The organism is Savagea serpentis, assembly GCF_015351395.1.
GTDB lineage: Bacteria > Bacillota > Bacilli > Bacillales_A > Planococcaceae > Savagea > Savagea serpentis.
The window spans coordinates 57,672-115,342 of the sequence record NZ_JADKPV010000001.1 but is presented as its reverse complement, the minus strand read 5'-3'; the positions used below and the strand labels follow the sequence as shown (position 1 = coordinate 115,342).

Sequence of the window (57,671 nt, the reverse complement as noted above, 5' to 3'; positions counted from 1 at the left end):
AATCGTCACTTCGATTTCTTCTCCTAAACGCATGCCGTATAAAAATTCTGGCGTATCAATGACTGACACGTCCCCAAACTCTTTCAACGTCGCCGCATACTCTTCGAATACTTTCGGATAGAGTGCATACGCTAATACGTCTTTCTTCGTGACAGGACGTTCTAACATTGGCGCTACTTTTTCCTCCAATGCATCAAAATCCACTGGCTCTAACAATTCGCCTGGACGAACTGTAATTGGTTCGCGATCTTTTAAGATGACTTTTTGAAGTTCTTTCGGGAATCCACCATGTGGCTGGCCTAAATATCCTTGGAAGAACTCGATGACGGAGTCTGGGAAATCAATCGTGTCGCCACGCTCGATGACCGATTGTTCATCTAAATCGTTTTGAACCATGAATAATGCCATGTCCCCGACAACTTTTGATGAAGGGGTTACTTTCACGACGTCACCAAACATTAAGTTCACGCGTGAGTACATATCTTTCACTTCATCCCAACGCTCTGCAAGTCCTACCGCACGCGCTTGTTGTTGAAGGTTTGAATATTGGCCACCAGGCATTTCGTGCACGTAAATTTCTGAATGCGGACTGTTCATGCCGCTTTCGAAATGCTGGTAATATTTGCGGATATCTTCCCAATAGTAAGATAATTGTTCGAGTGATTCGATATTAGCGTTCATCGCACGCTCTCCGTGTTGAATTGCGTAGTACAATGAACTTGCTGACGGTTGCGACGTCAGTCCAGCCATCGAACCGAGTGCTGTATCGACAATATCGACACCTGCTTCAATCGCTCGCGCATATGTGTACACACCGTTACCGCTCGTATCATGCGTATGCAAGTGAATTGGAATGTCCACTGTGTCTTTCAATTCTGAAATTAAACGATATGCGGCTTCCGGTTTTAATAAACCAGCCATATCTTTCAATCCGAGAATGTGCGCACCTGTCGCTTCTAATTCTTTCGCCATATCTTTGTAATATTGCACCGTATACTTCGCACGTGAGTCATCTAAAATATCCCCTGTGTAGCAAAGTGTCGCTTCTGCAATTTTGCCCGTTTGACGAACTTCGTCAATCGCAACTTCCATTCCTTTAATCCAGTTTAAACTATCGAAAATACGGAAGACGTCAATGCCCGACTGCGCTGACTCTTGCACGAATTCACGGATGACATTGTCCGGGTAGTTCGTGTACCCGACAGCGTTCGCACCGCGCAGTAACATTTGGAACATAACGTTCGGAATTTGTTTACGCATACGTTCAAGACGTTGCCACGGATCTTCTTTTAAGAAACGGTACGATACGTCAAACGTCGCGCCGCCCCACATTTCGAATGAGAATAAATCCGGCAGTAAATGTGCTGCTTCACTTGCGATATTCGTCATATCTGATGTACGAACACGTGTCGCTAATAATGACTGATGCGCGTCACGGAATGTCGTATCTGTCAATAACACGTTCTGTTGGTCTTTCACCCATTGAACGAGTCCATCCGCACCGCGCTCATCGAGAATTTGTTTCGTGCCCGCTTGAGGAGCTCCTGACAAATCAACAATCGGCTTACGTGGATGATGGAAGATCGGCTTTGAATCGTTACCGATTTCAGGGAACCCATTCACCGTAATATTTCCGAGGTAATTTAAAATTTTCGTACCACGGTCTTTACGCGGTTTAAATTCGAATAACTCAGGCGTCGTATCGATGAAGCTCGTATCGTAGTTTCCTGTTAAGAAATCTGGATGACGGACGACGTTTTCTAAAAACGGAATATTCGTTTTAATTCCGCGAATACGGAACTCTTGCAAGTTACGGTCCATTTTTGTCGCTGCTTCTTCAAATGACATTCCCCATGTTGAAACTTTTACGAGCAACGAATCGTAATACGGTGTAATGATCGCTCCTTGGAAACCGTTACCCGCATCTAAACGAACTCCGAATCCTCCACCTGAACGGTACACAGAAAGTCGACCTGTATCAGGCATAAAGTCATTTAACGGGTCCTCTGTAGTAACGCGTGATTGGATCGCATATCCAAATAACGGAATATTTTGTTGTGCTGGAACTTTGGCAACGCTTTCATGTAGGCGCTCACCATTCGCTACGTGAATTTGTGTATGAACGATATCGATTCCTGTCACCATCTCCGTAATCGTATGCTCTACTTGAATTCGTGGGTTTACTTCGATGAAGTAAAACTTGCCGTCAGCAACTAAAAACTCGACGGTTCCTGCGTTAATGTATTCGATCTCTTTCATCAAGTGAACCGCTGCATTACAAATGTCTGCGCGCATTTCATCTGTCAATGAAATTGACGGTGCAATTTCTACAACCTTTTGGTGACGGCGTTGGATCGAACAGTCTCGCTCGTATAAGTGAACGACGTTACCGTATTTGTCCGCAATAATTTGGACTTCGATATGTTTCGGGTTTTGCACGAATTTTTCAACGTACACTTCGTCTGAACCGAATGCTGACTTCGCTTCAGATTTCGCACGGTTGTAAGCTTCAACGACTTCGTCTGCTTTTTCAACGATACGCATTCCGCGTCCGCCACCACCGAGTGATGCTTTAATAATAATCGGATATCCGTGCTCTTCTCCAAACTGAGCCACTTCTTCCACCGATGATACAGGACCATCGCTACCAGGTATAACAGGTATGGCTGCATTGATTGCTTGCGTACGCGCTTTCACCTTGTCACCGAACATATTCAAATGCTTTGAAGTCGGTCCGATGAAAATGATTCCTTCTTCTTCGAGACGACGAGCGAACTCCTCATTCTCTGCTAAAAATCCATATCCTGGGTGAATGGCATTGGCGCCACTCTCTTTCGCAATTTGGATGATGCCTTCGATATCTAAGTATGCATCGATCGGCTTCTTCCCTTCTCCCACCAAGTATGATTCATCTGCTTTGTAACGGTGGAATGAACCACGGTCTTCTGCCGAGTAAATCCCGACTGTCGGAATATTTAATTCCGTACACGCACGGAAAATTCGGATAGCGATCTCTCCACGGTTCGCTACTAAAATTTTCTTAATTTGTTGTTGCGCCATATTACTACACTCCCTTATCGCTTTGTTCTTTTTTAACAAACATGGATACATTCATCAGTATCCCTAAAGCTAAAGATAACAGAATAAAGCTCGTTCCGCCATAACTAATAAATGGTAATGTTACCCCAGTAAGTGGAATTACGCTCGTCAAACCGCCAATATTAAGCACTGTTTGAATGCCAAATAAACTTCCTAAACCGAACGCTAACATGCGAGCTTGTGGGCTTTTCGTCTTCAGTCCGAGTGAAAATGCACGGAATACAATGAAGCCAATTCCTCCCAATACAATTGTCGTTCCGAATATTCCTAATTCTTCACTAATGACCGCAAAAATCATGTCCGTATGTGGCTCTGGCAAATACCCAAGCTTCTGAACAGACTTTCCAAGACCGAGACCTGTTAACCCACCGCTTCCAATGGCGAGGAAACTATTTATAATTTGGAATCCTGAGCCCTCTGGATATTTGAAGGGATCCATAAAAGCCATGAGTCGCCCTTGACGACTCCCTGTCAAAATCGATTGTCTTTTAAACAACAATAAAATTCCAATCATCGGAATTAAAACGAGGAACATCGCCACAATCATGCGCAAAAATGACTTAAAGCGTAAGCCGCTCGCTAAGATCACAGTCATCGCCACAAATACGATGATAAGCGTCGCTCCAACGTCCGTTTCCAACATGACAAGCCCTGCTGTCAAACCTAAAATAAACAGCGGAGGTCCGATTGACTTATTAAATTGCTCTAATGTACCCTTCTCATTTTTTTTAGCAAAAAAGCTTGAAAAATACAAGATAATAATGATTTTTGCAAACTCTGACGGTTGGAAGTTTCCGACCGGTGTCCGAATCCAACTTTTCGATCCCACTTCCTCTTTACCGAACCCAAAAATCAGTACCGCGCCTAATGAAAGTAACATCACGGCTACCATCGCAATCATCGCTTTTTTCTCTTTATAATGTCGATGTGGAATTGCCGCCATTATTAAAAATACCGGTATTGCAATGATGACATGCTTCAACTGTTTGGAGAAATAATACGTTGAATCGTCAAACTTATTAAGTCCCTGAATCATGCTGGAACTGTACACCATAAGCAAACCGAATAACGCTAAAATAATATATGTAATAAAGAGGGGGTAATCAAAATGTTGATACAGTTTCTTCACATTCTTCAAGTTGCTCTCCTGCCCATCCGTAAACAAAAAACTCAAACTTAAAAACTAGTTTGAGTTTAGCTGTTATTTTTTCATATATAACTCGTGTAAAGCGTTCATCTCTTGCTCTAAACGTGTCAAAATCTCTTTGCCGACTTCGCTATCGATTAAATCTAATTTCACTGCAAAGTCAATTTCTCGTGAAAGTCCATACATCTGCGTATCGAGCACTTCTTCATAAAGTGGGCACTGTGGCATCGTTAAATGATCCATTTGCACTTTGATGAGTTGAGCGATTTTCTCTGCATCAGCAAGCAATTGCTCAAGCGCTCTTTCTCTGTATGTTTGTTGAACTTTTATTTCCATGAGGACGCCCCCAATTACGTTAAAATACGTTAATTGTTATCAAAGTAAATTGTAACTTTACCACAGTGAAATTGCAAGTAATTGGGTTGCTTTTCTATCTCTCACTCGTTTCTTTTCTGACTTCATTCTTTTCAATTGTGTCGAAAATTCGAACTTTTCGATTTTCATCATTTTTCTTTCTCTATTTTCGAGAGTTTCTTTCTGTTCCTTTTCACGATATACTAAATAAGTAAGAGAAAAGGGAGGGTTTATCATGAATTTCATGGTACCTATTAAAGGTAAAGTACAATTTGCAATTACGCTCGATCCAACGGTTTGGATTTTTGATGACCGACGCATCGATTTAGAACAATTTTTCCATACGACGTATGAAGAGATCGACGAAGATACGAAATATTTACAAGGGATGGGAAAACATTGGTCCCGCGAGATTATGGAAGGGTCTACCGCTCCTCCAACATTGAAAGCTGAAGAAACATTCTCATTGAAAAAAGAATTGAAGGATACGCTCGGCATTCATTTCAAACACTTTTTGAAAAATGCTGAACCGCATGAAGACGCAACAACGATTGTCTTTGAGCAAACGACAGGCGAAGAAGTAGCGATTCCATATGACCGCTTAAACGATGTCATTTTACAGTACAGTTTGCGCGGCAAGCCGTTGCGTGAAGATGGTCCGATTTACGTCTTATTCGCAGACGGTTCGAACGTGAAAGACCCGATTCGTCACGTGCAAGCGATCCGCATCGAATAGAGGTGATGGTATGAGAGTACAATGTGCATTATGCGATAAAATCGATAATATACCCGATTTTTCAACGACCGCTAAAAAATTGCGCAATAAACCGATTCGCACCTATTTATGCGATGAATGCAATACTCGTATTACGGAAAATACAGAAGCACGCATCGCGACAGGTCGCTTCAAATTGTATCGCAGTTCTCACACGACAGAAGACCAATTTTAAATGACCGCTGTCCACATCGTAAGGACAAATAAAAATACGACGCATTCCAGTAAGGAATACGTCGTATTTTTTATTGTGCTGCTTCTCGTCGATCATCTGCCATACGGCGTGCGCGATATAAAATTAAAATCGCTGCTGCGACGAGCAATCCTTCAACGACTGGTAAATAAATCGCTAAAAACGTCAAAATTAAACAACCTAATGCGAGTGACACGTATACAATAATGTTTTGCCACCATTTAATTTTGCGCGCAAATCCTAATTTGTAAACAAAAGCAGATAATAGTAAGACTAGGACGAATAGAATCATCCCACCCGTATCGATGTCAGGAGCATTCTCATAAATGAGACGAGAAATCCCCGTCATCCGTTCATACGCGCGCTCTAAATCTTTCGCATCTTCCATCTCACACTCTCCTCCTCATTCACGTTCATTTTATGATTCAGCAAGTTTGCTTTTCTTTTTCATCTTTTCACGTTCGTTTTTGTCCAAAATCTTTTTACGCATACGAATCGACTCCGGTGTCACTTCACAATATTCATCGTCTCCGATATATTGAAGTGCTTCTTCCAACGTTAAAATACGTGGTTTTTTCGTCGATACCGTTTGGTCTTTCGTCGCTGAACGAACGTTCGTCGCATGTTTTTGTTTCGTCAAGTTGATCGTTAAATCATTTTCACGTGTATTTTCACCGACGATCATTCCTGCATAAATCGGTGTGCCCGCTTCTACGAACATCGTTCCACGATCTTCGAGCTGCATGACACTGTAAGCTGTAACGACACCGTTTTCCATCGAAACGAGCGCTCCGTTACGTCTTCCTCCAATTTTAGCATTAATATATGGTTTATATGTGTCAAATGTGTGATTGATAATACCGTATCCGCGAGTCAATGTTAAAAACTCTGTCGTATATCCGATCAATCCACGTGCAGGCACTAAAAAGACGACACGCACTTGACCGTTACCGCTATTGATCATATCGAGCATTTCTCCTTTACGTTGGCCGAGAGACTCGATGACGCCACCTGAATATTCTTCCGGAACGTCGATTTGAACGCGTTCGAACGGCTCACATTTCACACCGTCAATTTCACGGATGATGACTTCTGGTTTTGATACTTGAAGTTCATATCCTTCACGACGCATATTTTCGATTAAAATCGATAAGTGGAGCTCTCCACGTCCTGAAACGATCCATGCATCTGGTGAAGCAGTCGGCTCTACGCGGAGCGATACGTCTGTTTCAAGCTGTTGCTCGAGACGTTCTTCGACTTTACGCGCTGTGATCCATTTTCCTTCTTTTCCTGCAAATGGGCTGTTGTTCACGAGGAATGTCATTTGTAATGTCGGCTCGTCAATATGAAGCTCTGGTAACGCTTCTTGATGACCGACTGGACAAATGGTCTCCCCTACATCGATATCTTCCATTCCGGAAACGGCGACTAAATCACCCGCGAATGCTTCTTGAATTTCGATACGCTGCAAGCCGAGGAAACCGTACATTTTCGTTACACGGAACTGTTTCACTGAACCGTCACGTTTTAATAAAGCGACTTGTTCGCCAACTTTCATCGAACCGCGGAAAATACGTCCGATACCGATACGTCCAACGTAATCATTGTAATCTAATAATGAGACTTGGAACTGGAGCGGTTCTTCACTGTTATCGATCGGTGCTGGAATATGTTCGATGATTGCATCGTACAAATCTTGCAACGTTTCTTTTTGTGCTTCTGGTTCTGGGTCTAAACTTGCTGTACCGTTAAATCCTGAAGCGTACACGACTGGGAATTCTAATTGGTCGTCGTTTGCGTCTAACTCGATAAAGAGTTCAAGCACTTCATCGACAACTGCTTCTGGACGCACGAAATCGCGGTCAATTTTATTGACGACGACAATCGGCTGAAGATTCGCTTCCAACGCTTTCTTTAATACGAAACGAGTTTGAGGCATACATCCTTCGAACGCATCGACAACGAGAATAACACCGTCCACCATGCGCAAGATTCGCTCTACTTCTCCCCCAAAATCCGCGTGACCTGGTGTGTCTAAAATATTGATTTTCGTATCTTTATAATGAACGGCTGTATTTTTCGCTAAAATCGTAATACCGCGCTCTTTTTCAATGTCGTCTGAGTCCATTGCACGGTCATCGACATGCTCATTTTCTCTAAAGATTCCTGATTGCTTTAACAACTGATCGACTAATGTCGTTTTACCATGATCGACGTGAGCGATGATGGCGATGTTTCTAATGTCTGAACGTTCTTTCATTTCTCTTCTCAACTCCGTTTATCTTTTATCATCTCTTTAACTGTGTTATTATAACACATGAATCTACATATCCAAACAAGCGATACTCAGAAGGAGGCATTTTTTTGAAAAATATTCATTGGATTTTCGTCCTTTACTCATTTTTAGCTGTATCTTCGATGTGCGCAATCGGCGTTGGCGTCGCAGAAAAATCACCATTGACGATCATCATCTCTTCGATTTTAGTCCTCGTCTTCATGGGACTCGGATTTACGAAAAAGAAAAAATTACGCGAACAAGGACTACTTTAAATGAAACGAAGCGCGACGCATGGAATCTCCTCAGATTCTATGCGTTTTTTTACGTCATGAAATAATCGTAAAAACTTTCTACTCCGAAGAGATTGCAATGGGATGAGCGAAACGACTACTACTCGCTCGTCTCCTAACGATATGTTAACAATTCCAAACAATATACGATGACGTATGTCGTTTTTTTACGTTGTGGAGTAAAATAGAAAACGTACGTATTTTTTTAAGAAAGGAAGTGAAACCGATGATCGAACTGATTGCAACAGCCGAGTCGGTGGAACAAAGTAAGCAATTAATTGACGCAGGTGTCGATTATGTGTACGTGGGAGAAGATGAATTTGGTTTACGCCTTCCCCATTCATTCTCTTTAGAAGAAATAGGTCAAGTCGTAGAAATTGCGCATGCAGCGAATAAAAAAGTTATCGTCGCTGTGAATGCCCTCTTCCATAATGACCGCATCGAAAAATTAAAAGACTATCTCACGGAATTAGAACGTCTCCACGTAGATGCGATTACGACAGGGGACCCAGGGGCAGTTCGTATTTTACAAAAAAACGAATTCAACTTGGACTACATTTACGACGCACAAACGCTCGTCACGAACTCTACACAAATTAACTTTTGGGGAAAACGTGGCGCAATTGCGGGCGTCTTAGCACGCGAATTGACGTTTGAAGAACTACAAGAACTCGCAGAGAATGTCATCATTCCTGTCGAAACGCTCGTTTACGGCGCAACTTGTATTCACCAATCAAAACGAAAGCTCGTTCAAAACTACTTCAACTACGTCGATCAAGAAGTACCTGAATCGATGGCAAGCCGTGAACTGTTCTTATCGGAAAGCAATCAAGAAAACCATTACTCGATTTATGAAGATATGAACGGGACGCACGTGTTCGCAACCGACGACGTCAACTTGATGACGCAATTAGATAAATTAGTCGACCTCGGCTTAACACAATGGAAATTGGACGGCATTTTTTCACCAGGTGAAAATTTCGTCGCAATCGTGAAATTATTCGACGAAGCGCGCAACCATTTCCAAAACGGGACATGGTCTGAAGAAGTAATGCATGCATTAAATGCAAAACTTCACGACTTACATCCACCACATCGCTCATTAGATGAAGGATTTTTCTTAAAAGATCCAGACTCGATTGAATCAAAATAAGAAAGGACGATCCACTATGACAAAGCGTGTCATTACGAAAAAACCTGAAGTATTATCACCCGCTGGTACATTAGAAAAATTAAAAATGGCGATCATTTACGGTGCAGATGCTGTATTTATCGGAGGAGAAGCATACGGACTTCGCAGTCGTGCTGGAAACTTCAGCTATGACGAAATGCGTGAAGCGCGCGCATTCGCAGACGAATACGGCGCAAAAATTTACGTGACAGCAAATATCGTCGCACACGAAGGCGATACGGAAGGCGCGGACGAATTTTTCCAAACGTTGAAAGAAATCGGCATCGATGCGGTCATCGTATCTGACCCTGCTTTAATCGAAATTTGTGCTACCGCTGCTCCTGGACTCCCGATTCACTTATCGACACAAGCTTCAGCGACGAACTACGAAACGTTGAACTTCTGGAAAGATGAAGGACTCGAGCGTATCGTGCTCGCGCGTGAAGTCGGAATGGATGAAATTAACGAAATGCAAAAGCATACAGACGTTGAAATCGAAGTGTTCATTCACGGTGCGATGTGTATTTCTTACTCTGGTCGCTGCGTGCTTTCTAACTACATGTCCGACCGCGATGCGAACCGCGGTGGTTGCTCACAATCATGCCGTTGGAAATACGACATTTTTGAAATGCCAGAACCAGGCGAGAAAAACTCACACCTCGCTGGACTTTCAGAAGAAGAATTGGAAGCTTTCTCGATGAGTTCTGTCGATATGGCGATGATTCGTCACATTCCAGAAATCGTCGAAAGCGGTGTCGAAAGTTTAAAAATTGAAGGACGTATGAAATCGATTCACTACGTATCGACCGTTTCAAACGTTTACCGTGCAGCGATCGATGCATATTGTGCAGACCCGGACAACTACGTCTTCAACCAAGCGTGGGAAGACGAGCTTTGGAAAGTGGCGCAACGTGAATTAGCGAGCGGCTTCTATTGGGGAACACCGACAGAAAACGAACAACTTTTCGGTAAACCACGACGCATTCCACGTTACCAATTCGTCGGTCAAGTGCTCGACTACGACGAAGAAACACAAATCGCGACGATTCAACAACGTAACAACTTCGGTATTGGCGACGATATCGAGTTTTACGGACCTGGCTTCCGTCATTCTTACGAAACAGTTGAACAACTATGGGATGAAGATGGCGAAGAAATCGACCGCGCGCGCAATGCGATGATGATTTGTAAAATGAAAGTGAATACGCCTGTTCAAAAGTACGACATGATTCGAAAACAGCGTTAACGAGAACATATCGCAACAAATTTTTATAACGACGAAAACACCTTCAACGGAGTGCTTCATGAGTACTCACGCTGAAGGTGTTTTATTGTTGCACATATATTTTATTTCGTTTCGATCGGAATGCGCAGTTCGAATGTGTTCGTCGGTTCGGTCGGGACGTATTGTAAATCTCCGCCCATTTTACGACTCATCTCTTTCGCAATCGCAAGTCCGAGTCCACGCCCTCCCGTTTCGTCGTTGCGTGACGCATCGACTCGGTAAAAGCGGTTGAACAGTTGCGCGCGATGTTCTTCTTTAATGACGGGACCTGGTCCAGAAACGGCGAGCACGTATTGCGTATCCACTCGTTTTCCGGTGATCGTAATCGGCCCGACACCGTCATAATATTGAATCGCATTGTCGACTAAATTCGTCAAAATATGATGCAATCCTTCTTTCAATGTATAAAGCTCCATCGGCTCGACATCGATGTGTAACGCAATGTCATTTTTCGTTAAACTCACTTGGAACAATGTGTACATTTTTTCTACTTCTTGTTGAATATCGAGTCGTTCTCGCGTCATCGTATCATTCGACAAATGATCGATCGCTGTTAAATCATCCAATTGTTCAACCATTTTCGTCACGCGTTCCGTCTCTTCGATGAGCGAGCGATAAATGGCGACGTCCCCTTCAATGACTCCAGACTCCATCGCTTTTAAATAACCGGCGATGTTCGTAAGCGGCGTCCGAATTTCGTGGGATAAATCAGTCGTCAATTTTTTACGCTCTTGCTCATTCGATTCGAGCTGTTCCATAAGCGCGTTAAATTGTAAGAGTAACTGACCGATTTCGTCATTTTCACGTTTCGGTTGAAGCTTCGCAGGATATAGTCCGCGCTTCACCATTTCCATCGCTTCGATTAAATCGTTAATGGGACCGGCAATGCGGCGAGTGAAATGCATTTGAAGTAAACTGCTAATGATGATACCGATCGACGTAATGATGAATAAATATTGAAACAAGGTCGCGTTAAAAAACTCATTGCGATGAGCTTCCGACGGACCGAGATGTTCGACGAGCATGCACGCTGTATTGTAAATCGTATAACTGCTCACGGTGAGCGCTACCGCCATAACCGCAATATTGACGAATGTTAAGCGCCAAAGAAAGCTACCCGACAATACAGAAAGTGCTTTACGCTTGCTCATGGACAAATTTATATCCCATACCGCGCACTGTGACGATACGCTTCGGTTGCGATGGGATATCCTCTATTTTTTCGCGCAATTTTTTAATGTGGGCATCGATTGTCCGGTCCAACACGTCCCGCTCATCGTACGGATACATTTGTTCAATGAGCTGCTCGCGCGTCATGACGATTTGCGGATTTTTCATAAAGCAATACAATAAGTCAAATTCATGTTTCGTCAATTGCACATCTTTCCCTCGCAAAATGACTTCGCGACGATTCGGATGCAAAACGAGCTCATCCGATGCAATTTTTTTGCACGTCGAACCGCTCCGGCGAATCCCTGCTTTCACATAAGCGACAATTTCGGACGGTTCAAAAGGCTTCGTCACGTAGTTGTCCGCTCCGATATCGAGCCCTTCGATACGGTCATCCGTCTGCGCTTTCGCCGATAACATAATGACCGTCGCATCGCTTTTTTTCTCGTGACGCAACCATTTGCAAAACTCTTCCCCTGACATGCGAGGCATCATCCGATCTAAAATGATGACACACGGTTGGTCGCGCTCGTATTTTTCCTGCGCTTCTTTTCCATCGACTGCTTCAACGACATCGTACTGTTCTTTTTCCAAATAAATTTTCAATAAGTTGCGAATCATCGCATCATCTTCTACGACGAGTACTGTCTCTTTCAATGTATTCACCTCGGATAAAAAAGAAGCGAGGACGAGCCTCCCTTCTCTTTACTTAATTTTTTCGTATTCTTGTGCCATCGTATCGTAGTTCATCGCACCGTATGCAATAAACGAAATGACTCCTTCACGATCGATGAAAAATGTCGTCGGAATCGGTTGAATCTTGTACGTTGCGGCCGTTGCTGAATTGTGATCGAGCAACACGTCGAACGTCAATCCGTAACTATCGATAAATTCTGGCACATGATCTTTACTTTTTTCTGTTTCGATTAAGTTGACAGAGAGTAAATTAGCATCGGTATCTTTGAAAAATTGTTCCATATCCGGCATCTCCGCTCGGCATGGCGGGCACCACGTTGCCCAGAAGTTCAAAATAACTGGTTCCCCTTGGTAATCCGTCAACTTCACTTGTTCCCCTGTCGCTAAATCTTGTACTTCGAAGTTCGGCGCCATATCGCCTACTTTAATGCCGAACCCTTCAAACGCTTCTAGCTTTGCATTTAATTGTTGTTGTTCTTTTAACAATGCAGCTCGTTGTGCGGCGAGTTGTTTCTCTTCACTCTTTTCACCAGTGAACTCGAAAATCGCCCAACCGACCATCAATACGACGACGAGGCCGATAATGATATTTCTCAAATGTCTTCCTCCTTATCCTAACTTACTCATCCACGTATCTTCTACAAGGTCTAATAAAAACTCCGTAATGCGTGGCATCCAACCGAAGAATAAGACGAGTCCCATTAAAATCATAATGACACCGCCGACTTTCATAATCGTTCCACTATGTTTTAAAATCGCGCGTGTTGAACCGATGAAGAATGAAAAGACGAGAAACGGTAACGCAAATCCGATGACGTAAAAGACCGTATATAAAATACTATACGTCGGATTCGTTGCCGCTAAAAATAAAATGCCTCCGAAAATCGGCCCGATACAAGGCGTCCACCCTGCTGCGAATCCTAAACCTACGAAAAATGAACCGAGATAACCTGATTTCGACGGATTCATTTGCATTCGTTTTTCCTGCATTAAAAACTTAATTTGAATCCAACCACCGACGAATAGTCCCATAACGATGAGTAAAATGCCGGCGAGTCGTTGAATGAGCTTTCCGATCGATCCTTCTAACAATTGACCGATGACATCTCCTAGTAGTGATGCCGCGAATCCTAAACTAATGAAGACGAGCGAAACACCTAATAGGAAAAAGACAGAGTTCGTTAAAATCTTTTTTCGAATTTGAGGGGTTTGGTCTCCTTGAATTTCTTTCACACTCACTCCTGTAATGTACGATAAATAAGCCGGGAAAATAGGCAGTACACAAGGAGATAAAAATGATAACGCACCTGCTCCGAGCGAGAGTAATAACCCGAGCAGTAAAGGCGTCGTTGCTGTAAGTTCCAAACGAGGTCACATCCTTTTCTTCTGAATAATTCCATATCCGACATGTGCGAGTAATCCGATCACAATGAACGGAATCGTAATGCGGTATTGATACATCGTAACGACAGGCATGATCCACTGAAGGATGAAAACCCCAACGAGCCATAATAGTGCAGTCGTATAGCTGCGCAAACTCGCCGACATTTTCGCTCCAATGAATACATAATATAGAAGGACAACGGCTAACGTTATGACGTACGGTAGCTCGTAGTTGCTCTTGCGCTCAATGAGTTGCATAAACTCATATATAAAGGAAGAAAAAATAAAAATCGGGACGAACGCATCGTATAAAGCGGTCGAAAACTCCCCTTTTTTCCACCCTTTGTACACGCTATGAATGACAGCGAGTGCCACTCCGATATAAAAAGCTTGGCGCGTGCTCGGATAAGCGAGTAAAGCGAACGGGTCTTGAATGAACATTTGCAAATGGAGCAAAATTTTAGCGAGCCACATGTATAAAATGACGTTGATGATAAATGAGAATACTTCCTCTATCGCTTGCCATTTCATTTTCGCTTCGCCTTGAATGACGATGAAATAAACACCCGCTCCTAGCAAAAAGCTTAATATAATTTTGGCAACCGTCCAAATGATCCAAGCTGAAGGCATAATTCCTTCCCTCCGTTCTTAACGCTTCTTTCAGTTTATGGGCGCTCTATGAAAATATGATGAACAATCGAAAAGAATGTTCAAAACACGAAAAAATATGGATGGAGCATGATGCTCACATCCATAAATGATTACTTATATTGTACCATTGTATAATTTTTCTTTCCGCGACGGACGATTGTAAATGCATCGTCTAAACGGTCTTTCGCATCGACTGTATAGTCGAGGTCTTGCACTTTTTCACCATTGAATGAAATGGCACCATTTTGAATATCTTCGCGCGCTTGACGTTTTGAAGGAGAAACTTTCGCTGCGACGATAAAGTCGACGATGTTCATATCTTCTTTCGCCATTTCTGCTGTCGGTACGTCTTTGAACGCATCTTTCATTTCAGCGACCGTCAACGCTTTTAAATCTCCTTTAAAGAGCGCTTCTGTAATGCGCACCGCTTGTTCGAGTGCTGCTTCACCGTGTACGAGACGCGTCATTTCTGCCGCTAACGTTTTTTGTGCTTCGCGGAGATGTGGTTCCGTCTCCACTTTTTCAGCGAGTGCTTCAATTTCTTCACGTGACAAGAATGTGAAGATTTTTAAGTATTTTACGACGTCTGCATCTGCTGTGTTAATCCAAAATTGGTAAAACTCATACGGTGATGTTTTGTTAGCGTCTAGCCAAACTGCACCACCTGCTGATTTACCGAATTTCGTACCGTCTGCTTTCGTCACGAGTGGAATTGTGAAGCCGAATGCATTCACTTCTTCATCGTGTGTTTTACGAAGTACTTCAAGTCCTGTCGTAATATTGCCCCATTGGTCGCTTCCTCCAATTTGAACTTGCACACCGTAGTTGCGGTATAAATGATCGAAATCCGCTGCTTGCATGAGCATATATGAGAATTCCGTGTAAGAAATTCCTTCTTCTAAACGTGACGCGACGTTATCTTTCGCGAGCATGTAGTTTACCGTAAGTAATTTTCCGTAATCGCGTAAAAAGTCGATCAATGTTAATTCGCCAATCCAGTCGCGGTTGTTCACAAGCTGTGCTGCGTTTTCTTCTCCTGAATCGAAATCGAAAATACGCTCTAATTGGGCTCGAATGCCTTGAACGTTTTTGTCCACTTGTTCTGGTGTTTGAAGAACGCGCTCTTCAGAACGTCCTGACGGGTCACCGATCATCCCTGTCGCACCGCCGACGAGAAGGGTCGGTTTATGTCCGTGCATTTGGAAACGACGAAGTGTTAACATCGGCACGATATGCCCGATATGCATCGAGTCTGCTGTCGGGTCCACACCGCAGTACAATGTCACTTTCTTCTCATCGAGTAATTTTTCTAAACCTTGTTCATCTGTCTGTTGGTAGAGTAAGCCTCTCCATCGTAAATCTTCCATTAATTCGTTAGCCATTGTACTTCCTCCTTGAGTTTTTTAAATAAAAAAAGCCCTGCGCAAACAAAAATGTTCGCACAGGGACGCTTTTACAAACGTGGTACCACCCTAGTTGAATGACGCGTATTCCGTCACTCCTCGTTGAAGGCATATTAACGCTATGCACACGTATACTCCAAAGCTGTAATTCGGTCATAGTCGCATCGTGACTCGCACCAACCGTCACGTCTCTGATTCTGCCATACTACTTCCTACTGCGGCTCATTCATCGTATAATAAAAGTTATGAATAGTACCTATTGTAAGCCGTTTTTTTGTTTTGTCAAATCTTTTTCAAAATATGCTATAATGAATTACGGTTTTAGGAGGGAAAAAATTAGTGAGTCATAAACAAAATGAAGAGCGTTTTGCGACGCGATTCGAACGCAAGTATAACGAGTTTCAACAATCTAAAGCAGGCTCTGTCATCCGCATCGGATCGGGGATTGCATGGAACTTAATGATTTTTCTTTTAGTCGTCATGTTCATAGGGGGCATCTTTGCTGTTTCGGTCGGCGCTGGGTATTTCGCTCATCTCGTTTCAAAAGAACCGCTCCGTTCTCCAGAAGAAATGAGAGACGCAGTCTTCAACTATGAAGAAACGTCAGAAATTTACTATGCCAATAACGTCTTTTTCGGCACGATTAATGCCGATATCGAACGAGAAAAAACAACATTAGATAAAATTTCACCGTATGTCATCGATGCTGTCTATGCGACAGAAGATGAATACTTTGAAGAACATGAAGGAATCGTCCCGAAAGCAATCATTCGTGGATTATTGCAAGATGTCACCAACTCGAGTAGCCAAACAGGGGGCTCGACATTAACACAACAATTAATTAAAAACCAAATTTTAACGAACGAAGTGTCTTACGAACGGAAAGCGAAAGAAATTTTACTCGCGATGCGTTTGGAACATTTCATGACGAAAGATGAAATTTTAGAAGCGTATTTGAACGTTATTCCATATGGGCGTAACGCGATTGGACAAAATATCGCAGGAGTCGAAACGGCTGCACGCGGAATTTTCAATAAATCAGCAAGCGACTTAAACTTACCGCAAGCCGCATTTATCGCTGGGATTCCACAAGCGCCTTTCGCTTATACACCTTTCAAAAGTAACGTGAGTGGCGGTGGCTTAAAAAGCGATGATTTGTTAGAGCGTGGCATCTCGCGTATGAAAACCGTGCTCTTCCGCATGAAAGAGACAGGGTATATTACAGAAGCCGAATATAAAGAAGCCCTCGCGTATGACATAAAAAAAGATTTCCGCGAGCCTTATTTACGTGCCAATGTTGAAGAACCTTACTTAACACATGAAATTCAAAATCGCACCGTCGACATTTTAACTGAAATCTTTGCAGCAGAAGACGGAATTGACCCAGAACGTCTCGAACAAGAACAAAAATTAAAAGAAAAATACCGTATCATCGCCGATCGTGCGATGCGCACAAAGGGATACCGCATCCATTCCACGGTTGACCGGGATATGTACAAAGAAATGAATCGGGTCGCGAAAGAATATCAAAATTATGGATTTACGTATAAACGTGAAAAACGTGATCCTGAAACAGGTGAGAAATATTTAGTAGATGACCCCGTCCAAGTTGGAGCAATGATGATTGAAAACTCGACAGGACGTATTTTATCATTCGTTGGAGGACGCGACTTTGAACTTTCTGAAGTGAACCATGCGACCCAAGCTTATCGTCAGCTCGGTTCATCCATTAAACCGCTCCTCGTCTATGCACCTGCGATTGAATACGGAGTGATCGGTGCTGGTAGTCCAGTCGTCGATGTGAAATTTACATCGAGAGGATGGAGCCCGTCCAACTATGTCGCAAGTTACGAAGCGGGAATTATTCCAGCACGTCAAGCCCTTGCAATGTCGTTAAACGTGGCAACCGTGCGTTTATACTATGATATTATCGATAAACGCCCGATGGAGTTTTTACACAAGATGGGCTTCTCTCGTTTAACGGAAACGGACTATACTGTTCCTTCCGCAGCACTCGGAACAGTGGATGCAAGTGTAGAAGAAAACACAAATGCTTTCGCTACCCTAGGTAACGGTGGTAAATATGCTCAATCTTATATGATTGAACGCATTGAAGATAAACAAGGAAATATCATTTATCAGCACGAAGTGAACCCTGTCGAAGTATTTTCACCTGAAACAGCCTATATCGTCACGGATATGTTAAAAGGTGTTTTACACGGCAACGGAACGGCTCCCGCTGTGACAGGCCAAATGAACTTCCGACCAGATATGGCAGCAAAAACAGGTACGTCTAACGACTTCGCAGATTCATGGCTCGTCGGTTACACACCGAATGTCTCGCTCGGTGTCTGGTTCGGGTATAAAGACAAAATCGTCGAAAATGGCGTCAAACGTAATCTCTCTCAACGTAGTGGTGCGCATCCGACGACACGTGTCAGCGGCTTATTTAGTCGCATGATGAACGTAGCAAATGCGACAAATCCAGATGTCATTAAAGCAGGAGCACGCTTTGAACGCCCTGCCCAAGTCGTGAACCGATCATTTTGTGGCATTTCAGGACTTGCTCCTTCTGATGCTTGTAGTTCTGCGGGACTCGTCCGCTCAGACTTATTTAACGCGAAAGTGATGGTCCCATCTAAAGCAGATGACAGTATCATTTCAGGTTCATATGTCTCTGTAAAAGGTGAAAATTACTTAGCACATCCATCCACGCCAGCCGAATTCATTCGAGCAGGAGGAACAGGTGTTAATGAACAATTTATTCAACGAATGCTTGCACCCCTCGGTGGCAATGCTTCGAAATTGTTCCCATCAAATTCATTATTCGCAAAAAGTGTCGTCTCAGGAAAAGTATTTCCTGCCGACAATGTAGCACCAGCACCCGTCACCGTTTCTTATAATGGTTCGACTTTAACATGGACCGCTTCACCTTCCAATGATGTGATCGGTTACTATGTTATGCGCGACGGTGTCCGAATCGGTACAATCCATGACGGTCAAAGTTTAGCGATGAACGTCTCAGGCGGTGGCAATTTATCGGTTGTTGCCGTCGATATTACAGGCTTAACTTCAGCTCCTGCCTCCATTACGGTAGAGCAGGAAGTAGAAGAACCAATCGAAGAAAAACCGGAAGAAAAGCCAGAAGAAAAACCTGAAAAACCAGAAGAGCCGGAAAAACCGGAAGAAAAGCCGGAAGAGAAACCGAGTGAACCAGAAGCTCCAGAAGAAGACAAAGAATCGTAACAAAGAGAACTCAACTTCGCTTTTTAGAGGTTGAGTTTTCTTTCGTTTCCAAACTGTTATAGTGTATACTATTAGATACAAGTTCGCATTGAATGATAGGTGGTGAATGTGATGGAACATAAGAAAAACCATAATCAATTAGAGAAAGATTCGCCGTACGGCAAAATTATTATCGAAAGCCCAGTACCGAGTGAGCGCTTTGCATCGTATACATTCGATGAAGGGCTCGTCGCTTTTCGTCCTGCTCAACGTCAACATGCCGCACTTTCAGAGGTTGCTAAACAACCTGAAGCACGTATGACCGTTGCACGCATCGATGATTTAGTGATCGGTTATGCTGCTTTCTCCTACCCTGATCCACTCGAACGATGGGCAGAAGGGAATTTGGAACGTTTACTCGTGCTTGGCGCTGTTGAAGTATCACCAAACTACCGCGGGGCTGGTTTAGGCAAAGCACTTCTTGAAGTGACGATGATGGATGAAGCGGTGGAAGATTATATTATTATCACGACTGAATATTATTGGCATTGGGATTTAAAATCTACAGGGCTGAACGTTTGGGATTACCGTCGCATGATGGAAAAGATGATGAACCATGGGGGTCTCATGTATACACCGACGGACGATCCTGAAATCTGTTCGCATCCTGCAAACTGTTTAATGGTCCGCATCGGCCGTAATGTCGATCAAGAGACAATTGATCAATTCGATCGTCTTCGTTTCGCAAGAAGGTATGCGACATACGAATAAAATGGAGAAGCTTCTCCATTTTTACATACGTTTGTAAGCGCTTCACGTGTAATACATAACAAAGGATGATGAGGAGAATGGTACAAAATAAGTTTGTATTTTCAGAAGATTTTTTACATTATCATTTTAAAGATGGACATCCATTTAATCAAAATCGCATGTATATTGCGTATCAACTTTTGCGCGCTATTGGGGCATTAACGGATGAACAAATCGTCGCTCCTCGCATAGCGACTGACGAAGAATTATTGCTCGTTCATGATGCACGTTATATCGACTTCATTAAGCGAGCAAGCGATTCTCCTGTCACACAAGAGGAAATTAATAAATATGGTGTGGGAACTGAAGATACACCGATTTTTGACAATATGCACGAAGCGACAGCACTCATCGTCGGGGGGACCTTAACTGCTGTTGAAGAAGTGATGGAAGGACGCGCGAAATATAGCGCTAATTTAAGCGGAGGTCTGCATCATAGTTTCCGCAGTAAAGCGAGCGGATTTTGTATTTATAACGATTGTAGCGTAGCCATTGAACACCTCGTTCAAAATTACGGAAAAAAAGTATTATATGTCGACACAGACGCTCACCACGGAGATGGCGTACAATGGTCATTTTATGACAATCCGAATGTCATTACATTATCCATTCATGAAACGGGACGTTATTTATTCCCTGGAACAGGTGAAGTGAGCGAACGAGGTACTGGACAAGGATACGGTTCAAGCTTTAACATTCCACTCGATGCCTTCACAGAAGATGACTCTTTCGCACAAGTATATACAGAAGCGATGGAACGCATCTGTGACCACTTTAAGCCAGATGTTATTTTAACGCAAAACGGAGCGGACGCTCATACGTATGATCCACTTACTCATTTACATTGTTCGATTGACTTATATGAAACCATTCCTAAAGTCGCTCGCCGGCTTGCGGATACATACTGTGAAGGTCGCTGGATCGCAACGGGCGGTGGCGGATATGATTGGCGAGCAGTGACACGTGCCTGGGCGATGATTTGGCTCGTCATGAACGATATCGACATACCAGAGGGCCCTCTTCCACCCGATGTGGTGAAAGAAATTCAAAAATATTATGACGAACCACTCGATTTGCATTGGCGCGATCCCGTTGACATCTTCGCACCTATCGAGCGACGTTCGGTCATTGATGTCAACAATTATAACGCCTTGCAACGCGCTTTATCCGTCGTTTGCCCATAAGAAAAAACAGTCGAAAAATCAACGATGATTTTTCGGCTGTTTTATTAAGCGAGTGGATTTTTTTCTTTCGTCGATGCACGCCATTCTACACGATACGGCAACATCACTTTATCTTCTTCCACTTCTTCTTTATTCATTAATTTCGTTAATAAACGCATCGATACAGCTCCGAGGTCATACAATGGGATGACGACGGATGTCAACTGTGGACGTACTGCACGCGCAAGTAATGAATGCTCGAAACAAATAATTTCAAAATCATCCGGCACTGAAAATTTATTGTCACGAATCGCGTTTAAAATACCTACTGCGAGTTCATCATTGCTGACGAGAATCGCTGTCGGTGCATTATCGCGCTCTAACATTTCACACCAATGATTGTACGCATCATCATACGTATTATCTGTTTCTAAAATAAATTCAGGATTTACCGCAAATCCGGCTTCTTCATGCGCTTTTTCAAATCCAACCTTTTTGCATAAACGGTTAATATCACGCGTAAATGGTCCTGAAACGAATGCTAAATTCGAATGTCCATTTTCAATTAATTTTTTCGTCGCGAGATATGCTGCTTCTTCATATTCCATATTCACTGTTGGGAATTCTTTCTCTGCGTCGAGTGTTCCTGCTAATACAATCGGAACATTCGCACGACGCATTTCTTCACGTAATTGTGGTGTAATCGAATCGCTCATAAAAATGATGCCATCCACTTGTTTGCCGAGATGGTCTTCCAGTAACTCGACTTCGCGATCTTGGCGCTTATCCGAGTTCGATAAAATGATATTATATTCATACATCGTCGCAATATCCGCAATGCCTCGTGATAATTCCGCGTAAAATGTTTTGGACGCATCGGGTACGATGACTCCAATCGTCGTCGTTTTTTTACTAGCGAGTCCTCTCGCCACAGCATTCGGACGATATCCTAATCGTTCGATCACTGCCAATACTTTCTTTCTCGTCTCCGGCTTCACATTCGGGTTGCCGTTGACGACTCTCGATACGGTAGCCATGGAGACGTTCGCCTCTTCCGCTACATCGTAAATCGTTATTGCCATAACGTATCGCCCTCCTCTTTCTTTTCATTTTACCACAAAATAAATGCCGGGCCACCTATTGTGAGGTGATTCCGGCATTTTTTTATTATACAGTTGCGTAATTTTTCATGAAACGTTGAATTTCTTCGTAAAATGCGTCGAATTCTCCGATGTCCATTTGCTGTTGCGCATCTGAAAGCGCGACTGCTGGATCTGGGTGAACCTCCGCCATGACGCCATCCGCGCCAACTGCAATTGCAGCTTTCGCTGTTGGAAGCAATAAATCTTTGCGTCCTGTCGAATGTGTGACGTCAACCATAACAGGTAAGTGAGTTTCTTGTTTTAAAATTGGTACAGCTGAAATATCTAAAGTATTTCGTGTCGCTGTTTCGTATGTGCGAATACCACGCTCACATAAAATGATCTGGTCATTTCCTTTTGCGATAATGTATTCTGCCGCTTTCACGAACTCGTCAATCGTCGCTGACATGCCACGTTTTAAAAGGACAGGTTTATTGATCATTCCTGCTTCTTTCAGGAGTTCGAAGTTTTGCATATTACGCGCACCAATTTGTACGACATCTACGTAGTCAAGCGCCTCTTCTAAATGCCCTGGTGTCACGATTTCTGTTACGACTTGCAATCCTTCTTCATCCGCTACTTGGCGTAAAATTTTTAATCCTTCTAAGCCGAGCCCTTGGAAATCGTAAGGTGATGTACGTGGCTTATAAGCTCCTCCACGAATCATCGTCAGCCCTTTCGCTTTGATTGACTGGGCGACTGCTTTCACTTGCTCATATGATTCAACAGCACATGGACCGAACACGAATGTTTGGCTACCATCACCGATTTTCGTACCATTTACATTAACGATTGTATCTTCTGGTTTACGCTTACGAGAAACGAGTAGTGCATTTTTTTCCTCGTCTTTTTGAATTTCTAATGCTGACATGAAAATGCCTTTAAAAATCTCGTCTAAAATTCCATTCGGAAGCGGTCCCTCATTATATTCTTTGAGGAAATTTAACATCTCACGCTCACGCATAGGGTCATATCGATTGACACCTTGCTTCTCTTTTACTTTACCAATTTTCTTCACTAATGACGTACGCTCGTTAATTAAATCTAAAATCTTAACGTTCAGTCCGTCAACTTCTTTTCTTAACTGTTCTAAGTCTTGTTGTCTCATCTGATTTAAATCTCCTCTCCGAACATAACAATCACGCGAAACCCTTTTCGTTCTAATGATTGTATGTTACATTTTGTTATAATAGATTTCATTATAAAGAAACCTTTTTGAAAAGTCACGCAATTTAAGTAAATATTTAGATTTTTACATTTTTTTGATGAAAGGATGAACGTGCGTGTCCCCATTATTATTCTCTTTAGACATCGGTACCCGTTCTGTCGTTGGAACGATTATGAAACAACTTGACGACGAACAATATGAGGTGATTGACTTAATGCAAGTCGAACATAAAGAACGTGCGATGATCGATGGCCAAATACATAATGTGCTCAGCGTAGCACAAGTAATCGAACAAATTAAGGAGCAGTTTGAAGAAAGACACGGTCCATTGAAGGAAGTGAATGTCGCTGCCGCTGGACGCGCATTAAAAACAATTCGTGGAGAAGCCTCCATCGATTTATCTGAGCGCTTGCTCATTTCAACCGAAGCGGTCCAAAATTTAGAACTCGCTGCCGTGCAAGAAGCACACGAACAACTAATGAAACAGACGAAAGAATTATCGACAACCTATTATTGTGTCGGTTACTCTGTACTGCAATACGAACTCGACGGTGAAGTCATCGGCAATTTAATCGATCAACACGGACAAGTCGCAACGATCAAAGTGATTGCGACATTCTTACCACGCGTCGTCATCGAAAGTTTAATTCATTCTTTAGAGCGAGCTGGGTTAAAAATGTCCGGACTCACACTCGAGCCGATTGCGGCGATTCATGTTTTAATCCCCCAATCGATGCGACGCTTAAATGTCGCGCTCGTCGATATCGGCGCTGGCACGAGCGACATCGCCATCACGAGCGATAATACGGTTTCTGCTTACGGTATGGTGCCGATTGCCGGTGATGAAATTACAGAACAATTAAGCAGTCATTACTTGCTCGACTTCCCGATTGCCGAACAAATTAAAAGACGATGGACTGATGGCAAAACCGTGGAATTTGAAGATATTTTAGGCATGACGTATGAGGCGTCTTATGAAGAATTATTGTCCATTTTATCGCCATCTATCGATGAACTCGCAATCGCGATTTCCGAACAGATTTTAAGTTCCAATGGAGGCCATCCACCTCAAGCGGTCATGGTCATCGGCGGTGGAAGTTTAACACCAACTTTAACTGAGCGGATGAGTGATCATTTAAAGCTTCCTCAAGCACGCGTTCAAATTCGAGATACGAAAGCGATTAAAAATGTGATCATTCAAGACAATATTCAAAACTCGCCAGCACTCGTCACGCCGATTGGCATTGCGCTCGCCGCTCAAGAATCTCCCATTCAATACGTGTCCGTTTCGGTCAATGGTCGGGCTGTTCGACTTTTTGAATTATCTAATTTAACAGTGGGCGACGTGCTCATTCATGCACAAATTAATGTCTCACAATTGTTTGGAAAACCGGGACTCGGCATGACACTCACCGTGAATGGACAATTTATTACCGTCCCAGGCGAACATGGTACACCTTCCATCATTCATCGCAATGGCGAACTCGTATCGATCAAATCACCTGTTGCCGATGGAGACGCTATTGAAGTCATTCCAGGACAAAAAGGCAAAGACGCTGTAGCGAAAATTAGTGATTTAATCGAAAAAATTGAACCTTTACATCTCACCATTAATGGTGAAACTTATACGATTGAGCCGACTTTAACATTGAATGGGAATCCGGCTACTCTAAATGAACTGTTAAAAGATCGTGACGTCATTGAAGCGAAACAACTGACAACAGTTGGACAATGTCTCGAACATTGTGATATTGAACTCGCTCGTGGGGAAAGTATGCTCGTAAAAATTGACGGACGTCCTCATCAATTAAAGCCAAGCAATGTGTTGTTATATATGAATGGTCAAGTAGCGACTCCACAAACAGCGATTCAAAACGGCGCGGTCATCCAACTCATTCAACAGTCCGAGCGCACACTCGCACAAATCGCAAAAGAGTTAAACTTATATACGACATCCGCGATTTCCGTTCAATTTAATGGAGAGCTCGTCAATATGACTCGCATGAATTATACGATTATTGTAAATGATGAAGAAGTGACCGACTTACAACTCATTGTCACAAATGAAGATGAAGTTTCTTGGCAAACGCGTCCGACAACGAATTTTATGTTTAGCGATGTCTTTGCGCATACTAATTTTGAATTACCGACTGCAGCTCGCGCACAATATCAGCTTAGTCGCAATGGGAGTCCTGCAGAATTTACAGATCCCATTTTTAATGGCGATGAACTCGCCGTTAATTTCTTTTAACAAAAATGAGCGTAAGCAGAATGTGATCTGCCTACGCTCATTTTTATTTCTCTTCTTTTGTTTCTTCTTCGAGTGGCTCTTCGCCTTCTGTTGAAGCTGTTCCATCGTCAAGTGGTGCTTCTTGTTCGCCTTTTACTTTGTCGACAACTTCGCCTGTTTTTTCTTTAATGACTTTTGACATTTCTTCTGTTTTTTCTTTGGCAGCTTGTGTGAATTCATCTGTTTTCTCTTTCGCTGCCTGTGTCATTTCTTCTGTTTTCTCTTTCGTCGCTTGAGCGAATCCTTCCGCTTTTTCTTTCGCGACTGCTGTTAATTCAATCGTTTTATCTTTTAGTTCGACAGCTTGAGTCGAGATATCTTCGCGCATTTCACGACCTGATTTCGGTGCGAGTAAAAGCGCTGTTACTGCCCCTGCAAGTGCACCGATTGTTGCACCAACGAGGAAGCTACCTACGCCTGATTCAGCCTCATAGCTTTCCTTCGCGCTCGGGCGGTGTTCATAACTTGGGTTACCATACGTGTTTACATACTCTTTTTCGTTTGTCATGTTCCATCCTCCTAATAATGTTCGTTTTAGTTGTACGATTTCCAACCTTTTGATTTTGGTAGTTTCGTACCTTTCGCTTTATTCATCAGTTCAATGACGACATTGCCCCATTGAACAGCTTGCGCAATTTTGTCGCTATTTTTCTCTGCTTCGAGTGCGACTGAATTCGATACTCGTGTGACAGATTGGTTTAAATTACTTACTGACGATCCGACACCTTTCACTGCATCGACAACCGTATTCAGTTTTTCAGATTTTTGTTGAATGTCTTCTGCGAGTGCGTTTGTTTTATGTAACAAAGCTGTCGTTTCGACTGTGATGCCTTCCATTTGTTTCGATACATCATCTAAAGTGGCTGTCGCTACTTTGATCGTATCTTTTAAAGAGATGAGTGTAATCGCTAAGCTGACGCATAAAATTAAAAAGGCAATCGCCGCGACAATCGCTGCAACGTAAAGTAAATTCTCCATTCCTAGTCCTCCTCTAACATAATATCGTATTGATACTGTCATACCCTATTGTGACGAATGATAAACGACTTGTCTAATCTTTTACTAAAAATTAGTCATTTTGTCGATTTTACGATAATTGTTCGCGAAAAGCTTTCGCATACTTCGGCACATCGCCTGCACCCATAAATAAGTACACTGCTTCGCCATGCTCGTTCAATGCTTCAATCTCTTCTAATTGTAAATAGTTCGCACCATCGATTGCTTTCACGACATCTTGAATCGTTAAGCTTCCTTTTTGTTCGCGAGCTGAAGCGAAAATATCACAAATGTAAATATGATCAGCTCCACTCAAACTTTCGGCAAATTGGTCTAACAATGCTTCTGTACGTGAAAATGTATGCGGCTGAAAAACGGCTACTACTTCTCGATGTGGGAATTTTTGACGTGCTGAAGCTAACGTTACCGATATTTCCGTTGGGTGATGCGCGTAATCATCGATTAAAATATGATTGTTCACTTTTGTAACAGAGAAGCGTCGTTTTACTCCACCGAATGTGTCGAAACCTTGTTGCACGAGTTTTGGATCAATCTGTTCATACTGTGTGATGGCGATCACCGCAAGTGCATTCAGTACCGCATGTTTGCCTGGTTGACGAATCGTAAAACGCTCATAAAATTCATTGCGAATGAACACATCAAATGAAGAACCGTTTTCATTCATTTCTAATTGACGAACTGTGAAGTCATTTTCAGGTTCAAAACCGTAATAAACGACGGGGACATTTGCACGGATACGCTGTAAATTCAAATCATCTCCACATGCGATAATCCCTTTCTTCACTTGTTGTGCCATCGTATTGAACGCATCTAACACATCGTCTAAATCATGGAAATAGTCAGGATGATCAAAGTCGATATTCGTAATGATGGTATAATCGGGATGATACGCTAAAAAATGGCGCTTATATTCACATGCTTCAAAAACGAAATAGGTCGAATCTTTTACACCTTTTCCTGTTCCGTCACCGATTAAAAATGACGTCGGCTTCGCCTGTGTTAAAACATGCGATAATAAGCCTGTCGTCGATGTTTTACCATGCGTTCCTGTGACACTAATCGATGTGTAGTCTTCCATATATTTCCCTAAAAATTCGTGATAACGTACAACGGGCACTCCTAATGCGCGAGCCCGTTCTAATTCTGGATGATGATCGGGGAAAGCATTTCCCGCGATAACCGTCATCCCTTCTTGAATATTTTCTTCACTGAATGGTTGAATTAAAATGTCACGTTCACGCAACGGTTGTTCTGTGAAAAAATATTTGTCTACGTCCGATCCTTGTACGCGTTGCTCGGAATCGTGAAGGATTTGTGCGAGCGAACTCATCCCGGATCCTTTAATTCCTGTAAAATGAAACAATGTCATGAATGTAACCTCCCGGGACAATACTTCCCATAGTCTTTATTAGTTTAGTATACCATGTCTCTCTAGCATTTTAAAATGAACTTATAGGCGACTGAGCTGTTCTTCTGTTAAAAAGACCGCACGTGGTTTCGTGCCATTTTGTTCAGAGATAAATTGGAGCTCTTCCAACTGCTCCATAATGCGGGCTGCGCGGTTATAACCGATGTTAAATTGACGCTGTAAAGCCGATGTACTCGCCGTTTCTTGATCGATTAAATAGGCGCACACTTCTTCAAAAAGCGGGTCACGTTCATCCGCTATTTCAATTTTCATTAAATCATCGACCCCGAATGCATATTGTGGATCGCGTTCTCTTTTCACATGATCGATAATTCGTTCAATTTCCGCATCGGATACGAAAGCACCTTGCAATCGAACTGGTGCACTTCCTTCTGCGTACAACATATCGCCTCGACCGAGAAGCCTTTCTGCTCCAGCTTGATCTAAAATCGTGCGTGAGTCAATTTGAGAGGAAACGCTGAATGCGATACGTGTTGGAACATTCGCTTTAATCGTTCCTGTAATGACATCGACGCTCGGACGTTGTGTGGCAATAAGTAAATGAATGCCTGCTGCACGTGCTTTTTGAGCGATGCGACTGATCGATAATTCCACATCTTGCGGAGCCATCATCATCAAATCTGCTAATTCGTCGATGACGATTAATAAATATGGCATGTACGGAGCTTGTCCGTCTTCTTTCGCCATCTCATTGTAACGTTCGATATTGCGTGCACCAACTTGCGCAAATAATTGATAGCGCTCTTCCATTTCATTGACAGCCCATTTTAAAGCAAGCGTTGCGGCTTTCACATCTGTAATCACCGGGCTCAATAAATGAGCGATGCCGTTATATGGCGCAAGCTCTACCATTTTCGGGTCGATTAAAAGTAATTTCAGTTCATCCGGAGATGCTTTATATAAAAGGCTCGTCAAAATACAGTTAATGCATACTGACTTTCCTGAACCTGTCGCTCCTGCAATTAACCCATGAGGCATTTCGCTTAAATCGATTGTAATCGGCTCTCCCGTAATATCGAGTCCGAGTGCCGCTTCCAATGGTGACTCGGAATTTTGAAACGGTTCTGATTCCAATATTTCTCGCAATTCGACTGCATGTGACTCACGGTTTGGAATCTCAATGCCGATGAAACTCGTACCCGGTATCGGCGCTTCAATTCGAATATCACGCGCTGCTAAAGCGAGCTTTAAATCATCCGTTAAATTACGGATTTTACTCACTTTCGTCCCTCTCTCCATCGTCAATTCAAAACGTGTAACAGAAGGGCCTTGAACCGCTTGTTCCACTTTCGCCTGAATGTTAAAGTGCGCAAGCGTCTCTTCTAAAATTTCAGCCTGTTCATCCAACCAAACATCATCGCGCTTCTTCTCACTCGGTTCTGTTAAATAATCGAGTGAAGGAAATTGATAATCTGTCAATGGTTCTTCACTGATAACTATTTCTGTTGCCATTTCTTCCATCTCTTCTTGATCATCTTCTTGCGCGCGTTCAACTAATTTTTCTAATTGTGTAGCCTGATGTTGGAGCATTTCTCTTTTGTTCAATTTTTCTTTATCTGACTTTAACATGACGACATTAAAAGGAATAGTCGATGGTTGATTACTTTCGTGTGCTTTTATTCGTTCCGATGATTCAGTCGACATTACCTGTTCTTCCGTTCCAACCAATTGAGCACTTTCATCGGAATCATCCTTCGATATTTCTTCACAAGGCTCAACTTGCGTCTCAGACGACCAGTCCATCCCTTCTCCTTCTACCGTCTCATTACACGCTTCGTCTGACGTAAGGATGGCCGCATCTTCTTCTATAGTCGGTTCACCCTCATTCACCGATTGATGCGGTTCTTCTCCATCTTCTAAACTCGAAGTGAGCGCTTCTTCTTCGCTCGTTTTTTGTTGTTCTGTATTTTGTGTATCGATATTTTCTAAACTAGTAGGAAGCACCTCTTCTTGATGCTCGCCCTCTAGATTATTCACTTCATCCTGAATGAAAGAAATGGACTCCTCACTTAGTGAATCAGAAGAAGTTTGGTCTTCTAGTGTTTCCATCTCTGTAATCGTCGATGGTGATTCCGCTGCAATTTCTCTTACGGGTGGCGCATGGACAGTAGCCGCTCGTTGTTCTTCTACAACTGCATCCGTTTCTTGCGCTGCTAAGCAACTATTACGGTCATCTCGTAATGGTTGTTCTAGAGATTCCTCTTGTCCTGTTTCCAAAGCTGGTTGTATATGTGACGCATCTTCTTGTAATTCATCTTGTAATTCATCGGTCATACTACGAGCGACACGACGCGCTTGTAGTTTTTTAACATATGGAACAGTCTGTTCTTTATACGAGTCATATGGACGATCATCTTCTAGCGTCGGTTCTTTTGCTCGTCGCTCTACGTCTTCTTTTTGTTGCCATTCTTCCTTTAAAGGCAAAGGCTCATTTTCGAGCTCTTGCAATGTAAGAATCGGTTGCTGGTAACCGTAAATGGGAGAAGGGACATCACTCAATTTAAACGGTTTTCGTTCTTCCTTCACACTCGGTTTTACTGTCGGATGTTCTTTTTGCTTCACCGTAGAGGTAGGAGCAACTTGATGCTTTCGTTCCGACTTCGTTTCTTTTTTCCTTCGCAATAATTGACGATCGAAAGAAGCTTGTTGTTGAGTTCTCTGACGTTTCCCTGGCCAACGTTCATTTTCATATAACGGACGTGGGACAAACCCTTCCATATCATCTGTACAAAGAATACGCTCTTCCCATTTCACTCGTTCTTTCGACGTTTCGGTTTCACGTTCGACTAACGGAAAAGTAAAAGGCTTCGTACGTCCTCCTTTTTTCACGGGAGTTTCATGCACTTCCGGTCGAACCGTCTCATGAACGACAGGTTGTTCGCGCTCTTGCTCATTATATTTATCATTTTCATCTTCAGTATGAAATACTTTTTTCACTTTATTAAAAAAACTCATCAATGATCACTCTTTCAATTTCAGACATCTACTTATTTTATCATAGTTCCGATATTGACTTCAAAAATGTTACGTAAAAAAACGCCATGTGAGACTTCTCTCACATAGCGCACTCTATTATGCGAAAAAATCTTCGCCTACTTGTCTTGACTCTTCCAATACGAGAATCCCTTTTTGCTGCTCACCGTTCGGTAAATTTAACTCTTTCGCCGAACAAATCATTCCCGATGATGGAATACCGCGAAGTTCTGCGTCTTTAATGACGAGTCCAGAAGGCATAACTGCGCCCACTTTTGCTACGACGACCTTTTGACCCGCATCGACATTCGCTGCTCCACAGACGATTTGAAGTGGCTCTTCTGCGCCGACGTCCACTGTACAGACGCTCAATTTATCTGCATTGGGATGCTTTTCGCGTGTGACAACATGTCCGACGACGAATTTTGGTGAGAGATCAATATCAAATTGATGCGAAACTCCTTCTTTTTCAAGAACGGCTTCTAATTGTTCTACGAAATCTTCCGTCAATTGAATATGCCCTTCTCCTTCAATTGTCATTTTCTCACTCGCATTAAATAAATTAATTCCGACAAGTTTGTCTCCTAAACGAATGAGGACTGCGTCTTTCTTTTTTTCAAGTGTCGGTTCCCCTGTTCCTTCTTCTAAATCAATGATTAATACATCACCTAAATGTGCTCGGTTGTAAAATACGTTCATATCAGTTTTCTTCTCCTTCGATTCGTTGATTTTTCGCCAAAATAAAGATCGGGTCTAACTTTCCTTCATCGTAAATGAAAGATAGAGAGGTGATCGGCACAGTACCGACTGTAAAGAAGTGCATCGTCATTTGCGCCAATACGTCATAGCCGACATTATTGCGTAAATCACCGATAATTAACACGTCTTGATGCGGCACAGATACCGTCATATGTCCTTCTACTTTTTCGCTCATCTCTTTTAAAAACGCGCGATTTAAAATACGTGTCGCATCGTAACCGTCATTCATATTAAGAAAATAAAAAATATTGCCGTCCACTTCATCTTCTTTCATCTCGATCGGCAAGGCTTGCGCTTTAAATAGGGCACGTTCTTTCAATTGTTCTTCACTCATGCCGAGCTGCGTCAAAACATGTTCATCAATTAAACGGTACGTCGAGCCTAAATCGAGCGCGTAATAAATGCGCGTCTCCGCTGTATGATATTCCGTAATGAAACGATGACCTTCTTTTGATTTCTCGGGAAATGATGTCGAACGAATGACTGGTAATACGACCGCTTCTTCTCCGTTAAACCCTTCCGCTCGTTCGCGTGCCATCGAGCGAAATGTTTCATTAATAATATAGACGACTTCGTCTAATGCTTCAACTCCACGTGCGCTAATTTTGGCGCTAATTTCTGAAATACCTAGCGTTAACCCTTGATGCCATTCACGATGCGTAATTTTTACACGCTCTTCTTTCCGGTTATAATCCCAATCGAGTTGATCAGACATTTCAATTTTTTGTTTCAATGCTTCAATAATTTCTAGTGGTTTCAAGCTGCTTCATCCTTTTCTTCTTTCGGCTCTTCTAACGGTTGTTCTTCAGGCTTTTTCTCTTCTTCCGCTTCAACAATTTCAAGCGAGCGAATGAGTTGAACCATAGGATCTACCGCTTTAGCGAGCTTTTTGTTTTTATCATACGTCGTCAATTTCCGTCCACCGACACCGACAGTCAGTTCCGAACGATTGTCATCGAGTTGCGTCACAATCACATACATAAACTGACCGTCTTGCTCATACACTTTCGTAATTTCACCTTCTGTTTTTTCAATCGTCGTTTCATACAATTGTTTACTCCGTTCATTCTCATTCGGATTGACGAATAAAATGTACGGATTCTTTCCTTTTTCGAATAAAATATTAAACTCGTCCACTTCTTCCTTCACTTCAAATTTTTCAGGAAGATGTAAGGCATAGTGACCGATCGTTTCATTCGTTTCTAAAATCGGAGCTTTTACGAGTTCATCCATCTTTTCGAAAACAGCATCCGCTCCTTCTTCTATCGTCGCATTGCACGCTGCGAGAAGAAATGTAAATGTTAACAGTAAGCCGAGTATTAACTTCTTATTCATAAGCACGCTCCTCTACGTATTCGTCTTTTCATTTTAAAGCGAGTGCGAAACGTATGCAAACTTGTCGACTTTAAAAAAGCGTAAGTCTCCATAAGGGAAGAAACTTACGCTTCGCAATTACTTTTGATTCGTTTCTAATAGTGCATGATGAATGGCTGTCAGTTTTTCTTCGATGCGGTGCAATAAATAAAAAGATAAGAAGATTGGAAAACCGATTGTCTCGATAAACTGCATAAATTCAGTCATACAATCCCTCCTTCATGATTCATGAATCGAAAAAGCCGAACGAAAGCGCTCGGCTCTCATTCGGCTTTTCTTTATCGTGCATAAACAATCGATGTGTCGCGCGCGACCACTTTCGCTTCAAGTGCTTCCGTTAACGTCCCGCCATCAATAAGGAAAGCATTCGTTGCAATAATTTCCTGCATCACATCGACGACTTCTTCTTCCGTCATCGACTCGCGGGGATCAGGAATCGCATACGTAACACGCTTCCCGAGTGACGTTAAAAAGACGAGTTGTAATTCTTTCATAAGTCATTCCTCCTTCTTAATAAATTTCTGACGTCTGGCTCGTTTCCACTTGGAACAAAGCACGTTCACTCAATGAAAACAAAGCATTTGCCACTTGGCGTAACGACTTAGCATCCGCTTCCGGATTGACGTTCGCGTATGTTTTAGAACGGAAGACTTCTTTTCCTTCATCGTTCAAGCCATTTTCATACGTGCATTTTAACGTTTGACGTTTAAAATGAAACTGCATCATCGCACTCCCTCCTTTCTACACCTCCTATATTCCAAGGAACGACTTCAATCTGGACTCTTTTTTTATAAAAGATGCGGATAGTTGCTTGAAAACCATTTAAATAACGTGAAATAAATCGCTTCATACAAGTAACCAGACGGACTTCTCACTTTGCCGGAATGTTCGATATGTCGCACAGCTCGAATGAATGAACGACATACTTCCCTTTCTAATTGTTCATCTTCTTCCCAACGAACAGGAAAATTCGCTCGCATCGAAAATTTACGTTTCGCTCCGTTCATAATGCCATAATATCTTTTCGCATCTTCAGGAGTATGGCTATAAAGGCGAATCGTTTCTCGAATGCGCTCCGGTAATTCGGTTGAACTGTAAAACGCTTCTTCTTCCAATTGTTCTTTTTTCTTCTGTCGTTCATATTGTCCTTCATCCACTAAATCATCTGTAATGTTCAACCCTTGTACTTTTTTCGGAAATAAAACGTATAAATAATTCGGTTCATTATTTCCTCTTCGTCTTTCTTTCAATAAATCGATCGCTTTTAACTCGCGTTTCACTTTCGCGATCGTCTGTCTACTTTTGATTCCTAGCCATTTCCCTAACGTATCATTCGTACAAATGACGTACACTTTTCCTTCGCTATCTTGCCATCCGTTTTTCACCGATAATTCATGTCGGTGACGAAGTAAGCTCCACATCACTTTCGCTTGTAAACTAAGTTGATCGTACGGCGCTGTCGTAAAGAAAAAATGCGGCAATTGATAAAAGGCGTATCGATACAATTTGGTTCATTCCTTTCAAAACGTATCGGTGACGTTTCTTATTTTTTATCGTTCTACTTGTATGATTATATTTTGTGTGTCATTTTTGGACATCCGACGTCGTCTTTTTTAACGAACGGACGACAAAAAACTCACCGTCGCAAAAATGGTGAGTGAATGTTCATTGAAAAATGATAAATGGTGATATTGCTTTTTATGTAATGAAAAAAGCACCTTTCATCCGATTTTGAATGAAAAGTGCTTCTTGAAATTATGCGTTTTGTTTAATCGTTTCGACTGTCGTACGGTCGAGTGAACGGACGAGTTTCACGATCATTTCTTTCGCTGCTGCGTAGTCATCCGTATGGATGATTGAAGCGTGCGTATGAATGTAGCGTGAGCAAAGACCGATCACTGCACTCGGTACTCCTTCGTTCGATACGTGAACTTGTCCTGCGTCTGTTCCACCTGGAGAGATGAAGTACTGATACGGAATGTCGTTCGTTTCCGCTGTGTCGAGAATGTACTCGCGAAGTCCGCGGTGAGTCACCATCGTGCGGTCATAAATGCGGAGTAAGAACCCTTCTCCGAGTTGTCCGAATTGGTTTTTATCCCCTGATGCATCGTTCGCTGGGCTTGCGTCAAGTGCGAAGAAAATATCCGGTTTAATCATGTTCGCTGCTGTTTGTGCGCCGCGAAGGCCGACTTCTTCCATGACGTTCGCACCTGAATATAAATGGTTCGGAAGCTTGTCGTCTTTCACTTCTTTTAACAATTCGAGCGCAAGTCCACAACCGTAACGATTATCCCAAGCTTTCGCCATAATTTTTTTCGGGTTTTTCATCGGTGTGAATGGGCAAATCGGTAAAATTTGTTGTCCTGGACGGATGCCCATATTGTCCATCACATCTGCTTTGTCATCCGCACCGACATCGATCAACATATTTTTAATGTCCATCGGCTTATTGCGCACTTCATCGCTTAATAAATGTGGAGGAATCGAGCCGATTACTCCGATAACTGGTCCTTCATCCGTAATAATTTGAACACGTTGTGCAAGAAGCACTTGGCTCCACCAACCGCCGAGCGTTTGGAAACGAATCATGCCGTTATCTGTAATGCCTGTTACCATGAAGCCTACTTCGTCCATATGGCCCGCTACCATAATCGTTGGCGCGTCCGCTTTTTCACTTTTACGCACGCCGAAAATACTTCCGAGTCCGTCTTGAATAATGTCGTCTACGAGCGGCTCCATCTCTTGACGCATGTAGTCGCGCACGAGGTATTCATTGCCTGGTGCACCTGGTAATTCTGTTAAGGTTTTAAACATATTTAACGTATCTTGTTTCAAAAAAATTGCCTCCTCCAGTTTAGTCTTCTTCATTGTACGCAATTTTTCGTCAAATTTCTACCTAAGTCTTTCGGAAAACGAAATATATCGACTTGTTGAAAATTTGTAAGGGAATTGGATTTTTCTCACATTGAAAAGAGATGTCCTTAACGCTTTTTGATACAACTATGGTAAAATAGAAATGAGTTCAAACTTTTTAGGAGGTCATACAGATGAAATTAAAAGATTTTATTCTCGGGATCGCAACAGGTGTGGCAGCGACAATCGCTGTTCAACAAGCGATGACGCAAATTTCGAAATATGCGCCAGCGGACAATGTTTTAAATGAAGTGAAAAACGCGTTCTTAAAAGAAGGTCCAATCGAAGGTTCTTGGATCGTTATGCAGCCGGAAGAATACCAAAACGGTATTTTAACGACTGAAGTATACCGCGGTGGAATTACACGTCTCGATAACGGAAACTTACAACAGTTCGAATTCGTTGCGGACGCAAAAACAGGTACACTTTTAAACGTTACAGAAAAATAAGCACGACAAAAACTAGCGCAGCATTCGTTGCGCTAGTTTTTATTTCATAAAAAAACCCGCCTACTACCACGTCGTCTCATCAAGTAGGCGGGGTTTGATTAGCGAGGTGCTGTGCTCTCGAGTGATTCCGTAATCGAGCGGCCGTCTTCGCTAAATTGGACCATGCGGTAAATCGCATCGTGATAAAAAATAAAACGATAGTGATTGTTTAACGCTTCTTCCATGTAGCGTTGTTTAGCGTAAATCGATGTCATCGGGTAGTCATCGTATGCGAGCACCCAGAGTGGATTTTGATGTGCATGCGTCGGCATAATATCTGCCATATGAATGACCGTTTCCCCTCCGCGCTCTATGCGAATGACCGCATGCCCGTCGCTATGTCCTCCCGTATGTTCCATCGTGACACCAGGTGCGACGGTGCACGTTTGATCGAAAGTTTTCACTTGCGAGACGATCGGTTCCCAATTTTCGCGCCAATACGCATTGCGTGAGCGAATGTTCGGGTTGCGCAATTCGTCCCACTCCGTCTGTGAAACGTAAATGTCCGCATTCGGATAAATTGACGTCCATCCATCACCTTCACGCTTCGTCAAACCACTCGCGTGATCGTGATGCATATGCGTCATCCAAATCATATCGATTTGTTCAGGCGTCAAGCCGAGTTCCCCTAAACTTTGCTCAACGCGTGATTCAGACTGAATGCCGAGATTGCGCTTCATTTTATCCGGCCATTTATTATAGCCGACCCCTGCATCGATGAGTGCGTACTTCCCGTCTACTTCTACTAAAATTGGATCCGTTCGGAGCGGAATCGTATTGTTTTCAACTTCTGGATATTTTCGACTCCAAAGTGCTTTCGGTACGACACCGAACATCGCTCCCCCATCTAAATAACAAAGTCCCCCGTCCAACCAAGTAAATGTTACGTCGTGAAATTGCCATACATCCATTTCTCCATCCCCTTTTTATTGATATTTCGCTTCTAAACGATAAATCGGATGCCCTTTCGCCGAAAACTTCTCTTCATATTCCGTCATGACATTGTCAAGTACATCATCTGCGTGAAGGTCGAGCGACACATCGAGCAATTGCATCCCGTAATTCGTCATCGAGACGAGCGAATATTCAAATAGTCCACGATTATCCGTTTTGAAATGAATTTCGCCCCCTTGTGGCATGACGTTACGATATCTCGTTAAAAATGTCTTAAATGTTAGCCGGCGCTTTTCGTGACGCGCTTTCGGCCAAGGATCTGAAAAGTTTAAATAGACGAGCGCGACTTCCCCTTTGTCGAACATCTCTTCTAACTTTTCCGCATTGCCTCGAATTAAACGCAAGTTTGAAGGTGCTCCTAGTTCAATCGCTTTTTCCACAGCAGAGACGACGACATTGTCGAAATGTTCAATGCCGATGTAGTTGATGTCTGGATTATTTTTCGCCATATTAGCGATAAATTGTCCTTTCCCTGTACCGACTTCGATATGGATTGGACGATCGTTTCCAAACTCTTCGGCCCACTTTCCTTTCAATTGTTCTGGTTGTAATTTTGCGATGTGGTCATTTTCTTGTAAGTAATCAAGAGCCCACGGTTTATGGCGTAAACGCATAATTTAAATTTCCTCACTTTCTTCTAAATCCTCTTCCTCTGTCGGGAAAAGCATACTGTTTGCGGTCGTCTGGCAAAGTTGCAACAGACGATTCGCTGCACGATATTGCGCAAGTTTCATCGGAGCCGTCGATTGGCGACGCAATTGTTCGAACCATTCATCAAATGTGCGACGATCAATAATCGTCGTATCGAAAGGTACCCCTGGATAATCGATATACCCATTGCGGGATAACAACACTTTTTTAATCGGAAGTTCTATTTCTTCCTCTTGAAAAATTTGCTGGACAATCGACTCATTACGACTCAGTTCAATAAGTGGATTGAGCAATTTTTGTTCATGCTCTCCGTATTTTTTCACCCAAAAACGCTCGCTTCCTCCGACGAAAGCAGCGACATCTTCATGCTCGAGTACGGTGATTGTATAACATTGCACCGGTGTGAGCAAGAGAATATTCATCTCAATCGGTGCTTTTTTAATTTGAATAATCGGTTCGTACATCATTAAAAAATTGTCAGGTAATTTTTGCGTAAACTGCTTCATCAATGTATCGCGACGATATTTCCCATGAATGGTTGAACGAGAAAGCAATGTCGAACTCGCCCATTTCAATTGGAAATCATATAATTGCTCGGTATATTGACGTTTCAATTGCTCCATCGAACTCGCTGATCCCGTAACGAATGGATCGAATTGATTCAATATATCTTCATCTACATGCTCTTCTTCTTGCTCTTCTTGTTCAGGCGCTTTTTTGAAACGGCGAGCGAGCGATTGAAACAATGTGGGCTTCTCTTCTTCTACTACTTCTTCCTCAAAGAAAAAACCATCTTTCTGATTTTGCCACTGTAATTTTAAACGGTCCCACTGATAACGTTTCAAACGAATAAATTGTGTCGTATAGTGGGATAAATCATTTTCATAACGAGACACATAATCTGATATTTTTATTAATTGCGCCATTCTTACACCTCAATTTTACATTTTTTTACGATAAATTTACATTCCTTTAACATATAAGTAAATCAATTCATATAAGCTTGCATTATGTATGTTTGATATTTATGAGGGGGTTTTGAATTATGGTAGTAAAAATTTTTGACAAACGCGCTTGCTTGGAAGCCATTTTAACCGAGCGAAATGTTCAAACCGTCTTCCAACCTATTATCTCATTAAAAAACGGAGAAATATATGGCTATGAAGCACTGTGTCGCGGACCAGTAGAAACACCGTTTGTCAATCCAGAAGTGCTTTTCGAATTTGCAACCGAGCGTAAGCGCCTATGGGAACTCGAATTACTTTGCCGTACGACTGCACTTGAACGCTATGCAAGCCTTCAATTGGAAGGGAAATTATTTTTGAACGTCAACCCGAATATTATGAGTGACAATCGTTTTCGTGAAGGATTTACGAAAGATTATTTAAGTCAATTTTCGATCGATCCTGATGCGATTGTTTTTGAAATTACGGAAAATGAAGCCATACGAAACATCGACCACTTTCAGCAAACGGTCGACCATTATAAAAACCAACAATATCTTGTCGCAATCGATGACGTCGGGTCAGGTTATTCTGGTCTCAATATCATTACAGACGTGCATCCCCACTTTTTGAAATTAGATATGCATTTAATTCGAAATATCGATCATGATGAAACGAAGCAATCGCTCGTGAAAAGCTTGGTCGATTTCGCAAATTTATCGAATATTTTTATCATTGCAGAAGGCATCGAAACGACCGCTGAGCTCCTCACTTTAATTAAATTTGGCATTCATTACGGACAAGGCTACCTCATCCAGCGTCCCTCTCCACAAAAAGAGCTACGCAATGAGGATGTTCATACTATTATCATCCGAGAAAATGAACAAAAAAGCAATCTCGAACCGACACAAATCATTTCGACATCTGTTGAACAAATTACAAATGCTATCCCTACTGTACAACCGACAACTGTCATTGAAGAAGTCGCCAATGTATTTAAAACATTAGCAGTCGATGGGCTTTGCGTTGAACAAGACGGGCATATTTTAGGCGTCGTTACGAAACAAAGATTGTATGCTGCGCTCAGTGGACCTTTCGGCTATAGCTTATATAGCGACAAGCCCGTTAGTGAAATTATGCAAACGGATTTCATCTCTGTCGATCGATCGACTCCTATTAATATCGTCTCCAAACTCGCAATGATGAGGACAGACGACCAATTGTATGATTTTATTACCATGACGAAAAAAAATCACTATTTCGGCATCGTCACGGTGAAGGATTTATTAGAACAGACAATTCAAATTGAAATAAATTTTGCCAAACATTTAAATCCACTTTCAGAATTACCTGGCAACTTAATGATTGAGCAACAAATTCAACGTGACATTGATGATGATTGTGCGTGCACCGTTCTTTATATCGATTTGGACAATTTCAAACCGTATAACGACGTGTACGGTTTTGAAAGCGGAGATGATGTCATTACAGCACTCGCCCGCATTTTGAAAAAAATCGCCTCCCCACTCGATTTCATCGGGCATATCGGCGGGGACGACTTTATTTTTATGACGGCACCCAATCATGCAGAGCGTATAGGTAAGGCCATCATCGAAAAATTTGATGAAATCGTCCCTTCTTTCTATCGTACAGAAGATGTTGACGCTCAGTTTATCGAAGCGATGAACCGACACGGAGAAAAAGAAACTTTTCCTCTTTTATCAATTTCTGTCGCGGGCGTACAAACCGCTCATTTCGATAACTTGCACAAGCTTGCTGAACGTGCGAGTGAATTAAAAAAAGTTTGCAAACAGCAACGTGGCAGTTATTTGCTTATTGAAGATTAATTTTTAACACATTTTTTACAACTTTTTTGTCAAAATAAGGTATACTAATAGTGAAAGGACGAATCGATTTCATAGTGTAGACGGAGTTCATTTGCATCAAGCGAAAAAACGACGGAAGGTGAATGCGATGAGTAATTCAACAGACAGAATGTTACGACGTGTCAAAGATGTTTATTTCTTTATTTTGGACAATGGGGTTGTTACAACGGATCGAATTGTTGAGGAATTCGGCGTCACAGCACGCACAGTTCAGCGCGACTTAAACGTGCTCGAATATAACGAGCTCATTAAAAGTCCGACGCGCGGACAATGGACGACAACTGAAATCGAAGTCGAACTTTCATCATAATGTGACCATAAAAAGCTGCGCATAGCAGCTTTTTTTGTGCGTTACCTTTATTTTTTTATAAAGATTTACTAGTTATGATTTGAATTTTTAAATTAAAAATGGTAAGTTTATACTTATTAAAAATATAAAGGAGTTGGCTCACATTTTTTCTGATCAAGAACCTCACATATTAGGCGGTGGCTTTCAATGAACCGTCACTTCTTAAAACATCCTGTTTTTCTCATTTCCTCAACGATTTTAATTTTATTAATTACATTCGGTTTACTGTTTTCGGAACAATTCGAAGATATTGCAGACGCTTTATTTAATTGGACAACGACGTATTTCGGCTGGTTTTATTTACTTGCGATTTTTGCAATCGTCATCTTTTTACTCGGGCTTGCGTTCACTTCTTACGGCTCCATTAAGCTTGGGAACGAAAATAGCGAACCTGAATTTTCTTTTTTCTCGTGGATTGGCATGCTCTTTTCCGCAGGTTTTGGGGCAGGTCTCGTCTTTTGGGGAGTAGCCGAACCGATGAGCCATTATTTCTCTCCTCCATTTGAAGGAGTCGGCTCTAAAAGTGAAGAGGCTGCGCGAATTTCGATGGGGTACGCCTTTTTTCACCAAGGGATTAGCCAATGGTCCGTCTTTGCTTTAATGGGACTTGCGATTGCTTTTTTACAGTTTAAAAAGAAAAAAGACGGACTCGTGTCAACAGCGCTTACGCCAATTATTGGGCACAATAAAACGGTGAAACATTCCGTCGATATTTTAGCGGTCATTTCAACAGTGATGGGTGTGGCGACGAGTGTTGGACTCGGTGTTTTACAAATGAATGGTGGATTAAATATCGCATTTAACACACCGCAAACGCTCCTCATCCAAATGATTTTAATCATCATCATGGCGGTCGCTTACTTATTTTCAACGACGACCGGACTGAAAAAAGGGATTAAATATTTAAGTACATTGAACTTAGGGATGGCGATTGGTTTACTCGCTTTCGTCTTTTTCACGGGTCCCACCCTTTTCATTTTAGAAACATTCACACTCGCGATCGGTGATTTTATCGATCATTTCGTTTCGTATAGTTTACGCTTAGAGCCTTATGTTGAAGGGAAATGGGTGAAAGATTGGACGATTTTCTATTGGGCTTGGGCGATTGCGTGGAGCCCGTTCGTCGGAGCATTTGTCGCACGTGTCTCGAAAGGACGAACAATTCGAGAGTTCATATTAGGGGTGATGATTATTCCACCGCTCATCGCTGCGTTTTGGATTGCGGTATTCGGAGGCACTGCACTTTATAATGATATGAATAACGGCACGATGATTGCGGAAGCGGTCGACCAAGATTTGACACAAGCCCTATTCGTCACATTCGACACATTGCCGATGACCGGTTTATTGAACGGTTTTGCAATCATTTTAATTTTCACTTTTTTAGTGACGAGTGCCGATTCGGCGACGTATATTTTAGCGAGTATGACATCAGGTGGCTCTTCTATTCCACCGCTTGCGAATAAAGTCGTTTGGGGGACAATCATTGCGGCCACTTCCCTCGCCTTACTTTCAGGTGGAGGACTCAATGCACTACAAACCGCCTCCCTCGTCTCCGCCTTGCCGTTTACAATCATTTTAGTACTGCTCATCTTCTCTATCTTGTCGCTCTTAAAAAATGAAATGCTTCCGATTGAAGAACGTGACATTCAACGGTTCGAAAAATTACAAGAAAGAGTTGAAGAAAATAATAACGATTAAAAAAAGGTTCACCGCTACTCAGTTTAGTAGTGGTGAACCTTTTTTCATTAACGATAGTTTTGCAATGCTTCTACCTCTTCTTCTGTCAATTCACGATACTCACCTTCTCGTAAATGTTCATCGAGTTCAAGCGGCCCCATCGAACAGCGCTTTAAATAGACGACTTCTTTCTCGACCGCGCGGAACATGCGCTTCACTTGATGAAACTTCCCTTCGGTAATCGTGACGAAAATTTCATCAGGTCGCTCCGTCAATTCAAGCTTTGCAGGCTTCGTTTCATAACCGTCATCTAATGTGACGCCCTCTTTAAAAGCTGCTACATCAGCAACAGTTACCGCTTGGTCGATGCGCGCAAAATATGTTTTCGGCACATCGTTTTTCGGTGTGAGTAAGCGATGCGCCAGCTGTCCGTCATTCGTCAACAGTAAAAATCCGACCGTATCTTTATCGAGACGTCCGACAGGAAACGGCTCAAAATGACGTAATTCATCATCCAATAAATCGATAACCGTACGTTCTACATGATCTTCTGTCGCTGAAATGACACCGGCTGGCTTATTTAGCAAAATGTAGACAAACTCGCGATAATGCACTTCTTCTCCGACGAATGTGACGACATCTTTTTCGACATCCACTTTCGCACTCGCATTTTTCACCATTTCACCATTGACCGCAATCATTCCTTGTTTCGCATATTGTTTAATTTCCTTTCTCGTTCCATAGCCTAAATGACCGAGCATTTTATCAATTCTCAATTTCTTCATCCTCTCGAAAACTTACCGACGAGTCGCGTAATGCGATCTCCGAGCAAACGTTGTAACAGTCCTGTACGGTAAGCGAGCACGCCGTAAACGACTGCTCCAACTGCTGCACCGATTAACACGTACAATAAAGCGATCCAACGACCATCTGCTGGCGCAATCGCACGAAGCCCTGTCAATGTCCCATAAACGACCGCAATCATAATGACATTTAATAAAACAATGAGCACGAGACGACGGATGACCATCGTTGAGCGGTAGTTAACAACTTTCATAATGATGCCAATGTTCATGCTGACTGCGATGAAATACCCGACCCCCGTCGCATAAATCGCACCGTTCGCTTCAAACCATTGAATGAATGGAATATTGATGACCATTTTCACCCATAAACCGAACATCGACGTAAAAATGATCCATTTATGACGGTCAATCCCTTGTAAAATGGCCGCCGTCACACTGTACATCCCAAACAAAATCGCAACGGGTGCATAATGCGCTAAAATAGAAGCCCCTGCTGCATCTTTTTCATACAAAAATGTATAAAACTCATCGGACAATACCATTAAACCGAGCACCATCGGAATCGTTAAAAAGAGCATAATTTGAAACGTTTGGTCGAGCGCACGAATGATTCCAGGACGATCTTTCCCGGTGAAATACCCCGTAATCACGGGAATGAGCGCCATCGAAAAGCCTGTCGCAACCATGACGGGAATCATGACGAATTTATGTGTCAATAAGTTGATCATCCCGAGATACATATGCGACACGTCCGCAAGCCCGATTGACGCCATCGCTTTTTTAAAGGTCAACATGTCGACTGCTTGATACATCGGGTTAATCGTCCCGACGAGCACGAACGGAATTAAATAACCGAACACTTCTTTATACATCGCCCAAAACGACACATCTTCTCCAGAAGGAATACTTTTTCGACGCAACATATCAAATTCATCCTGATATTTTTGCCAATATTTATATAAAATAAGCAATCCAGCAATCGCTCCGATAAAGGCTGCAAATACTGCGACATTAATCGCCATATCCGCTGTCCCTTTCATCACATAAACGACGAATGCTGCACCGCCGAGCACGAATAAAATGCGGACAATTTGTTCAACGAGTTGTGAAACGGCGGTCGGTTCCATTTTGTTATATCCTTGGAAAAACCCGCGCGTCAAACTGAGTAACGGCACGACGATTAAAGAGAAACTGACCCAACGAATGACCGTTGCGACTTGTTCAATCGTATACACTTCATCCGCTGGATTTTCAGCGGTTTCCGGGTTGACGATTCCAGCGATCGGTGTCGCTAATAAAAAGAGCGCGACGAATGCCGTTATTCCCGTAATCATCATGAGAACCATACCCGACTTCATTAAACGCCTGCCGGTTTCATAATCGCCAAGTGTATTATATTTTGAGACATATTTGGATATGGCGAGCGGTGCCCCTGATACCGCTATCGATAAAAATAAATTGTACGGAACGTAGGCGTATTGATAAAGCGCCATACTTTCTTTTCCGACAATTGCATATAAAGGAATTAAATATAAAAGACCGAGCGCCTTTGACAAAAAGAGGCCGATCGTAATAATCGCAGTACCACGTATGAGAGTTGATGACATCTTCATTTATCATTCCATTCTATAATAATCCTTCTATAGTTTACCGCTCCATCGTCATTTATACAATATTCGTCTAACCGACTTAGACGACTTTCCTCCTCAAAAAGTTGCACGGTTCAGCGCCACCTATGGTAAAATGAGGCGAGTAAACAATGAAAGGTCGGATAGTATGACGGCATATGCCACAATTGTAATCGGAGGAGGACCTTCTGGCTTAATGGCTGCAATCGCTGCAGCAGAAAATGGCGCGCGCGTCCTCTTGCTCGATAAAGGAAAAAAACTCGGGACGAAACTCGCCATTTCAGGAGGCGGTCGTTGTAATGTGACGAATCGCTTACCCGTCGAAGAAATTATCGCCCACTTACCAGGAAACGGACGTTTTCTATACGGACCTTTTGCTGTTTTTAACAATGAAGACATTATACGCTATTTTGAAAATCTTGGCGTGCCTTTAAAAGAAGAAGATCACGGACGTATGTTTCCGGTTTCCAATAAAGCGAAAGATGTCGTCAATGCGCTTCTTTTAGAGTTAGAACGATTACATGTCGACGTACGACTCGAAACGAAAGTCGACAAATTGTTGATGGACGATGAACGAGTGCGCGGCGTACGCTTAACGACAGGCGAAGATATTCAAGCCGACAACGTCATCGTCGCAGTCGGCGGGAAAGCCGTTCCGCAAACAGGGAGTACGGGCGACGGCTATCCGTGGGCAGAACGCGCAGGACATACGGTCACAACGTTATACCCGACGGAAGTTCCTTTACTATCCGATGAGCGCTTCATCCGTTCAAAAGAGCTTCAAGGACTCGCCTTACGAGACGTTGCGGTAAGCGTCTGGAATGCGAAAGGTAAAAAATTAATTACTCATCAAATGGATATGTTATTCACCCATTTTGGCATTAGTGGACCGGCCGTATTACGATGCAGCCAATTCGTCGTCAAAGAACAGATGAAAACGAAAAATAAACCGGTCAATGTGACGATCGACTCTCATCCCGAACAAAACGAAGAACAATTGTTCCAACAATTGCGCACGACTTGTAAAGAAGACCCGAAAAAAGCGGTGAAAAATAGTTTGAAAGCATTCGCACAAGAACGATGGCTTTTATTTTTATTCGAACGTGCCGCAATCGAGCCAGATACCCAAGGTGCGAGCATCTCTAATGAACAATTGCGCGCGCTCGCTCATGAATTTAAACAATTTACGATTTCGATTACCGGCACACAGCCGATCGAAAAAGCTTTCGTTACGGGCGGAGGCGTCAAAACGAAAGAATTAAACCCGAAAACGATGGAATCGAAGCTAAAACGAGGACTCCATTTTTGTGGAGAAATTATCGACGTTCACGGTTATACGGGCGGTTATAACATCACATCGGCACTCGTCACTGGAAGAGTGGCGGGCATGCATGCCGCAAACAGCTAAGGAGAGAACACAATGCATCCATCTGAACTCATTCCGTTCCTCATGGTAGGAATGCTTCTATTATTGATCATCGCGATCGTTTGGCTCACTTTGCGCCAACGACCGAAACTCGCGACGACGATTAGCGCGATTCTTGTCATTTTATACATCACAGCGTACGCGCTCTTTCCGACATACCAAAAATACGAACATGAAAGACGCTATGTCACACTCGTAGAAGCGATATCAAGCCCTCATCTCGTCATTGAACGAGCGACATTCGACCCGAAAACAGGCGACCGTGTCGGCGTCTTTTCCGTATACGATGAACGGGTCCCACAGTTCGGTTGGACGTACAAAGTTTCACGCAACAATGACATTACGAATGACGAAACGTGGTCTCGTTACGACTATCCTGCGAGAGACGAACTTTGGCAAGAAGTCGAATGGCTGTACTGGCAAGAGACAGAAACAGGAGCCATTACCGAACTGGACCGCTTAGAAGATGGTCCACTCGTCGCCTATGCATTTGAAACAGAAAACGAACGCGGCATCGCTCTTTTCCATTACGAAAACGAGGGGATGACAACGCTCGCTTTCGAACATTCTCCTGAAGGCGCGACCGTCACATCACATAATAAAACGTGGACGATTACGCGCGACGATGATACGTTACACGTCCAATAATGAAAAACAATCCTTCACTCATACGGGTGAAGGATTGTTCGTTTATACGTGATTCGTCGGTTCACGACGCGGACCAATCATATTGAAGAAAATATTTAATACGATCGCCGTCACCGCCGCAGCGACGATACCATTTGACGTTAAAATTGAAATTTGTGAAGGCAATGACTGAAAAATTTCCGGCACGATCGATACACCGACACCGAGTCCAATGGCAACCGCTGCAATCATCGCATTTTCCGCCGAATGAATGACAGCAGGCGCTAACATTTTAACCCCTTGCATAATGACCATTCCGAACATCGCAATCATCGCCGCTCCGAGCACTGCTTCTGGAATGATCGTCGTCAATGCCGCAAGTTTAGGAACGAATCCTAAAATGACGAGCATAATACCGGTAATGACGATGACACGGCGACTTTTCACACCAGACATTTGCGTCAATCCGACGTTTTGTGAAAATGTCGTATACGGGAAAGCGTTAAACAATCCTCCGATAATGGAAGCGAGCCCTTCCGAACGATACCCACGCGCTAAATCTTTTGAATTTAACGGCTTATCACAAATATCACCGAGAGCGAAATACACTCCGGTCGATTCGACGAGTGACACCATCGCCACGAGCGTCATTAAAATGATGGACGACGCATCAAACGTCGGCACTCCGAAGTAAAATGGTTGAACGACGTGCACGACGTCCGCTTGTTGAACAGGAGTAAAATCGACCATTTTAAAGAAAATCGCAATGACCGTACCCCCGACGAGACCGACTAAAATCGCAATCGCTCGCAAAAAGCCTGTCGCAAAACGATAGACGACTAAAATGATGAGCAATGTCGTAAAGGCGAGCGTCATGTTCGCACTACTTCCGAAATCCGGTGAACCTAATCCGCCTGCCATATTGTTGACCGCAACCGGAAGCAACGAAATTCCAATCGTCGCAACGACTGTTCCAGTCACGACAGGTGGGAAAAATTTCACGAGCATTCCGAATACCCCGCCGATTAAAAAGATGATTGCACCCGATGCGATAATCGCACCGTAAATTGCGCCGATTCCTTTTTCACTTCCGATTTCGATAATCGGAGCAACCGCCGTAAACGTACATCCTAAAACGACAGGAAGACCAATTCCGATAACGCGTCCTGAATACACTTGCAATAATGTCGCAACCCCACACATTAAAATGTCGATTGCGACTAAGTACGTCATTTGCTCCGAATTAAATCCGAGCTCTTTTCCGATGATGAGTGGCACTAAAATTGCCCCTGCATACATCGCGAGTAAATGTTGGATCCCGAGTGCGGTTTCCTTGCCTAAATTCACTTTCAGTTCCTCCTACTTGAACAGGCACTCTAACGCCATAAGTAGAACGCAAGAAAGTGCGTCACGATGTACGCACTTCTTTTTCTACTCATAGTCGACTTATTTACGGTAAGTCGGTAGATACTTCTCTAGCCATATTCTAGAGAATTATATGAGTGACACTTTCAACAATTATTATGAAAATAGTATAGCAACATTTCATTCGTTTAGATAGAACAAATATAACGTTTTCGTGAATTTTTCATACAATTGCATCGTTTTTCCTGTTCAATAGGAAATTTTTAACGATTCACTCGAGAATGTTTTAATAAATTCCGAACGATGCGAAAATGATTGAAATAATTAATGCGAGTATTGGAATCGCAATTGTAATGACCGCGATATCTTTATAACTATCTTTATGCGTCATACCTGTAATCGCAAGTAAAGTGAGGACGGCTCCGTTATGCGGAAGTGCATCTAATCCTCCGGAAGCGAGCGCGGCAATACGGTGGAACGCTTCTGGGCTAATGCCCGTTTGAATGGCGATGTCATAATATTGTGCACCGAGTGCTTCAAGCGCAATCCCCATTCCTCCAGATGCTGAACCTGTCGCTCCTGCAAGCAAGTTGATCGCAACCGCTTCTGAAATTAACGGGTTTCCTTTAATATTTAACAACCAGTGCGTTAACGTTTCGAATCCTGGTACCGCTTTCACGACGGTCCCGAAACCGACGGCCGCACTCGTATTAATAATCGCTGTAACCGAACCTGTCGCTCCTTCGTTCATCGCTTTTACGAACGATTTGAATTTCGTAATGTTCAATAAGAGCAATAAACCAATTCCTGTAAGCAATGCGACGATGACGTCCCATTTCAAAACGTTCAAGCTAATGATGACCGCAACGAGCGGTAAAAGAGATAAAATGACAGACGGTACGACCCCTGTATCTTCCACAATTTTTTGATCTTTCGGCTCTTCAAAGACGAAGCCTTTTTTACGCAACTGTTTTTCGCGTGTAATGAGGTAGAAATATCCTCCTCCGCCCATGACGAGTGTTGCGATGAAGCCCATGATCGGCGCTGCCATCGGAGTCGTCTGAAAATAACTCATCGGAATTAAGTTTTGAATTTGAGGTGTTCCTGGTAGCGCTGTCATCGTGAATGTGAGCGCACCAAGTGCAATCGTTGCCGGCAATATTTTACGGCTAATGTTCGCTTCGCGGAACATCGTTAAAGCGATCGGATAAACAGCGAACACGACGACGAATAAGCTGACGCCTCCGTATGTGAGGAGTGCTGTCGATACGGTAACTCCTAAAATCGCACGCTTCACACCGATGACGCGCGAGAAGAATAACGCGACCGAACGAGCCATCCCTGTATCTTCCATTAACTTCCCGAAAATCGCTCCGAGCATAAATACCGGGAACCATTCTTTCGCAAACCCTACAAAACCGCTCATGTACGTACTTTTATACGCTTCTAAAATGTCGAGTCCACCTGTGAGTGCTACAATTCCTGCTGCAATCGGTGCAACCCAAATGATCGACCATCCTAAATAAGCTAATACCATTAAGACGACGAGCCCTAAAACGATACCAAACATCGCATTTCCCTCCTAAACCATCCATTTTTGGGTGAAAAAAAGATGCAGTGCGTACACTGCATCTTTCAACTAGGTATATGTTATACCCAACGACCAGTTAACACTTTTTTACGCGTATAGAAGTTCAATCCGTCTTTTCCGTTTGCGTGTAAGTCGCCGTAGAATGAATCTTTCCACCCTGAGAATGGGAAGAATGCCATAGGAGCTGGTACACCGATGTTTACGCCGAGCATTCCTGCATCGATCGTTTCGCGGAATGTACGTACGCTACCGCCATCTTTCGTGAAAATACATGCGCCGTTTGCGAAACGTGATTTGTTCGCAAGCTCGATCGCTTCTTCTAAATTTTTCACGCGGCTAATTGAAAGCACTGGCGCGAAAATTTCATCTTCCCAAATTTTCATTTCACATGTTACGTTATCGAAAATTGTCGGTCCAACGAAGTAGCCGTTTTCTTTCGCTGCTTCATCGAGACGCCCGTCGCGAATTAACTTCGCACCTTCCTCTTCTCCTTTTTCGATATATTGGAGTGTGCGCTCTTTATGTGCGTCACGGATGACTGGGCCTAAAAATACCCCTTCGTCTAAGCCGTTACCGATTTGAATGTCGTTCGCTTTTTGAACAAGTGCTTCAATGAACTCATCTGCGATTGAATCTTCAACAGCTACGACCGCACAAGCCATACAACGCTCTCCTGCTGAACCGAATGCTGCGTTTAAAATTTGTGTCGCCGCATTGTCGATGTTCGCATCGCTCAATACGATCGAGTGGTTTTTCGCTCCTGCTAATGCTTGAACACGTTTTAAGTTGTCTGTTCCACGCTTGTACACATACTCTGCGACTGGCTGTGAACCGACGAATGAAATCGCTGCGATTTTTTCATGGTCTAAAATACCGTTTACGACGTCATGCGCTCCGTGTACGATATTGAATACACCTTTCGGGAATCCAGCTTCTTCTACTAATTCAGCTAAGCGGTTCGCTAAAAGTGGTGTACGCTCAGATGGTTTTAATACGAATGTATTCCCTGTCGCCAGCGCCATCGGGAACATCCAGCAAGGAACCATCATCGGGAAGTTGAACGGTGTAATACCGCCAATTACGCCGATTGGGTAACGGTAAACGCCTGATTCAAGTCCTGTTGCGATCGATGGAAGTTGTTCGCCCATCATTAATGTCGGTGCACCTGCTGCGAACTCGACACATTCAATTCCGCGAAGAACTTCACCGTGTGCTTCTGTAAAGTTTTTCCCGTTTTCAATTGTAATTAATTTTGCAAGCTCATCCCAATGCTCAACGAGAAGTTGTTGATATTTGAACATGATGCGTGCGCGACGTGGAACGGGTACTTCTTTCCACTCTTGGAACGCTGCGTCCGCTACTTGTACCGCGTGATCTAATTCTTCTGCTGTCGATAATGGGACGTTTGCGATGACTTCTCCTGTTGCTGGGTTATATACAGGCTCGATGTTCGTTGATTTTGACTCAACCCACTCACCGTTAATGTAGTTTTTAATGTTTTGTACTGTCATTGTTAAAATCCTCCTTCAAATTTAAAACGCGTATGTGTAGCACGTCGTATACAATGCTTTAATTTCTTCTTTCGTCGGTACTTTCGGGTTGTTCCCTGGGCTACCGCTATCGAGTGCATCGTCCGCCATCTTATCGATTGCTTCGTTGAATGCTTCCTCTTCAATGCCCCATTCCTTTAAGTTCGGAATGCTCAAATACTTACATAATTCTTTCACTGACTCTACTGCGACATCTGCCGCTTGTTCGTTCGTTAAAACAGCATCTTCTTCTGCGAAGAGGCGACCTAAATCAGCGAGGCGCTCGACACAGCTTTCACGGCTATATTCGAGAACGGCTGGGAGTAACATCGCGTTCGAAAAACCGTGTGGTACATTGAATAAAGCACCGATTGGACGAGACATACCGTGCACGAGACAAACAGAAGCGTTCGAGAATGCCATTCCTGCTTGTAGCGCACCGATGGCCATTCCTTCACGAGCGGCGATGTTTTCGCCATCATCATATGCTGCTTTCAAATTGCGCACGATGTATTTCATCGCAGAAAGTGCCATCACATCTGTCATCGGCTGTGCTTTTTTCGAAATGTACGCTTCGATTGCGTGACATAACGCATCGACACCTGTAGCTGCTGTGACACTTTTCGGACTCGATACAGAAAGCAATGGGTCGACAATCGCTACAGTCGGCATTAAGACCGGTTGTTTAATCATCATTTTGACGTGATTCGACGTATTCGTAATGACTGTCACATCTGTCGCTTCTGAACCTGTACCTGCTGTCGTCGGAATTGCGATGTGGGGAAGACTCGCTTTTGACGCGATTTTTTGTTGGTTCATGTAGTCACCGATGTAGCCACCATTTGTTGCTAAAATTGCAACCGCTTTCGCCGTATCGATACAACTTCCGCCTCCGATTGAAATGATGAGGTCACACTGTTCTTTTTCTAAGACATCCATCGCTGCTGCGACATGTTCGTCAGTCGGTTCCGAGTTCACTTCTAAGAAGACAGCGCTTTCAACACCGACCTCCGAAAGTAAATCGATGCACTTTTGTACGTTACCGAGCTCTTCCATAATTTTATCGCTGACGATTAACGCCTTTTGACCGTACTGTTTCGCTTGGAAACCGAGCTTTTGTAACGCATTTTGTTGATAATACAACATTTGGGGAGTTTGAAACGTTTTACATTCTACCATACACACTTGCTCCTTTCTGTTTGAAACCTACACAAGAACTACACTTTTATGTATGAGAGCTACACTTTTATGTAGTTTATGTTGTTTAATTATGTTTTATTAGTTTTATAACTAAAATAAGTGTAGCCTTAAGACTACACTTATGTCAAGCATCAATATTATATTTTTTTAACTTTTTATATAAGGTCGTACGGTGAATCCCTAATAGTTCTGCCGTTTTAGACTTGTTTCCACCCGTTTTTTTCAATAAAGAAATAATGAGTTCCCGTTCATTTTCTCCTTGTTTTTCTTTAAATTGTTCCAAATTGACCGACACACTGTCTACATGTGTCGACAGTTGTTCTTTTTTCTCCGTGAGCAACCAATCTAAATCTTCCACTTGAATTATTTCATCATCGCTCAACGTAATGACCCGTTCGATACTGTTGACGAGTTCCCGAACGTTTCCGGGCCATTCGTAATTCATCAATGCTTGCACAACTTCCGAAGTAAATGTCTTCTCTGGCACGCGATGTTTCATGCAAAGTTGTTGCATGTAATGCGCGAGCAAAATCGGGATGTCTTCTTGTCGGTTGCGTAGTGGCGGAATATCTAAATGGACGATGCTTAATGTTTCAAATAAACGTCGGTCAAATTGTTTAGAATGGAGTAACTCATCGACCGTCGTAGAAGAAGCAACGATGAGCCGAACGTCGATTTGTTGATCGACGAGCACATTGCCTTTCCCTTCTTCGAGAAATTCTAACAATTCATATTGCGTATCCGCTGGTAATACGTCGATGTTTTCAAGGAAGAGCGTTCCTCCGTCCGCTTCTTGAATGCGACGAAACAACATTTGCTTCACTCGTTCAGGTTCGTAACTGCGGCAGTCAAACGCGATAAATACTTCATCTCGGCGCGAGCTCAATTGATGAATCCCTTCTCCGAACGCTTTCTTTCCCGTGCCGCTCTCCCCTGTTAAAAAGACAGGAACTTTCGTGCGCGCTGCTTTACGGGCAAGACGTTTCAATTGGAAAATTTCTTTGCTGACGCCGACGATTTCTTCTAAACTCGCCATTTCTTTTTCCGTGTGTAGCTCTTGTTTTTGACTCATCTTCACGTTTTGTAATTGCAAGCTTTCGTAAATGCGATACACTTGCGACACCCCTTCGAAAATGAGCATGCCGATCGCGGCGACAACTTTTCCGTTATGCCAAATCGGGATGCGGTGAACGATCATATCTTGTCCTTGAATGTTTTGAATGACCCCACGTTCCGGCATCCCTTTTTGAACCGTTTCATGCAAGTTCGTATTTTCAATCACTTCCGTCACGTGGCGTCCGAGCGCTTCTTCTCGTGGAACCCCTGTAAAATTGCTGTACGCTTCGTTAAATTCGATCAAATATCCATTTTCATCAACGACCGCAATTCCTTCATACGCTTTTTCTAAAATGACGCTTAAAATTGCAGACATTCGCTCGTCATGCAAATCATTTTCTAGCATTCGAATAATATGTTTGACGACGGTTTCTTTCGTCAACAGTCCGAGCACTTCGCCCACTTCGTTTTGCACGACGTATAGATCAATCATTTCAGCCGTATGCAACAATTGTGGCAATGTCATATCTTCTCCAACCGTTTGGATGCCATCACGTCGCGCAATGTTCTTTACTGGAGCGGATGACTCGATGCACTGCTCGTATGCATCTCGCAAACTCGCATCGTTCATCACACCGATAAACTGTCGTTTTTCATCAACAACGATGATCAACTTTTGTTGGAGTTGTAGCGCTTCTTCAATTGTCGTTTTTTCGTCTACCGAAATGAACTGTGTCGTCATCCAGTCCCCTACTGCGAGCGACTCTTCCCCTAGTTCCAACTGTACTAACTTATTTAAAAATGTCTCCATTGCTTCCCTCACCTTTTTTTATTCTGCTCTATTTTATATGATTTGTAGCGTCTTGGCGAATAATGATTGTTTCAAAATAGCGACAATACTACATGATTCACTCTCATTATTTTACACTTCATCCAATTAAAGAGCGAGAATAATGAATAAAAAGGAAATTTATAAAGGGATATCTTTTTTCAAAACGATCATATGTTCAAGCAATACACCATTTTCAATAATCGGTTCAGTATAATGCTCTGTGAAAAAATGTTCGATTGTATAGGAATAAGTAAAACCACACGCTTCATAAAATGGAACCGTGAGTCCGCTATCTCCTGTCCCGACAAACATCGTTTGTCCTCTATAATAGGCAAATAATTGTTCGAGCATTCGCTTTCCGTATCCTTGCTTGCGATAAGGGACGTCGATCGCCATATTTTTCAATTCGACGCCTTCTTTTTCTTCTGTAACGACCGCGACGCCAATTACTCGCTCCTCTTCTAACGCGACATACAATGTGCCGCGGTCTAAATACGTATCGATTTGGCTTTCTTCTTCATCTGCTTGCAATAGTAAAGGTAAATACTCTTTTTTATGGTGTTGAATCGTTTGTAAATGCATCGCTTTCTCCTTATGCAAAAAGCGCTAGCTATGGTAGGCTAGCGCTTCGTTATTAATTCGCTACAATGTTGACGAGACGTCCGGGTACTGCGATTACTTTACGAATCGTTTTCCCTTCGATCATCTCTTGAATGCGCTCATTTTCAAGCGCTACTTTTTCGAGTTCTTCTTTCGTAATGTCGCGAGCGACTTCAATTTTCGCGCGCACTTTACCGTTAATTTGTGCGACGATTTCAACTGTATCATCGACGAGTTTACTTTCATCGTATGTTGGCCATGGCTCGTAAGCGAGTGATTCTGTTTCGCCGAGCGCTTGCCATATTTCTTCTGCGATGTGCGGTGTGATTGGGGATAATAACGTGATGAAACCTTTCGCATAATCTACCGGTACACGGTCTACTTTGTACGCTTCGTTCACGAATACCATCATTTGAGAAATTGCCGTATTATTGTGCATATTCTCATAGTCTTCCGTCACTTTTTTCACCGTTTGGTGGTACACTTTTTCAAGTTCTCCGCCTTGTTCACCATTCACTTTCGCGCTCAATGTCCCGTCTTCGTTCATGAAGAGACGCCATACGCGGTCTAAGAAACGACGTGCGCCGTCGACACCATTCGTCGTCCATTCTTTCGCTGCATCGAGTGGACCCATGAACATTTCGTATAAACGTAACGTATCCGCTCCGTGCGAGCTCACGATATCGTCCGGATTAATGACGTTACCGAGTGATTTCGACATTTTAATATTTCCTTCACCGAGAATCATTCCTTGGTTAAACAATTTTTGGAATGGTTCTTTCGTGTGAACGACGCCTAAATCGTACAATACTTTATGCCAGAAACGCGCATACAATAAGTGAAGAACGGCGTGTTCCGCTCCTCCGACATAAATGTCGACCGGCATCCATTTTTTAATTAATTCAGGGTCTGCGATCGCTTCTGTATTATGTGGATCGATGTAGCGTAAGTAATACCAAGAGCTACCTGCCCATTGTGGCATCGTATTCGTTTCACGACGACCTTTCATTCCTGTTTCTGGGTCGACAACATTCACCCATTCTTCGATATTCGCAAGTGGTGATTCGCCTGTTCCAGACGGATGAATATTCGTCGCTTTCGGAAGTTCGAGCGGCAATTGGTCTTCCGGTACCGGTGTCATCGTGCCGTCTTCCCAATGAATCATCGGGATTGGCTCACCCCAGTAACGTTGACGTGAGAACAACCAGTCGCGAAGACGGTACGTCACTTTCCCTTCTCCTTTACCGTTCGCTTCGAACCATTCAATCGCTTTAGCAATCGCTTCTTCTTTATTTAAACCGTTTAAGAAATCGGAATTCACGAGCACACCGTCTTCAGTATGTGCTGCTTCTTCAATGTTACCGCCTGATACGACTTCTTTAATCGGTAAGTTAAATTCTTTCGCAAATTCATAGTCGCGCTCGTCATGTGCGGGTACTGCCATGATTGCCCCTGTTCCGTACGTTGCGAGCACGTAGTCCGCGATCCAGATCGGCATTTTTTCACCGCTCGCTGGGTTGATCGCATAAGCACCTGTAAAGACGCCTGTTTTTTCTTTTGAAAGTTCCGTACGCTCTAAGTCTGATTTCGACTTGATCGAATCAACGTACGCTTGTACGGCTTCACGCTGTTCTGGTGTCGTAATTTGTTCGACGAGTTTATGCTCTGGCGCAAGCACTGCATACGTCGCACCGAAAATCGTATCCGGACGTGTCGTGAACGCTTCGAACGTTTGATCCGTACCGTCGATTTCGAACGTTAATTGTGCTCCTTCCGAACGACCGATCCAGTTGCGTTGCATTTCTTTTAAGCTTTCTGGCCAATCGAGCTCATCTAAGTCTTCGAGCAAACGGTCGGCATACGCTGTAATGCGGAGCACCCATTGACGCATCGGACGGCGT

52 protein-coding genes, 1 riboswitch and 1 other annotated feature (2 of these 54 cut by a window edge) are annotated in these 57,671 nt (G+C 43.0%); of the genes, 15 read left to right on the top strand and 37 right to left on the bottom strand.

The window, feature by feature from the left end:
- The 3 genes from pyc to IRY55_RS00540 form a co-directional block, all read right to left on the bottom strand.
- Nucleotides 1–3,060 carry the 5' portion of a pyruvate carboxylase gene (pyc, locus tag IRY55_RS00550; RefSeq protein WP_194561311.1) on the bottom strand. Its footprint begins 384 nt before the window's first position, so the window shows 3,060 of its 3,444 coding nt (coding positions 1–3,060); its start codon is at nt 3,058–3,060; its stop codon lies beyond the left edge, outside the window.
- A gap of 4 nt (nt 3,061–3,064) precedes the next feature.
- The gene (locus IRY55_RS00545) at nt 3,065–4,228 is read right to left on the bottom strand and encodes an FtsW/RodA/SpoVE family cell cycle protein (protein ID WP_328799624.1); all 1,164 of its coding nucleotides are present in this window, start codon (nt 4,226–4,228) and stop codon (nt 3,065–3,067) included.
- 72 nt (nt 4,229–4,300) lie between these two features.
- Nucleotides 4,301–4,582 (bottom strand): YlaN family protein, encoded by a 282-nt coding sequence (locus IRY55_RS00540; protein ID WP_194561309.1) that lies wholly within the window; start codon nt 4,580–4,582, stop codon nt 4,301–4,303.
- Nucleotides 4,583–4,835: 253 nt separating this feature from the next.
- Between IRY55_RS00540 and IRY55_RS00535 the strand changes: the two genes are divergently transcribed.
- Together IRY55_RS00535 and IRY55_RS00530 are read left to right on the top strand one after the other, a co-directional pair.
- The gene (locus tag IRY55_RS00535; protein WP_194561308.1) at nt 4,836–5,336 is read left to right on the top strand and encodes a molybdopterin-binding protein; all 501 of its coding nucleotides are present in this window, start codon (nt 4,836–4,838) and stop codon (nt 5,334–5,336) included.
- 10 nt (nt 5,337–5,346) lie between these two features.
- Nucleotides 5,347–5,550, top strand: a complete 204-nt coding sequence (locus tag IRY55_RS00530; RefSeq protein ID WP_194561307.1) for a YlaI family protein — start codon at nt 5,347–5,349, stop codon at nt 5,548–5,550.
- 70 nt (nt 5,551–5,620) lie between these two features.
- Here the strand turns inward: IRY55_RS00530 and IRY55_RS00525 are convergent, their stop codons facing one another.
- On the bottom strand, nt 5,621–5,956 hold the full coding sequence (locus tag IRY55_RS00525) for a YlaH-like family protein (protein WP_235960993.1): 336 nt from the start codon (nt 5,954–5,956) through the stop codon (nt 5,621–5,623).
- Nucleotides 5,957–5,986: 30 nt separating this feature from the next.
- On the bottom strand, nt 5,987–7,828 hold the full coding sequence (gene typA, locus IRY55_RS00520; RefSeq protein WP_194561306.1) for a translational GTPase TypA: 1,842 nt from the start codon (nt 7,826–7,828) through the stop codon (nt 5,987–5,989).
- Between the two features lie 104 nt (nt 7,829–7,932).
- On the opposite strand from typA, the gene IRY55_RS00515 reads away from it, so the two are divergent.
- The 3 genes from IRY55_RS00515 (at nt 7,933) to IRY55_RS00505 (ending at nt 10,553) form a co-directional block, all read left to right on the top strand.
- Nucleotides 7,933–8,118: a YlaF family protein gene (locus IRY55_RS00515; RefSeq protein WP_194561305.1), complete on the top strand. Its 186-nt coding sequence runs from the start codon at nt 7,933–7,935 to the stop codon at nt 8,116–8,118.
- A gap of 244 nt (nt 8,119–8,362) precedes the next feature.
- Complete coding sequence (locus tag IRY55_RS00510) at nt 8,363–9,289, top strand: peptidase U32 family protein (protein WP_194561304.1); 927 nt, start codon at nt 8,363–8,365, stop codon at nt 9,287–9,289.
- Nucleotides 9,290–9,305: 16 nt separating this feature from the next.
- Entirely contained in the window at nt 9,306–10,553 is a 1,248-nt protein-coding gene (locus IRY55_RS00505; RefSeq protein ID WP_194561303.1) for a peptidase U32 family protein, read from the top strand.
- A 101-nt stretch (nt 10,554–10,654) separates the two neighbouring features.
- Here the strand turns inward: IRY55_RS00505 and IRY55_RS00500 are convergent, their stop codons facing one another.
- The 6 genes from IRY55_RS00500 to tyrS form a co-directional block, all read right to left on the bottom strand.
- Complete coding sequence (locus IRY55_RS00500; RefSeq protein WP_194561302.1) at nt 10,655–11,743, bottom strand: HAMP domain-containing sensor histidine kinase; 1,089 nt, start codon at nt 11,741–11,743, stop codon at nt 10,655–10,657.
- Nucleotides 11,730–12,419 carry a response regulator transcription factor gene (locus IRY55_RS00495; protein WP_194561301.1) on the bottom strand — a complete coding sequence of 230 codons (690 nt, stop codon included), beginning with the start codon at nt 12,417–12,419 and terminating at the stop codon, nt 11,730–11,732. Before IRY55_RS00495 ends, IRY55_RS00500 begins: the two co-directional genes overlap by 14 nt.
- 48 nt (nt 12,420–12,467) lie before the next feature.
- Nucleotides 12,468–13,055, bottom strand: a complete 588-nt coding sequence (locus IRY55_RS00490; RefSeq protein ID WP_194561300.1) for a redoxin domain-containing protein — start codon at nt 13,053–13,055, stop codon at nt 12,468–12,470.
- Nucleotides 13,056–13,067: 12 nt separating this feature from the next.
- Nucleotides 13,068–13,823: a cytochrome c biogenesis CcdA family protein gene (locus IRY55_RS00485; protein ID WP_194561299.1), complete on the bottom strand. Its 756-nt coding sequence runs from the start codon at nt 13,821–13,823 to the stop codon at nt 13,068–13,070.
- A 6-nt stretch (nt 13,824–13,829) separates the two neighbouring features.
- Nucleotides 13,830–14,471, bottom strand: a complete 642-nt coding sequence (locus IRY55_RS00480) for a hypothetical protein (protein WP_194561298.1) — start codon at nt 14,469–14,471, stop codon at nt 13,830–13,832.
- A gap of 131 nt (nt 14,472–14,602) precedes the next feature.
- A complete protein-coding gene (gene tyrS, locus IRY55_RS00475) occupies nt 14,603–15,874 on the bottom strand; it encodes a tyrosine--tRNA ligase (protein WP_194561297.1) in 1,272 nt (423 codons plus the stop codon).
- 58 nt (nt 15,875–15,932) lie between these two features.
- Nucleotides 15,933–16,134: a binding site (T-box leader), on the bottom strand.
- A 100-nt stretch (nt 16,135–16,234) separates the two neighbouring features.
- Here tyrS and IRY55_RS00470 point away from each other — a divergent pair.
- The 3 genes from IRY55_RS00470 (at nt 16,235) to IRY55_RS00460 (ending at nt 21,114) form a co-directional block, all read left to right on the top strand.
- The gene (locus IRY55_RS00470; protein ID WP_328799589.1) at nt 16,235–19,141 is read left to right on the top strand and encodes a transglycosylase domain-containing protein; all 2,907 of its coding nucleotides are present in this window, start codon (nt 16,235–16,237) and stop codon (nt 19,139–19,141) included.
- A gap of 111 nt (nt 19,142–19,252) precedes the next feature.
- On the top strand, nt 19,253–19,891 hold the full coding sequence (locus IRY55_RS00465; RefSeq protein WP_194561296.1) for a GNAT family N-acetyltransferase: 639 nt from the start codon (nt 19,253–19,255) through the stop codon (nt 19,889–19,891).
- 77 nt (nt 19,892–19,968) lie between these two features.
- A complete protein-coding gene (locus IRY55_RS00460) occupies nt 19,969–21,114 on the top strand; it encodes an acetoin utilization protein AcuC (protein ID WP_194561295.1) in 1,146 nt (381 codons plus the stop codon).
- 44 nt (nt 21,115–21,158) lie between these two features.
- Here IRY55_RS00460 and ccpA read toward each other — a convergent pair whose 3' ends face one another.
- Nucleotides 21,159–22,175 carry a catabolite control protein A gene (ccpA, locus tag IRY55_RS00455; protein ID WP_194561294.1) on the bottom strand — a complete coding sequence of 339 codons (1,017 nt, stop codon included), beginning with the start codon at nt 22,173–22,175 and terminating at the stop codon, nt 21,159–21,161.
- An 85-nt stretch (nt 22,176–22,260) separates the two neighbouring features.
- Nucleotides 22,261–23,343: a bifunctional 3-deoxy-7-phosphoheptulonate synthase/chorismate mutase gene (locus IRY55_RS00450; RefSeq protein ID WP_194561293.1), complete on the bottom strand. Its 1,083-nt coding sequence runs from the start codon at nt 23,341–23,343 to the stop codon at nt 22,261–22,263.
- Nucleotides 23,344–23,518: 175 nt separating this feature from the next.
- On the opposite strand from IRY55_RS00450, the gene IRY55_RS00445 reads away from it, so the two are divergent.
- Nucleotides 23,519–25,654, top strand: coding sequence for a cell division protein FtsA (locus IRY55_RS00445; RefSeq protein ID WP_328799588.1), 2,136 nt, complete (start codon nt 23,519–23,521; stop codon nt 25,652–25,654).
- Between the two features lie 43 nt (nt 25,655–25,697).
- Here IRY55_RS00445 and IRY55_RS00440 read toward each other — a convergent pair whose 3' ends face one another.
- The 12 genes from IRY55_RS00440 to IRY55_RS00385 form a co-directional block, all read right to left on the bottom strand.
- The gene (locus IRY55_RS00440; RefSeq protein ID WP_194561292.1) at nt 25,698–26,201 is read right to left on the bottom strand and encodes a YtxH domain-containing protein; all 504 of its coding nucleotides are present in this window, start codon (nt 26,199–26,201) and stop codon (nt 25,698–25,700) included.
- Between the two features lie 26 nt (nt 26,202–26,227).
- Nucleotides 26,228–26,671, bottom strand: coding sequence for a DUF948 domain-containing protein (locus IRY55_RS00435; protein WP_194561291.1), 444 nt, complete (start codon nt 26,669–26,671; stop codon nt 26,228–26,230).
- A 109-nt stretch (nt 26,672–26,780) separates the two neighbouring features.
- The gene (gene murC, locus IRY55_RS00430; RefSeq protein ID WP_194561290.1) at nt 26,781–28,079 is read right to left on the bottom strand and encodes a UDP-N-acetylmuramate--L-alanine ligase; all 1,299 of its coding nucleotides are present in this window, start codon (nt 28,077–28,079) and stop codon (nt 26,781–26,783) included.
- 81 nt (nt 28,080–28,160) lie between these two features.
- Nucleotides 28,161–31,094: a DNA translocase FtsK gene (locus IRY55_RS00425; protein WP_235960992.1), complete on the bottom strand. Its 2,934-nt coding sequence runs from the start codon at nt 31,092–31,094 to the stop codon at nt 28,161–28,163.
- 117 nt (nt 31,095–31,211) lie between these two features.
- A complete protein-coding gene (gene ytpR, locus IRY55_RS00420; RefSeq protein ID WP_194561289.1) occupies nt 31,212–31,811 on the bottom strand; it encodes a YtpR family tRNA-binding protein in 600 nt (199 codons plus the stop codon).
- Nucleotide 31,812: 1 nt separating this feature from the next.
- A complete protein-coding gene (locus IRY55_RS00415; protein WP_194561288.1) occupies nt 31,813–32,631 on the bottom strand; it encodes a DUF1444 family protein in 819 nt (272 codons plus the stop codon).
- Nucleotides 32,628–33,206 carry a hypothetical protein gene (locus tag IRY55_RS00410; protein WP_194561287.1) on the bottom strand — a complete coding sequence of 193 codons (579 nt, stop codon included), beginning with the start codon at nt 33,204–33,206 and terminating at the stop codon, nt 32,628–32,630. Before IRY55_RS00410 ends, IRY55_RS00415 begins: the two co-directional genes overlap by 4 nt.
- Nucleotides 33,207–33,323: 117 nt before the next feature.
- On the bottom strand, nt 33,324–33,452 hold the full coding sequence (locus IRY55_RS00405) for a YvrJ family protein (RefSeq protein WP_194561286.1): 129 nt from the start codon (nt 33,450–33,452) through the stop codon (nt 33,324–33,326).
- 71 nt (nt 33,453–33,523) lie between these two features.
- Nucleotides 33,524–33,739 (bottom strand): DUF2922 domain-containing protein, encoded by a 216-nt coding sequence (locus IRY55_RS00400; protein WP_194561285.1) that lies wholly within the window; start codon nt 33,737–33,739, stop codon nt 33,524–33,526.
- Nucleotides 33,740–33,755: 16 nt separating this feature from the next.
- Entirely contained in the window at nt 33,756–33,971 is a 216-nt protein-coding gene (locus IRY55_RS00395) for a DUF1659 domain-containing protein (protein ID WP_194561284.1), read from the bottom strand.
- 62 nt (nt 33,972–34,033) lie between these two features.
- A complete protein-coding gene (locus IRY55_RS00390) occupies nt 34,034–34,750 on the bottom strand; it encodes a replication initiator protein A (RefSeq protein ID WP_194561283.1) in 717 nt (238 codons plus the stop codon).
- Nucleotides 34,751–35,000: 250 nt separating this feature from the next.
- Nucleotides 35,001–36,113, bottom strand: a complete 1,113-nt coding sequence (locus tag IRY55_RS00385; protein WP_408015109.1) for a M42 family metallopeptidase — start codon at nt 36,111–36,113, stop codon at nt 35,001–35,003.
- Between the two features lie 179 nt (nt 36,114–36,292).
- Here IRY55_RS00385 and IRY55_RS00380 point away from each other — a divergent pair, with 179 nt between their 5' ends.
- A complete protein-coding gene (locus IRY55_RS00380) occupies nt 36,293–36,607 on the top strand; it encodes a PepSY domain-containing protein (RefSeq protein ID WP_194561281.1) in 315 nt (104 codons plus the stop codon).
- A gap of 98 nt (nt 36,608–36,705) precedes the next feature.
- On the opposite strand, the gene IRY55_RS00375 is transcribed toward IRY55_RS00380, so the two are convergent.
- The 3 genes from IRY55_RS00375 to IRY55_RS00365 are packed head-to-tail and all read right to left on the bottom strand — an operon-like array spanning nt 36,706 to nt 39,177.
- Entirely contained in the window at nt 36,706–37,557 is an 852-nt protein-coding gene (locus IRY55_RS00375; RefSeq protein ID WP_194561280.1) for a YtnP family quorum-quenching lactonase, read from the bottom strand.
- 15 nt (nt 37,558–37,572) lie between these two features.
- Entirely contained in the window at nt 37,573–38,214 is a 642-nt protein-coding gene (gene trmB / locus IRY55_RS00370; RefSeq protein ID WP_194561279.1) for a tRNA (guanosine(46)-N7)-methyltransferase TrmB, read from the bottom strand.
- A 3-nt stretch (nt 38,215–38,217) separates the two neighbouring features.
- Nucleotides 38,218–39,177 carry an NERD domain-containing protein gene (locus tag IRY55_RS00365; RefSeq protein ID WP_194561278.1) on the bottom strand — a complete coding sequence of 320 codons (960 nt, stop codon included), beginning with the start codon at nt 39,175–39,177 and terminating at the stop codon, nt 38,218–38,220.
- Nucleotides 39,178–39,296: 119 nt separating this feature from the next.
- On the opposite strand from IRY55_RS00365, the gene IRY55_RS00360 reads away from it, so the two are divergent.
- The 3 genes from IRY55_RS00360 to IRY55_RS00350 all read left to right on the top strand — a co-directional run bounded on the left by IRY55_RS00360 (nt 39,297) and on the right by IRY55_RS00350 (nt 43,131).
- Nucleotides 39,297–41,042, top strand: coding sequence for a GGDEF domain-containing protein (locus tag IRY55_RS00360; protein ID WP_194561277.1), 1,746 nt, complete (start codon nt 39,297–39,299; stop codon nt 41,040–41,042).
- 127 nt (nt 41,043–41,169) lie between these two features.
- On the top strand, nt 41,170–41,391 hold the full coding sequence (locus tag IRY55_RS00355) for a DeoR family transcriptional regulator (protein WP_194561276.1): 222 nt from the start codon (nt 41,170–41,172) through the stop codon (nt 41,389–41,391).
- 186 nt (nt 41,392–41,577) lie between these two features.
- A complete protein-coding gene (locus IRY55_RS00350) occupies nt 41,578–43,131 on the top strand; it encodes a BCCT family transporter (RefSeq protein ID WP_194561275.1) in 1,554 nt (517 codons plus the stop codon).
- Between the two features lie 47 nt (nt 43,132–43,178).
- Here the strand turns inward: IRY55_RS00350 and IRY55_RS00345 are convergent, their stop codons facing one another.
- Together IRY55_RS00345 and IRY55_RS00340 are read right to left on the bottom strand one after the other, a co-directional pair.
- The gene (locus tag IRY55_RS00345; RefSeq protein WP_194561274.1) at nt 43,179–43,895 is read right to left on the bottom strand and encodes a pseudouridine synthase; all 717 of its coding nucleotides are present in this window, start codon (nt 43,893–43,895) and stop codon (nt 43,179–43,181) included.
- Complete coding sequence (locus IRY55_RS00340) at nt 43,892–45,523, bottom strand: putative polysaccharide biosynthesis protein (protein ID WP_194562337.1); 1,632 nt, start codon at nt 45,521–45,523, stop codon at nt 43,892–43,894. Before IRY55_RS00340 ends, IRY55_RS00345 begins: the two co-directional genes overlap by 4 nt.
- Nucleotides 45,524–45,692: 169 nt before the next feature.
- Between IRY55_RS00340 and IRY55_RS00335 the strand changes: the two genes are divergently transcribed.
- Nucleotides 45,693–46,952 (top strand): BaiN/RdsA family NAD(P)/FAD-dependent oxidoreductase, encoded by a 1,260-nt coding sequence (locus IRY55_RS00335; protein ID WP_194561273.1) that lies wholly within the window; start codon nt 45,693–45,695, stop codon nt 46,950–46,952.
- A 12-nt stretch (nt 46,953–46,964) separates the two neighbouring features.
- Complete coding sequence (locus IRY55_RS00330) at nt 46,965–47,618, top strand: hypothetical protein (protein WP_194561272.1); 654 nt, start codon at nt 46,965–46,967, stop codon at nt 47,616–47,618.
- A gap of 42 nt (nt 47,619–47,660) precedes the next feature.
- On the opposite strand, the gene IRY55_RS00325 is transcribed toward IRY55_RS00330, so the two are convergent.
- From IRY55_RS00325 to leuS, 7 genes are all read right to left on the bottom strand, one after another.
- Nucleotides 47,661–48,944, bottom strand: coding sequence for a nucleobase:cation symporter-2 family protein (locus IRY55_RS00325; RefSeq protein WP_194561271.1), 1,284 nt, complete (start codon nt 48,942–48,944; stop codon nt 47,661–47,663).
- Nucleotides 48,945–49,015: 71 nt separating this feature from the next.
- A riboswitch (purine riboswitch) is annotated at nt 49,016–49,119 on the bottom strand.
- 129 nt (nt 49,120–49,248) lie between these two features.
- A complete protein-coding gene (locus tag IRY55_RS00320; protein ID WP_194561270.1) occupies nt 49,249–50,532 on the bottom strand; it encodes a GntP family permease in 1,284 nt (427 codons plus the stop codon).
- An 80-nt stretch (nt 50,533–50,612) separates the two neighbouring features.
- Complete coding sequence (locus tag IRY55_RS00315; protein WP_213086627.1) at nt 50,613–52,064, bottom strand: CoA-acylating methylmalonate-semialdehyde dehydrogenase; 1,452 nt, start codon at nt 52,062–52,064, stop codon at nt 50,613–50,615.
- Nucleotides 52,065–52,085: 21 nt separating this feature from the next.
- Nucleotides 52,086–53,261 (bottom strand): iron-containing alcohol dehydrogenase, encoded by a 1,176-nt coding sequence (locus tag IRY55_RS00310; protein ID WP_194561269.1) that lies wholly within the window; start codon nt 53,259–53,261, stop codon nt 52,086–52,088.
- A gap of 145 nt (nt 53,262–53,406) precedes the next feature.
- On the bottom strand, nt 53,407–55,149 hold the full coding sequence (locus IRY55_RS00305; protein ID WP_194561268.1) for a sigma-54-dependent Fis family transcriptional regulator: 1,743 nt from the start codon (nt 55,147–55,149) through the stop codon (nt 53,407–53,409).
- A gap of 159 nt (nt 55,150–55,308) precedes the next feature.
- Nucleotides 55,309–55,752 carry a GNAT family N-acetyltransferase gene (locus tag IRY55_RS00300; RefSeq protein WP_194561267.1) on the bottom strand — a complete coding sequence of 148 codons (444 nt, stop codon included), beginning with the start codon at nt 55,750–55,752 and terminating at the stop codon, nt 55,309–55,311.
- Nucleotides 55,753–55,804: 52 nt separating this feature from the next.
- Nucleotides 55,805–57,671, bottom strand: partial view of a leucine--tRNA ligase gene (leuS, locus tag IRY55_RS00295; protein WP_194561266.1) — the 3' portion only. Its footprint extends 548 nt past the window's final position; 1,867 of the gene's 2,415 nt are visible here — the last part of the coding sequence; its start codon lies off the right edge, out of view; its stop codon occupies nt 55,805–55,807.

Coding starts and splice junctions, on each gene's coding strand:
- IRY55_RS00540 (WP_194561309.1), bottom strand. CDS start 4,582: ATGGAAATAAAAGTTCAACAAACATACAGAGAAAGAGCGCTTGAGCAA.
- IRY55_RS00535 (WP_194561308.1), top strand. CDS start 4,836: ATGAATTTCATGGTACCTATTAAAGGTAAAGTACAATTTGCAATTACG.
- IRY55_RS00530 (WP_194561307.1), top strand. CDS start 5,347: ATGAGAGTACAATGTGCATTATGCGATAAAATCGATAATATACCCGAT.
- IRY55_RS00525 (WP_235960993.1), bottom strand. CDS start 5,956: ATGGAAGATGCGAAAGATTTAGAGCGCGCGTATGAACGGATGACGGGG.
- typA (WP_194561306.1), bottom strand. CDS start 7,828: ATGAAAGAACGTTCAGACATTAGAAACATCGCCATCATCGCTCACGTC.
- IRY55_RS00510 (WP_194561304.1), top strand. CDS start 8,363: ATGATCGAACTGATTGCAACAGCCGAGTCGGTGGAACAAAGTAAGCAA.
- IRY55_RS00505 (WP_194561303.1), top strand. CDS start 9,306: ATGACAAAGCGTGTCATTACGAAAAAACCTGAAGTATTATCACCCGCT.
- IRY55_RS00500 (WP_194561302.1), bottom strand. CDS start 11,743: ATGAGCAAGCGTAAAGCACTTTCTGTATTGTCGGGTAGCTTTCTTTGG.
- IRY55_RS00480 (WP_194561298.1), bottom strand. CDS start 14,471: ATGCCTTCAGCTTGGATCATTTGGACGGTTGCCAAAATTATATTAAGC.
- tyrS (WP_194561297.1), bottom strand. CDS start 15,874: ATGGCTAACGAATTAATGGAAGATTTACGATGGAGAGGCTTACTCTAC.
- IRY55_RS00465 (WP_194561296.1), top strand. CDS start 19,253: ATGGAACATAAGAAAAACCATAATCAATTAGAGAAAGATTCGCCGTAC.
- IRY55_RS00460 (WP_194561295.1), top strand. CDS start 19,969: ATGGTACAAAATAAGTTTGTATTTTCAGAAGATTTTTTACATTATCAT.
- ccpA (WP_194561294.1), bottom strand. CDS start 22,175: ATGGCAATAACGATTTACGATGTAGCGGAAGAGGCGAACGTCTCCATG.
- IRY55_RS00450 (WP_194561293.1), bottom strand. CDS start 23,343: ATGAGACAACAAGACTTAGAACAGTTAAGAAAAGAAGTTGACGGACTG.
- IRY55_RS00440 (WP_194561292.1), bottom strand. CDS start 26,201: ATGACAAACGAAAAAGAGTATGTAAACACGTATGGTAACCCAAGTTAT.
- IRY55_RS00435 (WP_194561291.1), bottom strand. CDS start 26,671: ATGGAGAATTTACTTTACGTTGCAGCGATTGTCGCGGCGATTGCCTTT.
- murC (WP_194561290.1), bottom strand. CDS start 28,079: ATGACATTGTTTCATTTTACAGGAATTAAAGGATCCGGGATGAGTTCG.
- IRY55_RS00425 (WP_235960992.1), bottom strand. CDS start 31,094: ATGAGTTTTTTTAATAAAGTGAAAAAAGTATTTCATACTGAAGATGAA.
- ytpR (WP_194561289.1), bottom strand. CDS start 31,811: ATGAACGTATTTTACAACCGAGCACATTTAGGTGATGTATTAATCATT.
- IRY55_RS00410 (WP_194561287.1), bottom strand. CDS start 33,206: ATGAATAAGAAGTTAATACTCGGCTTACTGTTAACATTTACATTTCTT.
- IRY55_RS00405 (WP_194561286.1), bottom strand. CDS start 33,452: ATGACTGAATTTATGCAGTTTATCGAGACAATCGGTTTTCCAATCTTC.
- IRY55_RS00400 (WP_194561285.1), bottom strand. CDS start 33,739: ATGAAAGAATTACAACTCGTCTTTTTAACGTCACTCGGGAAGCGTGTT.
- IRY55_RS00395 (WP_194561284.1), bottom strand. CDS start 33,971: ATGATGCAGTTTCATTTTAAACGTCAAACGTTAAAATGCACGTATGAA.
- IRY55_RS00385 (WP_408015109.1), bottom strand. CDS start 36,113: ATGAAGAAGACTAAACTGGAGGAGGCAATTTTTTTGAAACAAGATACG.
- IRY55_RS00380 (WP_194561281.1), top strand. CDS start 36,293: ATGAAATTAAAAGATTTTATTCTCGGGATCGCAACAGGTGTGGCAGCG.
- IRY55_RS00375 (WP_194561280.1), bottom strand. CDS start 37,557: ATGGATGTATGGCAATTTCACGACGTAACATTTACTTGGTTGGACGGG.
- trmB (WP_194561279.1), bottom strand. CDS start 38,214: ATGCGTTTACGCCATAAACCGTGGGCTCTTGATTACTTACAAGAAAAT.
- IRY55_RS00365 (WP_194561278.1), bottom strand. CDS start 39,177: ATGGCGCAATTAATAAAAATATCAGATTATGTGTCTCGTTATGAAAAT.
- IRY55_RS00360 (WP_194561277.1), top strand. CDS start 39,297: ATGGTAGTAAAAATTTTTGACAAACGCGCTTGCTTGGAAGCCATTTTA.
- IRY55_RS00355 (WP_194561276.1), top strand. CDS start 41,170: ATGAGTAATTCAACAGACAGAATGTTACGACGTGTCAAAGATGTTTAT.
- IRY55_RS00350 (WP_194561275.1), top strand. CDS start 41,578: ATGAACCGTCACTTCTTAAAACATCCTGTTTTTCTCATTTCCTCAACG.
- IRY55_RS00345 (WP_194561274.1), bottom strand. CDS start 43,895: ATGAAGAAATTGAGAATTGATAAAATGCTCGGTCATTTAGGCTATGGA.
- IRY55_RS00340 (WP_194562337.1), bottom strand. CDS start 45,523: ATGTCATCAACTCTCATACGTGGTACTGCGATTATTACGATCGGCCTC.
- IRY55_RS00335 (WP_194561273.1), top strand. CDS start 45,693: ATGACGGCATATGCCACAATTGTAATCGGAGGAGGACCTTCTGGCTTA.
- IRY55_RS00330 (WP_194561272.1), top strand. CDS start 46,965: ATGCATCCATCTGAACTCATTCCGTTCCTCATGGTAGGAATGCTTCTA.
- IRY55_RS00320 (WP_194561270.1), bottom strand. CDS start 50,532: ATGTTTGGTATCGTTTTAGGGCTCGTCGTCTTAATGGTATTAGCTTAT.
- IRY55_RS00315 (WP_213086627.1), bottom strand. CDS start 52,064: ATGACAGTACAAAACATTAAAAACTACATTAACGGTGAGTGGGTTGAG.
- IRY55_RS00310 (WP_194561269.1), bottom strand. CDS start 53,261: ATGGTAGAATGTAAAACGTTTCAAACTCCCCAAATGTTGTATTATCAA.
- IRY55_RS00305 (WP_194561268.1), bottom strand. CDS start 55,149: ATGGAGACATTTTTAAATAAGTTAGTACAGTTGGAACTAGGGGAAGAG.
- IRY55_RS00300 (WP_194561267.1), bottom strand. CDS start 55,752: ATGCATTTACAAACGATTCAACACCATAAAAAAGAGTATTTACCTTTA.